Genomic DNA, 57543 nt, shown 5'->3' on the forward strand with positions numbered 1-57543 from the left:
ATGAAAAGCACGACGACATCCGTCGCGAGGCCCTGATGGGCACCTATGTGACCAATGTGCGCAAGGTGATTTCCGACCTGTCAAAAAAATCCTATTGGAAATCGGTCGATTCGCCCGAATTTGTTGTTCTGTTTCTGCCGGGCGAAAGCTTCTTTTCGGCGGCCCTTGAACGCGATCCCCGCCTGATCGAAGACAGCTTCCGCGATGGTGTCATTCTGGCGACCCCGACAACCTTGTTGGGACTTCTGAAGGCGGTGGCCTATGGCTGGCGTCAGGAAGCCCTGGCCGAAAATGCCCGCGATATCAGCGAAATCGGTCAGCAGCTTTTTGATCGTCTGGGGACCCTTGCCAAAAACTTTGCCTTGATGGGCAAGTCGCTTGAAAGCACGGTCAAAAACTACAACAAGACTCTTGGCACGCTTGAAGGAACGGTTCTGGTTTCAGCGCGCAAGCTCAAGGAAAAGCATATCGTTGCCGACGACCGCGCCATCGAAGAACCACTTCATGCTGAAACCCATGTGCGTGAAATCACCAAAACCGAATTGCTTGGCGCACCTTCTGATGTTTTGACGGCCCAAACCGATGATGATGACGATGAAACGCCCCATACCGGTACCGATCATGGCTGAGTTGCACGTTAATCGCGTTAATATGGGGCTGTTGCTTGACTAAGCTGCGACGAAACCTTATCTCGAAGCGCTGATTTCGCTATAATGCGATGAACGCATAGATTTCCAGACCGGACAGAAGACACATGGCCCTGCGCGACATTCTCATTGTTCCCGACCCCCGCCTTAAGCAGGAATGCGAAGAGGTGGCACAGGTGAATGACGAAATCCGTGAATTGCTCGATGACATGCTTGAAACCATGTATGCGGCACCGGGTATCGGCCTTGCCGCGCCCCAGATCGGCGTGATGAAGCGTGTGGTTGTCATGGATGTGTCCGATGACAAGGAAAAGCCCCAGCCGCTGAAACTCGTGAACCCGGAAATCATCTGGGAATCCGAGGATACATCTGTCTATCAGGAAGGCTGCCTGTCGATCCCGGAACAATATGCCGATGTCGAACGCCCTGCCGAAGTTGGCCTGCGCTATCTGGATGAAAACGGCAAGGAGCATGAAATTGAGGCCGACGGCCTTCTCGCAACCTGCATCCAGCATGAACTTGATCACCTTGATGGCATTCTGTTCACGGATTATCTCAGTGCGCTTAAGCGCAATATGATCCTGAAAAAGGTGCAGAAGCTGCAAAAGACGAAAAAGTCTGCCTGAGTCGATCAGTTTTCAGTCTTAAGAAGGGCCGTATGATCGGCCCTTTCATTTTGCGCGCGGTTTGAGGGAGCCGATATCCATTCCGATGATCCAGCCTTCGCGTTTGCGGATGATCGGGCGATCAGGCAGATATTCGGGATGTTTGCCATCGGCAATGCGGATCAGTCCCAGGGCTCCGACCAGCGCATCAAACGCATCGTCCTTGCCCTCGTCAGGGCCGAAACCTGATTTGATGTCGGCCACAACTGCGGTGTTTATTTCAATTCCATTTCCCACGGCATAGTCGATCAGGGCCGCAATAGCCAGAGTACGGCTTTTATGATTTGATTTGGTCACCTCATCAATACCGAGCCAGCCATAGATTTCACCGGGATAGGTTTCAATCAGGGTTACGCCGTTCTGTTGGCAGCATGTCGAAATATCACCGGTAAAGGGCCATATGTTAAATCCATCGCGATAGCCGGGAATGATCAGATGTTCGAGCCCGTGCAACATTGCTTTGCCAACCTGATTGGCACCAAGGGTCCAGAAAGACGGGCAGGCGGCGGGGCGGTGATAGGTGGCCCCTTCGCACAGGCGATAAAGCTTATCAAAGCTTGATACACCAAGGGCATCTACAAGATGTCCACGCTTTACACTGCCTTTTACGCGGGCTGTTTTGGGATAGAACGGTCTGTGATGGGTGATTTCGTCCGGGTTTGTGCAGACGTCGGAAAAGCTATCCCATTTGCCAGTGAAAATAATATCCAGCAAAGATTTAAAATCTTGAATATTTGCGCCATCATACCAGTGATCGACAAAGCCGACCGGCATATCAAGACCAAGCCAAAGGGCGTGGTCCCGACCGTATTGTGAAAGTGACTGGCGAAACTGGTTTAACAGTCCGACCGGCTCGATCGCATAAATCAGCCACCCGGATGTATTGCGGCGTGCTTTGGCGACCCATCGGGATTTGGCAGATATGCTCCAGTCTGCATGCCATATATGTTCGACCGGGTATTTGCGCGGCTCGGGAAAGGCTTGGCTTGTCATTTCCGCAAGATAGCGCCAAATTGCCGACCAGTAATCGAAAAATACCCCCGACATTGTGATGAATGGACGTGACCGATGACCAAGCTGCGCATTGCCTTTATGGGAACTCCGGATTTTGCCCTTGTGGCGTTAAAGCAACTGGTCGCAGCCGGTCATGATATTGTCTGCGTCTATTCCCAGCCGCCACGCCCGGCCGGTCGCGGGCAAAAGGAAACGCCGACCCCGGTTCATGCATGGGCGCAAGAACAGGGGATCGAGGTCCGCACGCCTGTTTCCCTGAAATCAGATGACCAGAAACAGGCCTTTGCCGACCTTGATCTTGATGTTGCGGTGGTCGCGGCCTATGGCCTGATCCTGCCAAAGGCTATTCTCGATGCGCCGAAATATGGCTGCCTGAACATCCACGCGTCTCTTCTGCCGCGCTGGCGTGGTGCGGCCCCGATCCAGCGCGCCATACTGGCGGGGGATGACAAGACCGGTGTGACCATCATGCAGATGGATGTCGGGCTTGATACCGGTGACATGCTGTTGGTCGGTGATATTCCGATCACGTCCGAAACTTATGCCAATGCCCTGCATGACGATCTTGCCGAGCTGGGGGGCAAACTGATTGTCGAGGCGCTTGAAAAGCTTCCGGTCGGTGGATTCCGGGCAACCAAACAGCCTGAAGACGGCGTGACCTACGCTGCCAAGCTTGAAAAATCCGAGGCAAAGCTTGATTTCACCGATGATGCTGCGGCACTTGAACGCAAGATCCGCGCATTTACCCCATGGCCGGGTGCCTATTTCGAATTTGGCAAGGAACGTATCAAGCTGCAGGCCGCCATCGTTACCGACCAGACCGGTCCGGCGGGCACCATCCTTGACGATAATCTGACGATTGCGTGCGGCACCGGTGCATTGCGCCCGACCCGCATTCAACGGCCGGGCAAGGCAGTTATGGATACCGATGCGGTGTTGCGCGGCTATGACAAGCTTGCCAAGGGCGTGGTTTTACAGGGCTAAGTCCATGGAAATGGTATTCGACATTCGCAAAGCCACTAACCGGGACGGCGATCAAATCGCAATCCTGATTGATGCGGTCTTTGCTGACTATCCCGGTTGTATCTTTGACCGTGCGGGCGAGTTTCCTGAACTTGATGCGATTGCCGATGATTTCACCGCCGGGAATGGTTGTATCTGGGTTGTCGAGGGGGATGGGCGTGTTTTGGGATGCCTTGGCATCAAATACGATCCGGCGCAAAAGCAGGCGGAATTGCACAAGGTCTATCTGGATCGTGCCACCCGCGGGCAGGGCGTTGCACAACGCATGCTGACAAAGGCGCTTGATTGGCTGGTGCAAACCCATCCTGATTGCACCGAACTTGTCCTGTGGACCGATACACGGTTTGAAGCCGGACATCGCTTTTATGAAAAATGCGGGTTCACCCGAACTGGCGAAACCCGCATTCTTGATGATCTTAGTGCCTCGTCGGAATACCGGTTCAAAGCTCCACCGAACGATGTTCTGCTTCGGATTACCTGACCGTTTGCGAACTCAGCTTTGCTGCCCGGTTACCGGGGCTGCTATGGCCTTGGTTTCGGCAACGGCTTCGGGTTTGCGGACCGAACGCGCATCGCGCAGGCCAAGCTCCCATGGCGGGATGGGGGTGAATTTTTCGGCCAGGAAGTCCACAAAGGCACGAACCTTTGGCGACAGGTGGCGTTTGTGTGGATACACCGCCGAAATCCATGCCAGATCGTGAACATATTCCGTCAGAACCGGCGTCAGGCGACCTGCCCGGATATCTTCATGCACGAGGTACTCTGCCAGTCTCGCCATGCCAAGGCCAGCGACCACCGCTTCGTGCAATGCGTCGCCGTCATTTGCGGAAAAACTGCCCTGTGCGCGAAATGAAACATGGCCTTCGGGGGTGTCGAAATGCCAGTCGTTGAAGCTTTCGCGCGAAGACAGATGCAGACAGTCGTGATTTTCAAGTTCCTGTGGCTTGCGCGGAATACCGTTCTTTTCCAGATATTCCGGCGATGCGACGATCATGCGGCGGTTGACCGCATATTTGCGCGCGATCAGCGATGAATCTTCAAGGGCTGACAGGCGAATCGCCAGATCGTAACCATCGTTGACCAGATCGGTGAATTTGTCGTCGAGCGTCAATTCAATCCTTACATCGGGATAACGCGCCAGAAATTCCGGAATCAGCGGCACGACCTGATACTTGGTAAACGCCACTGAAGCATTGATGCGAAGCGTTCCGCGCGGGGCGGCATAAAGCTGGGTCACGACTTCTTCGGCTTCCTCGATCTCGTTTAGGATCGTGCGGGCGCGCTCGTAAAAGGCACGGCCTTCTTCGGTCAGGCTAAGCTGGCGGGTGGTGCGCATCAAAAGACGCGCGCCAAGTCTGTCTTCAAGGCGCGAAATGTATTTTGAAACCGCCGAAGGTGACAGACGCATGGTCCGTGCAGCAGCTGAAAAGCTGCCTTCTTCAACGGCATGGACAAAGATTTCCATTTCTGCGGCGCGATCCATCGGCATGTTTCCTATTTATGACGCATATTCACAAGTAATGTGCATATTGAGGTAATTCTCTTCTGCCGTAAAGGAAATTAGATTGGGTTCATCAAACGCGACACGTTGTCGCAATGAACCAAATTCTTAAAGGAGGTCTGCCATGACCACTTATGCTGACATCACCAAGCTGAACATCAAAACCAGCGAGATTGAAGCTGGCGTGCGCAAAGGCCAACAGCTCCGCGCTGAATATATCGGTAGCCTGTTCCGCAGCCTGTTCAAAGGCTCTGACAAGTCCGCCGACATCAAGCATCCGGCTGGCACCGTTGGCGGTGCTGCCTAATTGACGACCTCGCGGTCGAGCGACGTTTGATCTTCCTCCCCAAACGACGCTCCCGCGATGGACTACTGCGTTTTTTCTAGCGTCTTCCTCCCTAGACGACGCTGTTTTCCCGACTGGCCCGGGCTCTTTTGAGCTCCGGGCCATTTTTTTGTCTCATCGTCGACCGGCTTTGAAATCCCGCCGCCTTATTCACCGGTTTGGCGGGCGACGCCCGGCGGGATATAGAAGCCCGGCCGTTCCGACATCCATGACAGTACCGAAACCACCGCCATTGCCACGATGGTGATCCAAAGCGTCGTGCCGATATCAATATCGGCGGCAAACATCCAGCCATAGATCGCCGGGCCAATCGCCGATGCCAGAACCATGACCGCAGTCAAAGTGCTTCGAACCGCACCAATTTCATCCAGTGGCACCAGTTCCGGGATAATCGCGGTGCGTAATGTTGTGGCAAAGCCGGTGGTGATCCCCAACATCCCCATATAAACCGGGATCATGACCGGGGTTTCGGTGATCGCCAGCAACGATACCGCCCCGATGGCCGGGATCAGATGATAGGGGAACAGCTTGCGAGCGGTATGGCTGTCAATCAGCGGTCCGCTGCCAAAGGCCCCGATCACCGATGTGATGGCGAAAACCGTAAAGCCCGCTGCAAACCAGGTGAGGTCGATGTCTTTACTGGCTGAAATCGATCCCTGATGGAAGAACAGGGCGGTCATCACCAGCGGCGGGGCGGCCAGCATCGGCATGCAGAACCAGATATAGCGTGACCGGAACAGGCGTGGATGGCTGTCTGTGGGTGACGTATCCCGGGCGACCTCCTGATTCGCACTAGCGGTCTTGCTGTTGTTTTCCATTTTGCCCGGTGCTTCGCGGAATTTCGCGTTATCGCGGATCAGCAGGATCGCAATCGGCATCAGGATAACCACGATGAAAATACCGGCCCCGGCATAGGTGGCCCGCCAGCCAAATCCGGCAATAAGTGCCAGCAGGGTTACCGGCATGATTGCCTCTGCCAACGGAAAGCCGAAGCTTGCAATGGCGAGGGCACGTCCACGACTGCGGTCAAAATAACGCGCAATGCCGGTCATGCTGACATGGCTCATCAATCCCTGCCCAGCCAGACGCAGAATAAACAGGGCCGCAATCAGCATCCAGGCCGACTGTGCGGCGGCAATCACAAGGCAGCCGATGGTCAGCAACACCATGCTCGCCAGGCTGTAGCGCAGCATATCGATGCGGTCGATCAATCGCCCGATGAAAGGCAGGCAGAGCGCGCTTGCGATGGTGATCCCGGCATAAATATTGGCAAACTCGGTTTCATTGATTGCAAGGCTGGCCCCGATGAACGGAACGAAAAGGGCGACCAGAAAGGTCTGGCCGAATGACGAGCCAAAACTATGAAGCGCCCCGAATGCCAACGGGCGGGGTGCCTGACGCAAAAGACTGAGGAATTGCATGAGGTTCAATCAATAGTATGAGGAATTCTTCCGGCGATATTATCTAGGGCGGTGAAAAGCGTCTACTGCCCGAATGCATAGGTATTATGTGCGTGCATAAAGTGAAAAAGCCCCCGCAAGAACATGTCTTGCGGGGGCTTTCGGATCAAAAGTAAGTCGTTTCAGCGGGGAAATCAGGCAGCTATTTTGGCTGCCGGACCATCCGAATGACGGCTTTTCCACCAGTTCAGGCCCAGTATCGCTAGAATGACGACCGTGCCTGCGATCTCTGCCCGAATGTCAGGATAGAAGATGCCAATTGTCGCTGGAACAATCAGAATGCGTGACACCAGATCAATCTTGGCAAACATGAAGCCTTCGAGTGCAGCGGCAAAGGCTGCCAGCGACAGGATCGCGGTAAAGCCGGTCCAGAGCACAAGCGGCAGCGGACCACCAGTGATGATTTCCGGATTGAACACCATGAAGGCCGGGATCAGATAGAGGCCCTTGGCAAATTTCCAGGCCTGCATACTGGTTTCCAATGGACTGGCCCCGGCAATCGCGGCCCCGGCAAAACCGGCAAGCGCAATGGGCGGGGTCACGTTACTGTCCTGAGAATACCAGAACACCACCAGATGAGCGATCAGCAACGGAATGCCGAACTCGTTGGACAGTGCCGGTCCGACCAGAACGATCAGAACGATATAGGATGCCGTCACCGGCAGGCCCATGCCGAGAATCAGGCTGGCGATCAACACCAGAACCAGTGCCAGAACAATATGGCCGCCCGAGAAAGCGATCATCATCGACGAGAATTTCAGACCCAAACCGGTCAGTCCGACGACGCCGACAATAATACCGGCAACAGCGCAGGCCATGCTGACCGCAACCGCATTTTTTGCACCGAGTTCAAGGGCGGCAATTGTAATCCTGACACCATTGGCAAGGGCAACCTTCAGGCGATCATGGCTTGCCTTTTCGCCGTTCTGCGGCGCGACATAGAAGAACCAGATCACGTATCGCAGGGCGGCAACCGCAAGGACGGAAATGATCGCCCAGAAACCGACACGCATCGGTGAAATGTTCAGCACCAGAAGGTAAATCAGAACGCCAAGCGGCAGAATGAATTGCCAGCCTTCCTTAAGCACCTGCTTCCAATCGGGCAGTTCTTCGACCGGCATGCCGCGCATACCGTTTTTCAGCGCGACGATATGGACAAACAGATAAACCGTGCCGAGATACAGGATCGCCGGGAAGATCGAGACCATGACGATTTCAAGATACGGAACTTGTGTATACTCGGAAATCAGGAATGCACCTGCCCCCATGAGAGGTGGCGTGATCTGGCCGCCGGTCGAGGCAGCGGCTTCGATACCACCGGCCTGTGCGGGGCGATAACCCAATTTTTTCATCAGTGGAATGGTAAAGGCCCCGGTGGTGACAACGTTGGCAATCGCCGAACCGCTGATTGATCCCATACCGGCAGACGCCAGCACCGCGGCCTTTGCGGGACCGCCAGCCTTTCTGCCGGTCGCCGCATAGGCCATGTCGATAAAGAATTTACCCGCACCGGTCACTTCAAGGAATGCGCCAAACAGGACGAACATGAAGATGTAGGTCGCTGCAACTCCCATCGGCAGGCCATAAATGCCTTCCTGACCAAGATAAAGCTGACCGACTAGGCGATCCACATCAGCGCCCCGGTGGCTAAGGATGCCGGGCAGCCATTCACCAAGCCATGGCAATGCACCACGTGGACCGGAAAGTGCATAGACGATTGCAACGATGCCAATCACAGTCATGCCAAGGCCAACAGCACGACGGCTGGCTTCGAGTACGGTGACGGTCGCAATGATGCCGATGATCAGATCGGTACTGGTCCAGAAACCCGCACGGTTGAAAATCTCGTCCAGATAGAAGGACAGATAGAACCCCGTAATGAACGCACCAGCCAGAAATCCCAGATCGATAACCCAACCCAGAACGCCCCGTTTGCGGTTCGATCCAAAAACGGGGAACATCAGAAAGGCCAGAAACATCACAAAGGCCAGATGGATCGAACGCTGATAAAACAGGCCAAGCGGCTCGATCCCAGCGCCATACATCTGGAACAGTGAAAGTGCAACGGCGACAACAGAAATTGCCAGTACAACCAGTTTTGGCTGTGGCAGTTTGTCCGCCAAGGACGGAAGCGGTGCCGGTTCAGACATGAAACTTATTCCCCGGTATCAAGGCGGATGGTGACACGGGTGTGTTCAGCCATCTTTGAAAGATATATTTCGTCACCCTCTGTCGTGACGATACGATGGTCGACTGCAAGACTTCCGACGCGCAGGGCATAGGCATTGCCCGGCACAGGTTCGTCGATGTCCTCGATCCAGTATCCGCCACCTTTGGCGCTGGTCAGGACTCCACGACCCGGATAATGGCCAAGACCTGCTGCAAAATCGGGTTGGTATGTACGATGCAGGACCATCCTGCCCAGATCATCGACATAACAATCGATAACCCCGTCACCAGTGACCGAATGGTTCCAGTAAAGGCACCAGCCAGATTGGCGTGGAATTCGTGTTCTGGCCAAAACCGATCCGTCAGCGGCAATGACTTCCAGATGGTCCGTTGCCGTACCCGGCGTGGTTTCAGCATGACGAGCTGGCCCGCTACATGCCGATATCAGAAGGGTAAAGGCGGCCAATGCTGGCCGCCCCCAATTTAGTGAAATCATGGATAAAGCTTAGGCGGAATCGGTGAACCGGTTTCTTCGTAGTAACGAAGGGCACCCGGATGCATCGGAATTGGCGTCGAGTTCAGAGCGAAATCAACGGTGGTGTCGTTGGCAGCCGGGTGAATGGCGATCAGTTCATCAACTTTTTCAAACAGGGTCTTGGTGATCTGATAGGCCAGTTCGTCATCCATTTCTGCATTCACGAACAGAACGTTCGGGGTTGAAACGGTGTTTACCGGTGCGGTTACACCGTCATAGAGCCCTTTGCGCAGCGCATAAGGTGCGAAGGTCGGTTCGGCATCAAGGGCTGCAACGATTTCCTCGTCGCTGAGAGCGATCAGCTTGATCTCGCGGGTGGTTGCGAGGTTGAGGATCGAACTGGTGGGCGGGCCGACGCTCCAGAAACCTGCATCGATATCGCCGTCACGAAGTGCGTCGGCGGTTTCGTTGAAGTTCAGGCGCTGTTCTTCGATGTCATCATAAGAAATGCCGTTGGCTTCAAGCAGGGTTTTGGCAGAAACTTCGGTGCCCGAACCTGGCGCACCAACAGAAACGCGTTTGCCTTTAAGATCGGCAAGGCCGGTAATGCCGCTATCTGCCATTGTCACGATCTGAACGGCATTCGGATAGATCGAAGCCAAGGCGCGAACATTGTCAAGTTTGCGGCCTTCGAATTTGCCTGTACCGGTGAAGCCAGCATAAACAGTATCGGCCAAACCGATTGCAATGTCGCTGTCGCCACGGGAAATAAGGCCCATGTTTTCAACAGATGCACCGGTGACTTCGGCAACTGCGGTCGCACCGTCAACATATTTGCTGATCAGTTCCGCAAGACCGCCGCCATACGGATAATAAACGCCACCGGTACCGCCGGTTGCGATGGAAAGCTGACTTTGGGCGAATGCCGGGGCACCGAACATCATCAGTGCTGCCGCTGCAGAAAGCAGATTCCGCAATTTCATACTTAGTCCTCCCTAGGATTAGTGTTTACTGCGTTGATAACAACAGAAACGGTCAATAAAGAAATATTGGCAGTTATCTTTTGGTATCTCCTCAGTTGTTGGTCGTCCTGTTCTCTAACGAATATGGTGTCGGGTGGGCACTTAACAGGTCGTTGGGATAATAAAGCAGTGTCCGATCCGGTCGCCAAATACGGCACGCGCAAATCGCCCGTGAAACTGATTCACAAGGATGCTGTCAGAAATCCGACAAAATGCGGTGGCATTCAGATGCGATTGACCCGTTATCGGGCCGATCAAGCGTCATGCGATAAAAGCATGCCTTCCCGGACATTGGTTATTCTCCCTGACGAATGTTGTTTATTGTTTTGCCCTAATGATTGGCAAACATCATGCCAACCGGGGATTCTATTTTTCTATTTATATATCAAGCAGATACAAAAATCAGCCCGATCATGTCGGCGGAATCTTGCCGATGTACCATTTCTTTTTCGGCGGATTTTTGCCGATAGACCCGATTCACAAATATCCTAACACTTTAAAGCTGCGGGACAAATTATCGCTCTTCAATGGTATCACGGCGAATGTTCAGCTTTTTCATTTTTTCGTTCAGGGTGCGACGCGGAATGTCGAGTTCGTCCATTACTGTTTTGACGTTGCCGTTATGGCGCGTCAGAGCATCGCGGATGATGTGCTGTTCGAAATGGCGAAGCTGATCTGCGAGTGATCCGGTTTTGTCGGCAGGGTCGGCGGCACCATTGCCAATGCTGTTGCCAAACAGACGTGCCCAGCGTTCTTCGGCGTTGCCGGTCAGGAGCACATAGCGTTCCGCGAGGTTTTTAAGTTCGCGCACATTTCCCGACCATTCATGAGCCAGAAGTCCGCCCCAAAGTTTTGCAGGCGGTTTTTCATACGGGCGATCAAAATTTTCGGCCGCCCGTTCGGCAAAAATGTCAAACAGCAGCGGCAGGTCATCCTTACGCTGGCGGAGCGGTACGATTTCCAGTTCGAATGTGTTGATCCGAAACAGAAGGTCTTCGCGGAAACGCTTATCAGCAACGGCGGTCGGCAAATCTTCGTTGGTGGCACAGATCAGCCGGAAATTGACCTTTACCGGGGTGTTTGACCCAAGTCGGACGATTTCGCGCTGTTCAATGACGCGCAGAAGCTTGGCCTGCAAGGCCAGCGGCATGCTTGATAATTCATCAAGAAACAGGGTGCCATTATCGGCATGTTCGATCCAGCCGATCCGGCGGCTGGCAGCACCGGTGAAGGCTCCCTTTTCATGACCGAAAAGTTCGCTTTCGGCAGTGCTTTCAGGAATGGCCGCACAGTTGACGGCAACAAATCGCCGATCATGTCGGACACTCAGATCATGGATGGCGCGCGCTACAAGTTCCTTGCCGGTACCGGTTTCGCCGGAAACCAGAACTGGAACTTCGGTTGGGGCGATATTGGCGATTTCGGCCTTTAACGCACGCATCGACGGGCTGTTGCCGATCAGGCGGCTGTCAAGCGTGCCATGTTGGGCGATTTGCGTGCGCAGGGCACGGTTTTCGATGACAAGTTTGCGTTTTTCAATTGCGCGCTCAAGGCTTTCGAGGATGTCGTTCGGCTCAAACGGTTTTTCAACGAAATCATAGGCCCCGCTTTTCATCGCTTCGACCGCCATCGGGACATCGCCATGACCGGTCATCAGGATCACCGGAATGTCACGGTCGATCGCCAGAACCGATTTGGTAAAGGCGATGCCATCAAGCTTTGGCATTTTGACATCGGTCAGGATGACGCCGGCGAAATCGGGTGTGATATCTTCAAGGGCTGAAATCGCGTCGGCATGAACACAGATGGTGTAGCCTGACAGGTCAAGCCATTGCGACAGGGAAACGCGCAGGGCTTCTTCATCATCGACGATGATCACCTGTGCCGTTTGTGGTTTTGCGCTGGTGGTATCGATTTTCGAGTGCGGCATTACGTCTGCGTCCCCCGCATCAATGGCAATTGTATTTCAAAGCAGGCCCCGCCACCCGCCCGGTTATAGGCGCGGATCGTTCCACCAAAGTCACGAACAATTCCATAGCTGACCGACAGGCCAAGCCCCACACCCTGTCCCGGGTCCTTGGTGGTGAAGAACGGGTCAAACAGCAAAGCCAGGCTTTCCTCGCCGATGCCAGGACCGGTATCGGAAATGCGAATGGTGGCTTTATCCCGGGTTTGCGTAAGATCGACGATGATGCGTTTTTCCGTCTTGCCGTTCGCATTATCCGTTCCCGGTATTTCGGCCATGGCATCAAGGGCATTGCGGATGATATTGACGAAAACCTGTTCGATCCGAACCAGATCGGCATGGACAATCAGATCACCGTCAAATGCCGACTGTTCAAGCACACAGCCTTCATTGTGCAGCTGTGATGACAGTAATTGTATCACATTATCAAGGGCAGCCCGGATGTTGACGGGTTCAAGCACGCCGGTTGATTTGCGCGAGAAGGTTTTAAGTTGCCCGGTGATCGATCCCATGCGTTCGGTCAGGGCAGAAATCTGTTCGATATTGGTGCCCAGATTTTCCGGCTTTCCGCGTTCCAGCATCAATCTGGCACTGGCGCAAAAGGTTCGGATTGCGGCAATCGGCTGGTTGATTTCATGCGCGATTGCGGCGGACATCTGCCCAAGGGCGGCCAGTTTACCCGCCTGAACCAGTTCATCCTGTGTACCGCGCAATTCGGCCTCGGTCTTGCGGCGTTCGGTGATTTCCTGTTCAAGACGGGTGTTAAGCGCCTGAATGCGGGCAAATTCCATGGATTTGCGCTGGGATGCCAGTTTCAATTCACGTTCGCGCAGGAACAGCACAATCAGGATGATCAATCCCGACCCGATCAGGGTGATCAGCATGACGCTTGTGCGTCGCTCTGCGACATAGTCCATCGGTGTCAGATAAAACAGATTCCATTCACTGCCGCTGATCGGTTTGATGTCAAACAGGAAGCGTTCATTACCGATTTCAAGCAAGCCATCCTCGCCAGAAGGATTTTCAGCAATGTTCAGTGACCGGAGTTCCTGACCGGAATATTGGCGATTGCGCAATATGCGCTCACGGTCGGTTTCGGTCAGCGGGCGAATGGTGCGATATTTCCAGTCGCCGCGACTGGTTAACATGATCACACCGTCGGCATCTGAAACAAAGACTGTTTCGCCCCCGTCCTGCCAGTTCCGTTCAAGCTCATCGAGTTCAATTTTGACAGCAACCACGCCGACAATTTCGCCGGATTTCGATATCGGATGGGAAATGAACAGGCCTGATCGCCCGGTGGTCACGCCGATCCCGTAGAAAAATCCTTCCTGCCCGGCGAAAGCTTCGGTGAAATAGGGCCGGAAACTGTAATCCTGACCCACGAAACTGTCGGGCGTTCCCCAGTTGCTTGCCGCGACCGTTTTGCCGGTTCGGTCCATGACATAAAGTGCGGCCGCGCCCGACCGGCCGTTGACCTTTTGCAGATATTGGTTGGCAATATCCACAGTGCCGTTTCCGGTGACGACATTGACGATTTCATGATTTCGGGCAACGACATAGGGCAGATATCGATAGCGATCGACAGCGGCGCGCAATGTGCTTTCATAAAGTGCAAGGCGGGCCTGGGATGTTTGCTGTAACTGGCTGATGGCAAGGGTTTCGGTCGAATTGACAGCAAGCCAGACGACCAGTCCGGCGATGATAATCCCGGCAAAACTCAACGACGCGCGACTATAGGTGCTTAACCAGTAGAACAATCCTGCCTCTCGCGCGTTAGAGTTTGGTCTTTTGCTTCATACAGGGCGTTTTGGCGTCCGGCCTGTTGGCGGGGGTTTCCGGCTTCCTGTTCGGGTGCACGATAGTTATGTGGCATCGGGACGGGGAGTCAATAAAGACGCAGGGCAATACCAGTAATGAATGTCACTTTCCCATGGGGTGGAACGGCAGAAATCAGGTAGGGTCTTGGTGTCGTACATGAACAAAGCCTCAAATATGCCTCAAGTGGTTATTTTTTCGCCACAATGGGATGTATTTTGTTAGGCTTGTTTCAAATTTTAATCTGTCTAACTGACGAGGTTCAGGTGAGTAAGATCGCACTTGTTGATGACGACCGTAATATCCTGACATCGGTTTCGATGGCGCTTGAAGAAGAAGGGTATGAGGTCCAGACATATTCCGACGGGTCTGAAGCGCTGCATGCCTTGACCAAGGAAGAGCCCGATCTTGCCGTGCTCGATATCAAGATGCCGCGCATGGATGGCTTGGAGCTTCTGACGCATCTTCGCAAAAAGACCCAGATGCCGGTGATTTTTCTGACATCCAAGGATGACGAGGTCGACGAGCTGACCGGTCTGAGACTTGGGGCAGATGATTATATCAAAAAGCCGTTCTCTCAGCGTTTGCTGATCGAGCGTATCCGGACCTTGCTGCGTCGTGCCGAAATCATGCGCGCAGGCGGTGTTCGCCCGAGCGGTTCGGAAGACGTTATTCAGCGCGGGGAACTGGTTCTTGATCCATCACGCCACATGTGCAGCTGGAAAGGCCAGCATGTGAACCTGACAGTGACGGAATTCCTGTTGATTCAGGCGTTGGCAAAACATCCGGGCCACGTGAAAAACCGTGATCAGCTGATTGATGCGGCTTACGGCGAACATATTTATGTTGATGATCGTACCATCGACAGTCACATAAAACGTCTGCGCAAGAAATTCCGCGAGACAGACAAGGAATTCAAAGAAATCGAAACCCTGTATGGCGTTGGTTATCGTTACCGCGACACAGCGACTGTTGCGAGTTGAAGTCCTGAACACTCTTGTCGCAGTGCCGGGCCGATATTGGCCCGGCCAGAATTGCGGGTCTGAATGAGCGATTTACCTGCCTCGGCTGAACAGCAATCCGTGCCGCAACACGAAACCCGTGTTGCGCGGATAGAGGAACGCCACGGGCTTTTTTCCCCGTTAACCTGGCGCATTCTGGCGGTGAATGCGCTGGCTCTTTTTGTGCTGGTCGCGGGTATCCTTTATCTTGGCCGTTACAAGCAGGAACTGATCCATTCCGAACTTGAAGCCATGGCCGTGCAGGCGGAAATGTATGCTGCGGCATTGTCGACGTCTGCCGTCGGGCAGGGTGATGATGCAACCAATCGGGTGAAGCTTGAAGTCGCGCGCGAAATGGTGCGCCGACTTGTCGGGATTACCGGGGCACGGGCACGGCTGTTCGGGGCGAATGGCCAATTGATCGCTGATAGCCGCAATGTCCGGACATTTGGCAGCGGTGCGGTTCAGGCAGAAGAGCTGCCAGCACCGGGTGAAGATGACCAGCTTGCCGAAATCATGCGCAAACTGACCGAGGGGATTCTGTCGCTTTTTGAAGGCGAGCAGCCGCTTCCGCTTTATGTCGATCCCCCGGTCGCAAGTGCCAGTGATTATCCGGAAGTACGTGCCGCCCTTGCCGGATATTCACGCGGCGTGGTCCGGGTGGATAGCCAGGGGCGCCGGGTTTTGTCGGTTTCGGTGCCAGTGCAGCGTTTCAAGCAGGTTCTGGCGTCGATCATGCTGACCAAAAATGGTGATGCGATTGAAAATGCCCTGCATGCGGTTCGGCTTGATATCCTGAAAATCTTTGTTTTTGCGTTTGGTATTACGGTTCTGCTGTCGATTTATCTGGCCGGGGTGATTACGCGCCCGTTAAACCGTTTGGCGCGTGCGGCCGAACGGGTCCGGCGCAGCAAGAACCGTCAGTTTACCATCCCCGATCTTTCGGATCGTCGCGATGAAATCGGCGATCTTTCGACGACGCTTCGCGACATGACCGAAACGCTTTGGGATCGTATGGACGCGATTGAACGTTTTGCCGCCGACGTCGCCCATGAAATCAAGAACCCGCTGACGTCGCTTCGCAGTGCGGTTGAAACCGCGACCCGTCTGAAAGACCCGGAACGCCAGCGCCGTCTGATGGAAATCATTGCCGAAGACGTTCAGCGCCTTGATCGCCTGATCAGCGATATTTCCGATTATTCGCGCATGGATGCCGAATTGTCGCGTGCAGAAACCGAAGAAGTTGATCTGCGTGTTTTGCTGCAAACCCTTTGCGAGCTTTATAACGCCGATGCGGATGGCCCGCCGGTCAAGGTATCGGTGCCTGAAAACCTCATTGTGCCGGCCCTTGAAAGCCGATTGGTGCAGGTGTTCCGCAACCTGATTTCAAACGCGATCACCTTTACCCCCGAAGGCGGGTCGGTGCGGGTGCGTGCATGGCGGGACAAGGATCAGGCGGTGGTCACGGTCGAAGATGACGGACCCGGCATTCCGCCCGGCAAGGAAGAGGCGATTTTCAACCGGTTCTATACCGAACGCCCATCAGGCGAAAAATTTGGTCAGCATTCCGGTCTTGGACTTTCGATTTCCAAACGGATTGCCGCAGCGCATAACGGCGACCTGACGGCGACAAACCGAATCCTCAACGGCGAGGTCAAAGGGGCGATCTTTACCCTGCGCCTGCCGCTTGAAGAAGGTGCATGAGTTCCCCCGATTGGCAGTAATTTCTATCCGTGAGGATAGATATGCATGTTTCCGATTTGACAAGGCCGGATGACCCGCGCATCGTTTTGCCCGATATGACACAAATCCATGCAAATTGTGTCGCGCTTGGCCCTCATGCGATCCTTTTGCGCGGGCCATCTGGCAGCGGCAAATCCAACCTTGCTCTGCGGCTTGTCCGGGCTGGCGGGCGGCTTGTTTCCGATGACAGAACCGATCTTGTGGCGCATGAGGGCAAACTGATTGCCAGCGCGCCGATACAGATTGCACGATTGTGCGAAGTGCGCGGGATTGGTATCGTCCGCGGGCTTGCCCATCAGGCGGCAGGCGATGTGCGGGTTTTGTTTGATCTGGTGGCCGACCCGGCCGGGGTCGAACGGATGCCTGAACCCCGATCAGAAACGTTTTGTGGTATTTCGATTCCGTCCTGGAAAATCTGGCCATTCGATATGGCCGTCGACGCCAAGATTGAGGTCGCCTTGTCCTTGGCAACAGGTGAGATGCAGCTCGAAACATGACCGATGCAGACAATGCAATAGGACCGATGAACACCGATGGCGGCACCGGCGAGAATGGCGAGGATACGCGACTTGTCCTGGTGACCGGGGTTTCCGGTGCCGGACGAACGACGTCGCTGAAAATCTTTGAGGATTTCGGCTTTGACGCGGTCGACAATCTGCCGTTGCGGTTGTTGCCAGCTCTGCTGAGCGGGGGGACCGACCTTGATCAGCCGCTGGCGATTGGCCTTGATATCCGTACACGCGATTTTGGTGTCGATCAGTTTGTCAACATCGTCAGCTCTTTGCGCAAGCAGCCCGGTGTCAATCCGATGGTGGTTTTTGTCGACGCGGAAACCGGCATTTTGCAGCGCCGCTTTACCGAAAGCAGACGTCCTCATCCCTTGACCCATGACCGGCCACTTGTCGATGCGATTGAACATGAAAAACGCCTGATGGCGCCGATTGCCGCGACGGCGGACATGATTATCGATACCTCACGGCTTAAATCGGCCGAGCTTCGCAAGATCCTTCAGGACCAGTTTGCCATTGGCGAAAAGGATGCGATGGCGGTCTTTGTCAAAAGCTTTTCGTTCCGTCAGGGCGTGCCCGGTGAAGCCGATCTTGTTTTTGACGTTCGTTTTCTGCGTAACCCGCATTATGATCCCGAGCTTCGTTTGCTGACCGGGCTTGATGACCGGGTTGGTGCCTATATTGAAACGGATCAGGATTTCGCCGGTTTCATGGATCGGTTAAAAGGCCTTATCGGCCCTGTTCTGCCGCGTTATGCGCAGGAAGGGAAAAGCTATCTGACCATCGCGGTCGGTTGTACGGGCGGTCAGCATCGTTCCGTTTATATCGCGCGCATGCTAAACGACTGGATTGCCGGTCTGGGATATGATGTTCATCTCAGCCATCGCGACAAGCCAGATGAACCAAAACCGGGGGAGTGAATTGATGGAGAAAACTGCATGATCGGGATGGTGCTCGTCACCCATGGCGATCTCGCGAAGGAATTCGTGTCGGCCTTGCAGCATGTTGTCGGTGAACAGGAAAATATCGCCGCCGTGTGCATCGGGCCGGACGACGATATGGAACAACGCCGTGCCGACATCCTTGCAAGTGTCGAGGCTGTCGATGATGGCAAGGGCGTTGTGCTGTTGACCGACATGTTTGGCGGGACCCCGTCGAACCTGGCGATTTCCATTATGGAACAGGCCAATGTCGAAGTAATCGCAGGGGTTAATTTACCTTTGTTGATCAAACTGGCTTCGGTGCGCATCGATGGCACGCTGGCCCAGACGGTCAATGCAGCGCAGGAAGCGGGCCGGAAATATATCAATGTGGCGTCGCGCCTGCTAAGCGGCGAGGAATAAACAACAAAAACAGAAGGTCGGGCGATCGGGGATGGCCCGGATCTTTTGAAAGTTTACCGACGGGGACTTGAAGTCGGGACTAAGGCGGGACAAATATGGCGCAGACGGAAAAGCGGATCGTAACCATCAGCAATCAACGCGGATTGCACGCGCGGGCGGCCGCAAAATTTGTTAAACTTGCCGGTGAATTCGAATCCCGGATCATGGTTCGCAATCGCGGAACAGAGGTTTCGGGCGTATCGATCATGGGGCTTATGATGCTTGCAGCATCGACTGGCACGGAAATCGAGATCGAAGCATCAGGCCCGGATGCCAAAAAGGCGATTGATGCGCTTAACGAACTTGTTGATGCCAAGTTCCACGAAGAATAAGACGCAGAATGAATAGGATTTCCGCATAGGCGGGAACGGGAATTTCTGGAAACAACAAGAACGAGTTGGCAGCAAACCAGGCTTGCAAGTTCCACCAAAAGACCAGACCACAATCGATGACCAGTCGCCGTCCGACCGCCGGGTAATTACAGGGCTTGGGGCATCGGGCGGGATTGTAATCGGTCGGGCCTTTGTCATGGACCGGCAATATGTCGATGTCAGTCGCACACGTATCGATGCGGCGGCCATCCCGACCGAAACCGAACGCCTGCACAAAGGCGTTTCGGAAAGTATCGAACAGCTTAAACGCCTCAAATCCCAATCGGCCAATGTCGGCGGTGCCGCATCCGAGGAGCTTGGATTCCTGCTGGATGCCTACGTTCATATGCTCACCCAGTCGCGCCTTGTCCGCGGGGCCGAAGAACTGATCCAGACGCGCCATATGAATGCGGTACACGCGGTCAGCGAGGTCATTGATGCCATCGCGACCCAGTTTTCCGGTATTGATGATCGTTACATCGCAGCACGCGCGTCCGACATCCGCGAGGTTGGCCTGCGTCTGATGCGGTGCCTGATCGGGGAAACTGACCGGGCATTTGAAACTGCGCCCAAAGGTGCCATTCTGATCGCCGAGGAAGTCAGCCCGGCCGATATGGCGCGCCTTCAACCCGGCCAGATTACAGCGTTTGTCACCGCGCTTGGCGGGGCGGAAGGTCATACCGCGATCATGGCCCGGTCGCTTGGCATTCCTGCGATTTTGGGCGCGGCCGATATCATTCACGGGGTTTCGGGCGGTGATCTGATCATTGTTGATGGCGGTCGGGGTGAAGTTATCCTGCGTCCGACCGAGGATGATCTGGCCCATTATAGCCAGCGTCGCGAAGACTGGCGGGCGGCACGCGCCAAACTGGCCAGCCTGCGCGATGTCCCGTCGGCGACCCGCGACGGGGTCGAAATTGATCTTCATGCCAATATCGAACTGCCGATTGAACTGTCGGCGGCACTGGAAAATGGGGCGACCGGCATTGGGCTTTTGCGCAGCGAGTTCATGTTCATGAACAAGGACTACCTGCCGGACGAAGACGAACAATATGCCGAACTGGCCGATATCGTGACCCGGATGAATGGCAAGCCGGTCACGATCCGCACCCTTGATATCGGTGGTGAAAAGCTTGCGGTGTCATTGCAGGCAGAAATCGGATCCGGCCCGAACCCGGCATTGGGGCTGCGTGGTATCCGGTTGTCATTGCGCAAGCCCGAATTGCTTGAAACACAATTGGCTGCGATCCTGCGCGCATCCCTCCATGGTTCTGTCCGGGTGTTGATACCGATGGTGGTTAGCGTTCATGAAATGAGCCGGGTACGCCAGATTTACCAATCGGTCGCAAAGCGACTGCGCAAGGAAGGTCATGCCATTCCGGATGATCTGCCGCCATTGGGTGCCATGATTGAAATACCGGCCGCCGCACTTGCGATTGATGCCTTGGCACGTGAAAGCGATTTCTTTGCCATCGGGACTAACGATCTGACGCAATATACGCTGGCGATTGATCGTACCGACGATCAGGTGGCCGGGCTTTATGACCCGCTGCATCCATCGGTTTTGCGCCTGATCCGCGACGTTATCAAATCATCGCGGGATCGTGACATCCCGATCAGTGTTTGCGGTGAAATGGCCGGTGATCCGCGATATACGCCGCTTTTCATCGGATTTGGATTACGTAATCTTTCGATGTCATCGGTCAGCCTTTTACCGGTCAAACAACGCCTGCGCCGACTGGATACGCGAAATTCCGAACAGCAGGCAGCCCGTGTGATGGAACAATGGGATTCAGCACGCATCGCCATGATGCTGGATGATTTCAACGATCTTGCCTGACCGGCGATCATAATACCTAATAAATCAATCGGTTATGAAATGGGCCCATACAGCATGGGCGCTCTGACTGTGCGCGTATTTTTCCGGCATTGAAAATTCATCGAAGAAAAGACTTGAAATCGATATAAAGAAATCTTTATATGTCTTCTATCGCGAACGGGCAAACCGTCGCACAGGAATTTTCGGGCGTATCTGCAAGATCCATCTGGTCGGCAGTTGCGCTGTTTTTGTTTGATTGGAGACGACATGTCGAACTTTACCGATTGCAAGGTCGCAGACATCTCGCTGGCCGCATGGGGCCGCAAGGAAATCGCGATTGCCGAAACCGAGATGCCGGGCCTGATGGCGCTGCGTGAAGAATATGGCGCGGCCAAGCCGCTTGCCGGCGCGCGCATCGTCGGTTGCCTGCACATGACCATTCAGACTGCGGTTCTGATCGAAACCCTGACCGCACTTGGTGCAGAAGTTCGCTGGTCGTCGTGCAACATCTTCTCGACCCAGGATCAGGCTGCTGCGGCAATTGCGGCAACCGGCGTTCCTGTCTTTGCCTGGAAGGGCGAGACCGAGGAAGAATTCTGGTGGTGCATCGAGCAGACCATCACCGGCCCGAACGGCTGGAAACCGAACCTGATCCTGGATGACGGCGGCGATGTTACCCAGCTGATCCACGACAAATATCCGGAACTTCTTGAAGACATCAAAGGTCTTTCCGAAGAAACCACCACCGGTGTGCATCGCCTGTATGAAATGGCGAAAAAGGGCACGCTCAAGGTTCCGGCGATCAACGTCAATGACTCGGTCACCAAGTCGAAATTCGACAACCTGTATGGCTGCCGCGAAAGCTTGGTTGATGGCATCAAACGTGCAACCGACGTCATGGTTGCCGGTAAAATCGGTGTGGTTGCCGGTTTTGGTGATGTTGGCAAAGGTTCGGCTGCGTCGCTGCGCAGCCAGGGTGCCCGCGTTCTTGTGACCGAAATCGATCCGATCTGCGCGCTGCAGGCCGCGATGGAAGGTTACGAAGTCACCACCATGGAAGACGCTGCACCGGTTGGTGATATCTTTGTCACCACGACGGGCAATATCGACATCATCACGCTCGACCATATGCGTGCGATGAAAGACCGTGCAATCGTTTGCAACATCGGTCACTTCGATTCCGAAATCCAGATCGGTTCGCTGCGTAACTACAAGTGGGACAACGTCAAGCCGCAAGTCGACGAAGTCGAATTCCCGGATGGCAAGCGTCTGATCGTTCTGGCCGAAGGCCGTCTGGTCAACCTTGGTTGCGCAACCGGTCACCCGAGCTTCGTGATGTCGGCATCCTTCACCAACCAGGTGCTGGCCCAGATCGAACTTTGGAAAAACCACGCCAACTACGAAAACAAGGTTTATGTCCTGCCGAAACACCTCGACGAGAAAGTTGCAGCCCTGCATCTCGACCGTCTTGGCGTGAAACTGACCAAGCTTTCGAACGAACAGGCCGAATATATCGGCGTGCCGCAGGCTGGCCCGTTCAAGCCGGATCATTACCGCTACTAAGCGCAATCGCGTTTTGCATCAAAGCCGGTCCGTTCATTCGGACCGGCTTTTTTGTGTTTTGCGAAGACGCGTTCGGGTAAGAAAGACAACACCACAACAGGGAAGCAAGCCATGCCCCAGCTTGAAATCGAATATTCCGCCAATTTGCCAATCACCGAACAGCTTCGCGGGTTGGCGATCAGCCTGCATCGTGAAATTGCCAAGGCAGCCGATGCCGATCTGGAAAGTTTCAAAACACGTTTATCGCCACTTGAAAATGTCGTGATTGCCGATGGCGGGCCAAAGCATGGCATGGTGCATCTTGATGTGCGACTGTTGTCGGGGCGCTCTGACGATGTCAAACATGCCGTTGGTGCCATCGCACTTGAAACCGTGCGGGCGCATCTGGAAAATCTGGTCGGGAATTTCGATGTACAGTTTACGGTCGAAGTACATGATCTGGACCGGGCCAATTACCACAAGCATGTGACAAATGCCTGACGGCCCGATCGGGTTGGCAGTTACATCAAAAGTGCTTCATGGATCGGGTGATCGGGGCCGTAACGATCATTCATCAGTTTGATCAGCTCGCGCGAAAACTGCTTGCCTGCATCCAGCAGGGAACGGAGTTCGGTGTCACTGCGATCATTCGGGCCAACTTCTTCAAGCCGTTTGCGGACATCCGGATCGCTGAGTTCGCGCAGAAACCGGTCATAGAGTTCGAGTGCGGGAAGGCTTTTGTCACCAAAAACCGTTTGAACACGTGTGATAGGCGGTAACTGCAAAAGTTCCGATAGTTTCGCCCGTTTGCCGATATAATCACGACCTGCGGTTTCTGCGGCTGCGATAATGCCGCCGAAATAAAGCATCTTGCGCGAAAAGACGAGTTTAAGGCGTCTGGGTGCCCATGCCTTGCTGGCGTCGCCTTCGCGGGTTTTGATTTCGAAATCGACGCTGATGGTGCGGTAATAGCGGATGACGTCATTGACCAGAAAGCGTGCGATGGATTCCCGTGTAACCGTTTCGGTGACATAGTTGGCAATCAGTTCGTCAAAGAAGGCACGTTTGCCGACTTCGTTATAAAGCCATTCACATTCCAGCAGAAACAGCAGGCGGCGTGTGGTGATCGAATTGGTGTCGCCATCAAGGCCGATGCGGTTGACCAGTTCCTCGGCCGGGACATAGGATGAAAACGGGCCGTTAACGGCCGCCTTTTTGGTCACCATGGCACCAAGAATTTCGGAAACGTCACGGTGGGGGGCCAGATCACGGTCAACTTCACGGCCGATGATGAAGTAATCCAGATCCGATTGTTCTGATGCCTCGTGCCGACCGAACGACCCGGTAACGACAACGCAGAAAGCGCTGCCATGCAGCTGATTGGCGAGTGCGCTTCGCATCTCGTCGAGCCGCTTTGCGGTATAGGCCTGATTGCTGGCGATGGTATCTGGCAACAAGATTGAAATGATTCCGTTGAATGCGGCAATTAATTCAGTATCGACCTAAAGGTGAAAGATTAAAACCGGGTTTATGGGATAACTGCGGAGTCCCTTGTAAAACCGGACCGGATTTCACAATCCGGCAGAGGCTTGGCACATAATTGCCATTACTTGCCGATAAAACGGCCTTAAAGTCGAATAACCCTGTGCCATATGTCGTTTGTCGGGGCCGTTGGCCAAAAGACCTTTTGCATATTTCCCCGATTGGAAATCACCCTGGATTATGGAGAAGTCCGATCAAAAATCTTCATCGCACCCTGCTTGCCGTTCCGCTTCTTGGCCTGATGGCAATGCCTGCCTTTGCCCAGTCCGCCGACATGAAATCGCCCGAGGAGATGAAGGATATGGAACCCGATGCGTTGCACGACGGGATCGAAAACCGCCATCCATCGGCCTATTACATTCTGGCAGCCAAGCAGTTTAATGCAGGCGAACGTGATGACGCGGTTTTCTGGTTCTATACCGGCCAGTTGCGCTATCGCACGCTTTTGGGCTGCAAACCCGACCTTGCACCGGATCAGGACCCGGCATTGTTCGCGTCCCTGAACGAAACCGTCGGTCGCCCCCTTAATGGATATGCCTTTGGGGATGTGGATGAACTGAGCAGCACGATCGAGGATGTCCTTGAATGGGATGCCGCGCATGCCAATGGCTATGTCGCCAAAGCCGAATGCGAACAGGTCATTACTGCCGAGCGCGCCGGACTGGACGAGTTGCGTGAAATGATCGTGGCCAAGGCAGATGAAATCCGCAAGCAGCGCGAAGAAAACGGGCTGGAAAACCGGTAAATCATTTTACGAAGATTGATAAAAGCCCGGTCCGCGTGCCGGGCTTTGTCTTTGGCTGGATGTGTTGACGGAAAGTTTGGAAACGCGATAGCGTCATGAAATTGTTATCCGGTTCCTGGTGGCAGTTGCCCCACATATCTCTTGAAAGATTACCATGGAAATTTCCAATCTCCCGTTCGGCACGACCGACTGGTCGTCAATCACGCCAACCGAGCATTCCGGCGATACCGGCATGGCATATTGGCGCACACAGCAATTTGGTCCGATCCGGGTGCGGATGGTGACATATACGCCGGGCTATCTTGCCGATCATTGGTGCAAGAAGGGCCATATCCTGCTGTGTCTTGAAGGTGAATTGGTCACCGAACTGGAAGACGGGCGGGTTTTCACCCTTAAACCGGGCATGAGTTATCAGGTGGCTGATAACGCCGAAGCCCATCGTTCTTCAACAGAGCCGGGTGCCACATTGTTTGTCGTTGACTGAACTGACGGTTTTGGGAATTACCCCAGATACACCTGACTTGACGGATAGGAAATGCGCGGCGGAACACGACGGGCAAGGAAGAATCCCAGTGTCAGCGGGCCGACACGGCCAATGAACATGATCAGTTCGATCACGATCCGGCCCAGTGTATCGAGCTCCCCGGTCGTCCCGCGCGAAAGACCGACCGTGCCAAAGGCCGACGTCACTTCAAAGACAAGATCAAGAAAATCGCCGTCGTGGGACATGGTGATCAGAAAGATACCGCTCATGACGACGAACATTGAAATCATCGTCAGGGCCAGCACCTTCATCACTTCTTCAAGGCCGATGCTGCGCCCAAAGGCATGTAACTGATTATGGCGTTTGAAAAAGGCGATGGTTGCCAGAACCAGTACGATAAAGGTGGTGACCTTGATCCCGCCGGCTGTTGATGTACTGCCCGCCCCGATCACCATCAGAAGGATGAACATCAACGCGGTGGTATCATGAATGGACCCGATATCGACCGTGTTGAACCCGGCAGTGCGGGTTGTCAGGCCTTGAAACCAGCTGATTTGAAGTTTGTCGATCGGGCTGGCAAAAGCCCCGAGCGTGTCGGGATTGTGCCATTCAAGGATGGCAAACATCGTGACAGACCAGACGATCAGAATGGCAGATCCGGTCAGCATCAATTTGCTGTGCAGGGATAAATGACGCCAGCCGCGATGAATCCACAGATCGGAAATCACGCTGAACCCGATCCCGCCAATCAGAAGCAATGCCGGGATTGTGAGGTTGATCACCGGGTTTGTGGCCCATCGGCTCAGGCTGTCGGGCATAAGGGCAAAGCCCGCATTGTTGAAGGCCGATACCGAATGGAATACCGCAAACCACGTTCCGCGTGCCCAGCCAAAATCGGGGACAAAAACGGTCAGCAACAGGATGCCGCCGATCAATTCGCAGAAAAGCACAACGGCAAGGATCGTTTTGACCAGACCCACGAGCTGATGCAGCGATGTCTGGTTCAAATCTTCGCGCAGGAAATTGTGATGTCGCAGACCAATTGGCAAGCCAAGTGCGGATAAAACAAGGGCTGCAAATGTCATTAGACCAAGACCGCCAAGCTGGATCAGGATCAGGATCATGGCTTGCCCGAACAACGTAAAGCTTGACCCGGTATCAACCACGGCAAGGCCGGTGACGGTGACGGCGGACGTGGCCGTAAACAAGGCGTCGGAAAAGCTGATCGGATGGGTGACCGCAACAGGGAGGACCAAAACAACCGCACCGATCAGGATCAAGGCCAGATACAGGATGGCGAGCAAAAGCGGCGGTGGTATTCGGATCGGTTTTCCGGTGCGGTTCGGAAAATAAAAGGGCATGGCTCAGATGCCGTCGCTGAAGTCGCGCAAATTCTGGCGGCGACCAAGGATCAGGATCTTGTCACTGGCTTCCATCGTGACGGTCCCGGTATCACAGCCGATAAATTCCGATCCGCGCAAAATGCCCAGACAGCGCAGTTCGTGGGACTTTTCAAGATCAAGCGACTCAATGGTTTTCCCCGCCATGCTTTCCGGGACTTCCAGATTGATGACATGCATGCCATTACCAAGGCTAAGGTAATCGCGTACGGCGGGGTTATGCAGTTTCTGGGCGATGTGCTGGCCGATTTCCTGTTCGGGTAAAATGACCCGGTCGGGTTCAAGTTTGGTCAGGATGCGATGATGGGTTTTGTTGATCGCCTTTACCCAGACGGTTTTGACCCCCAGCATTTTGACATTCATCGTGCACAGGATATTGGCTTCAAGGTCTTCGCCAATGGCAATCAGGGCGACGTCATATTTATCGACCCCGGCCTCGCGAAGGGCTTCTTCATCGCGGCCATCTGCGATGATCGCTTCGGACAGGATATCCGAAAGGGCGGCGACGGATTTTTCGTTGATGTCGATGCCCAGGACGTGATTGCCACTTCGTGCCAGATCGGTCGCAACCGTGCTGCCAACGGTTCCAAGCCCGATGATGACAAAGGTTCGGTTGCGCTTCTTTTCGGTTTTGGGGGCCATATCGGTTACTCCCTTTGCAATGGATTGCCCGATGCAGCGAAATTCGCACGGCGCTTTTACGTCCGACGGACGAGCATATCAGTCAAACAGACTTGCTGCAGCAGCCTGTTGTGCCGGATCGGTCAGATTGCCGACACGTCGCAGGAACGAGTTCTTTTCCTCGTAATAGCGTTTGCCAAGATCGGCAAAGCTTTTGACCTGGGCATTGGTATTGATGTGAAATTCGCGTTTGGGCACTTTGGTTGCGGTTTCATCCATCAGGACCGCGCTGATTTCCGGATCGATAACATCGGCAACACCGTCAAGCTCGATCCGGTTTTTCAGACTGAACAGAAACTTTTTGAAAGCCGGATGGCGCTGCAAAAATGCTTTTTCAGTCAGAAGGAAATCATTGGCGGCAAAGTCGGGTGCATTTTTGACAACGAATTCGCGGCAAAGATGATCGGTGGCAAAACACATCGGGCCGAAAATGAAATTGCGATAGATGTCTTCTTTAAGCTGCCAGAACTTATCAAGGCGTTTCAGGGCATCTTCATCAAGCTTTACCGCCGCCTCAAGCAACAGGCGCGGATGACAATGGACATAGTTCGGATGCACATAGGTCTTGGTCCGGCTGATGCCTTCGAGTGTGTCGATATTGACCGGACCCGACAGCAGGCTGGCATGCGGGTGGGTCGATTTTTTCGATAACAAGGCAATGACCTCGTCCGGATCAACACCGTGTTTGACCAGAAGATGATTGACTGACAGATCAAGCTGAACTTCGCCGGTGATGATCTTTTCGGTCAATTGGTGATGGTTCAGGTTGAACCGTCGGGCAAATTCCGGTTCCAGCGTATGGGAAAACGGGCCATGGCCGATATCATGCAAAAGGGCCGCTGCCCCCAGAAGATCACGGTCGGCTTCTGACAGGCCCATCAGGCGGCAATATTGCTGCGACAGCAGGGCAACACCGATGGTGTGATCATATCGGGAATGGCGGATATTGGCCGGGCGTCCATTGGGATGGAACAGGTAATCAATGGCACCAAGGAACGAAATTTCCCGCAACCGTTCAAACGCGTGTGACGCGATCAGCTTTTTATGCAATGGGCGGTCAAAGGCCGACGCGATTTGCGAACGTTTGAAATGATAGTTGTATTGTGGCGCATCGCGAAACAGCAGTTCCCATTCTGCGATGTCATCGGCGCTGAAATTGGTGTCGAACAGATCGCGCATTTCCGGTCCCGCCGGTTTGGCCGCGGCAGACTCCTTTTGGGGCGCGACCGGTTTGGCGGCCACGCGCGGCGTAAAAAGGTCTAGCTGCGGTTTGGGACTCATTTTTGAAATGACGAGATCGTTATAGCTGTTGTTTCGACAATAGCGCAGACATAGCCCGATTTGGGGTATATGTCATCGCGGATTTTCCTGCGATCACGGGCGTTCGGCCGGGTATCGGGAAAACGTCGTGAAACAGTGGTAAAAGCAAGACGTTTTCACCATAATAATAGCTCATAAACACAAACGGTTAACAACACGTGACACGGGCTACATCCAACCATCAAAGGGGGAAAGAACCAATTGGTTCCCGCAAAGGGGGATCAAACAGGTTTGGTTTGTCCAGACTGTGGCAATGGGGATGCTATGGTCTGACGTCGCTTTTCATCGCAGCCGACCTGCATGCACAGGAAAAATTCCGTGTTGGCAGCGCACCGGAAGCCGCGCCGAACGCAGGCGCTGTACCAGACGCGGCCTCGATTTTAGGCAGTTTCGCCGATCTGAGTGACCGCGATTGGCTGGTTGTTGGTTTGGCGGCAATTGGTGGTGCTGCGATTGCCGGGGGAATCGGGTGGCGATTATCGCTGCGCATGCGCCGCCATCTTGAAGAGGCGGAAGATCACGAATCCGAATTGGCGGATTCGACCGAACAATTTACCCATCTGTTCTTTGCCGGGCCGGACCCGGTTTATTATTGGAGCCAGGCCGGCTTTGCCGAGGGGGCAAGCCCGTCGCTGAAACGTGCGTTCCAGCTTGGCAAGGATGGGCGTTTCCCCGATGTGCTTGACCAGTTGCGCGATGATGATGCCAGGACCCTTAAGGAACGGGTGCGAAACCTGAAATCCACCCACGAGCGGTTTGAGCTTTGGGTAACTGCGGTTGATGAACGCAAGTTCCACGTCACCGGGGCGATGGCACGCAAGGACCGGACTTCGCCGGTTCTGGCCCATGCGCTTTGGTTCCGTGATGAAACCCGCCATACCCGTGAACGCGAAAGCCAGTTCGGCGATTTTACCGCGCTCAAACGCGAAGTCAGCGGGTTGCGGCTTTTGATCGACAGTCTTCCGTTTCCGGTGTGGCGGCGCGATGGCGATTTGCGTTTGATTGATTGTAATGCGGCCTATGCGACCGCGGTGGAACTCGACACGGTCAAGGATGCCCTTGCCAGACAGGCGGAACTGGGCGGCGGGGTGATCCCCGATAAGGGCAAGTCATTGGCGGCGTCGGCATTGCGCAACGGCGAAACCATGACACGCGATTATCATATCGTGATCAAGGGTGACCGGAAGCTTCTGCGCATTACCGAATGTCCGTCACAAACGCCCGAAGACCTTGATGGTCTGATCGGCTTTGCGATTGATTGCACCGCGATCGAGGAACTGCAATCCGACCTGTCGCGTCATATTCGTGCCCATGCCGAGGTTCTGGAAAACCTTGGAACCGCGATTGCGATTTATGGCGGGGACAAGCGGCTTATCTTCTTTAACACCGCGTTCACCAAACTTTGGGATATGGACGAGGACTGGCTCTGGGCGGAACCGTCGCTTGATGATGTGCTGCGCCGGATGCGCGATGAGCGCAAATTGCCCGAAGTCACCGACTTCACACAGTTCCGCAATATTGAAAACCAGCGCTTTACCGATCTTCTCAAGCCAGAAGAAGATTTGATGCATCTGCCGAACGGCATGACCTTGCGCCGGTTCATTTCGCCGCATCCGTTTGGCGGACTGATGTTTGCGTTCGAGGATGTCACCGACAAGCTGGTTCTCGAAAGCAGTTACAACACCCTGATCGCGGTTCAGCGCGAGACGCTTGAAAACCTGCATGAAGCGGTAGGCGTGATCAGCGGCGATGGCCGGTTGCGGCTTTACAATCACGGTTTTGCCGATGTCTGGGGCCTCGAAGACAGTTTCCTTTCAGGTGCGCCGCATATCAGCGAAGTGGTCGAAGAAGCCCGTGATTACTGGCACGAGCGCGAAGACTGGGACAAATTCAAAAGCCGGATGGTCGCGCGTATCACCAACCACGAACCCATGAGCGGTCGTATCGAACGTGCCGATAACAGCATCATCGATTTTGCCATTGTACCGCTGCCTGACGGGGCGGTGATGATGTCTTATATCGATGTCACCGACACGATCCGGGTCGAACGGGCGCTTCGCGAACGCAACGAAGCGCTGCGGACCGCCGATCAGATGAAGTCGGACTTCATTTCGACCGTGTCGCGTGAACTGACCCGGCCGCTTGACCATATCAATGGCGAGGCAGACCGCCTTATCCCCCATCTGCAGGGCAATGTCGCGCAGTCGGTTGAAACCATCCGGGCCGAAGCCCAAAGCATGCTGGCACTGGTGGATGACATGCGGGACTTGGCAACGCTGGGATCAGGGCAGGTCGCGCTTGAACTTGATACGGTCGATCCAAGGCGTTTGTTACGTTCGCTCGAAGCACTGACGCGGGCGCGTCTGGCGGAACTTAACGTTTCGCTACGCCTTTACTGTTCGCGCAATATCGGCTGGATGATTGCCGATGAACGTCGTTTGAAACAGGCGTTGTTCATTCTGGTGACCAATGTCCTGCGTACCGCCCCCGAAGGCAGTGAGGTTTCCGTGGTTGCCCGTCGTCGGGGCGAGGATATCGATATCAGCATTTCACTGTCGGACGAAGCACCGCAACCGATGCTGTTTGAAGGATTGCGCGAGGGAGAATCACCATCTGCGCGCCGCGCACTTGGCATGGCGATGGTGCGCGCAGTGGTCGAAATCCACGGCGGCCGGGTCAAGGTCAGCCGGGATGGACATGAAATTTCCTGTATTCTGCCCGCAGGCGAAGAAAGCGATCTGGAATAACAAAAGGCGTCCATTGGTCGCCTTTTGTTCCAACATCATCAAACTTTGAACGGCACTTCCCTGCCGGCAATGAAGGCATCGATGTTATCGAGTGCCCGGAAACCCATGGCATTGCGGGTTTCCACCGTTGCCGATCCCAGATGGGGCAACAGGAACGTATTGGGCAGATCGCGATAGGTCGGCTCGATATTCGGTTCCCCGGCAAAAACATCAAGTCCGGCGGCGGTCAGTTTGCCCGATTTGAGTGCCGCGATCAGGTCCTTGTCATTGACGACATCACCGCGTGCCGTATTCACAATGATCGCCCCATCTGGCAGCTTGGCGATAAAATTGCGATTGACCATACCGCGTGTTTCCGGTGTTGACGGGCAATGCAGCGACAGGAAATCGCAATGGGGTAACAGGTCATCGATGGATGCATGATAGGTCGCGCCAAACTCCTGATCTTCGGGCAGGCGGCGACGGTTGAAGTAATGGACTTCCATATCAAAACCACGCGCACGTTTCGCGACGGCCTGTCCGATCCGTCCCATGCCGACAATGCCTAGTCTCTTGCCGGTCACTTGTGTGCCCATCAGATGGGTCGGCCGCCAGCTTGACCAGGTTGCGTTGCGGACTTCGGCCTCGCCCTCGCTGGCGCGGCGTGCAGCACCCAGAATCAGAAGCCACGCAATATCCGCCGTTGCATCGGTCAGAACCCCGGGGGTATTGCCGATGACGAAACCGTTGGCTTTTGCCGCGGCCAGATCAATATGGTCGGTGCCCACCGAAAAGGTGGCAATGATGCCGACCTTTTGGGGCAGGGCTGCAAAAAAGGCCGCATCAATCGGATCACCAACCGAAACCAGGGCGGCATTTGCGTCTTTGCACAGGTCAAGAATCTGATCGCGTGACAGCGGATCATCGCCGTCCTGCATGCGCAGATCATAACTTTCGCGTGCGCGTTTTTCGACAGCTTCCGGCAGGCGTCTGGTGATGGCGAGAACCGGTTTCATTCTGATGCATCTCCCTGAATTTTAAGACTTGTTTGTTGATTGTGTCAGAATAGCTGGCCAAGTGCGAGACGAATGCCGATTGTCGTGATGGTTAATGATAGCAGGAAATCGGCTGCAACAATGGCACTTGCCGTGGCAATCGGGACCGCCAGTGTCAGTTTCGCAATATAAACCCCGTAAATCAGCATCGCGATCACGGCAATCAACACAAATCCACCAACGCCAAGCATCGGAAACGCCGCGCCAAGAAGCAGTGCCAGCAGATAAACGCCCATCTGCAAGACGCTTGACCAGTTATAGACGGTGATAAACGCGATATAGCGATTGGCGCGGCCAATCATTGGCGCGACATGTAGCATCAGCAGCGGAAAGGCGAACCATTTCATCACATAGGCGATGGTTTCCACCAGCATGTAACGACCAACCGGGAATTCATCGGGAACCGTGTCGAGATCATGCCAGCGCAATAGCGCAAAGGCCGGAAAGACAATCACGGCGGCAAAGAAAGAACGCCAGAACGCTTCGATGGAATAATCAAAGAAAGCAAGGCCTTTGGCGTCACCACGTGCAATACGCCAGGTTCCGTAAAGTGCGCGCAGGGTTTCAGTCGACATGGTCATGGAGGGTCGTCGTTTCACATAAAATGGGGCTGATAAGCAGGACGAAAATCTTGAACAGGGATCTTAATCACAGCTTATCCCTGTTTGACCGGTCTTCACAAGACGGGTGCTTGCCCGTCTGTTAACCGGCGCACATTGGTCCCGGAATTCAGGCAGAAGCAGGAAAAAGACATGTCGGACAAACTTGCCGGATATTTGCCGCGCCTGTCATTCCTGCGGGCGACGGAACCCGGTTCGTTAACGCTCGCACGTCTTTGTCTTGAAATGGCAACCGCACTCGATAAATCCGAACGGATGGTAGCCCTTTCCCTGTTTGACGAGGCAGATCAAATCTTTGCATCCCACCTGCAAACGGCTCCGGATGCCGCCCGTGCCGGATTGGCCCATAGCCTTAATAACAGGGCAGCCCTTGAAATCGGTGCAGGACAATGGGCGGATGCAGTTGATGCCGCATGCCAGGCTGTTGAACTTCGTCGTGATCGGCTTGCAAGGTTGCGATCAGAGCAAAGCGAAGCGGCCCGGCTTGATCTTGGATATTCGCAAGGCGCGCTTGTTTTGGCACTGCGAGGGGCCGGGCAGTTCGGGACCGCGCGTGAAATATGTGGCGAGGCCTTGGTTAATCTTGCGGTGTTTGCCGGAAAGAAAAACCAGCAGGCGTTTATCCTGCTGGCCAAACTCATTTGTCTTTATACCGAACTGTGCGGCATCACCGGCGAGAAACCCGACCCGGTCCTGCTGCTGCCTCTGGCCAAGGCCTTTTATGATAGCAACCAGACCGGATAAGTGGCCGGTTTTAAAGGTTATCGGGTACTTTTTACCGACCAGCTCAGATTGACTTCCTTGCCTGCCGGGACCTCGATGGTCCAGACAATCAGGTCTGGTTGCGGCTTGGTGTGTTTGTGGTCCTCGCCGGTAACAACCCAGTCGGCCGGAACATTTTCACGGATCGTAACGGTTTCGGTGCGTTCACCGCCATTGGTGATCGACCATTCCATGTTGGCGGTGATTTCATCAGGCAGATTTGGGCGTGCCTTGCGATCAAATGCCGTGACTTTGCGCGTACCGGAAATATTGCTGGCCTGGCCAAGGCGGATGGTTGCCTTGCGTCCGACCGGGGTCAAAGACAGATTGTCTTCACCAAGGAAACCGGTCACACCGCTTTTGGACTGGCCAAAGACACGCACGGTTCCTGCGGGCCATGGGCTTTTTTCGTCCGGACCACCATCGTTTTCAATTTCGATTTCAAGGTCAGGACGGACAAATTCGGACACGTCACTTTGTCCGGCATAGTAAAGATTGGCACTGCCGTTAAAGGTGACCTTGCGGGTTGCAGGCAAACTTTGTGATGCGATCAACGGCATCATCACGACATCACCATTGCGCATCGAAAGCCCGTCGAACGGCCCATATAAATGCAGGTTTTCCATGGTTTCGCGATCCGGCGCGCCGCCACCCGGTGCGCTATCTGCCATGGCTGACATCATCATTTCCCCGCGGGCAGCCTTTGCCATCGGGGTGTAGCTGACCCGGTTGGGATCACCGGCGACCAGACGCAGCTGGGCATTGTTGATTGCCGAGCCCGTCTGATTTGTAATGCGTGCCATTGCCGAAAGGTTCAGGACATTTTCCACACTGTCATACTGCCCGACATAGGCCGTCTGCCACGAAATACCTCCCAAAAGGTAGGCAAGCGAGATGTGATCAAGTGCCGCATCCGAGCCAATGGTGGCTTCGATTGCCGGGCTGGTAGCGAAGTTGCCGGGCAGGTCGGAGATGATGATCTGTTCAACAGGAACCTGTTCGACACCATCAAGGGTGCGAACCAATGCGCCACCGTCAATCGATAGCAAAGTGCCTTCGACCAGTTCGTCATCCTTGCGCCGGATGGAAATGGTTTTGCCAACCTGATCTTGCAACAGGCGATACATGGTCGCTGGGCCATTTGCCGTATTGCGTAACGAATGCCAGACAAGATTGGCATCCTTCTGTGCGCCCATCAGGAAGGTGTCGTCCATGATGGTTTGCGGCAGGTCTTCGATCCGAAGCGTTTTTACTCCCTTGGGGATCGTCCCGTTTCGTTGCTCGGCAATCATGCCAAGATTTCCGGGGTAAACGGTCAGCTGCATTTTGCTGCGGCTTTCACCGGAAAGCGTGACAGTTTCTTCCGCTTTTTCGTCACCGGATTGGGCGGATGCCGGTTCGATGACGGGACCTGCAAAAAGGGCCGCGCTAAGAAGCGTGGCCATGGCAAAACGGTTGCGCAATTCTGATGACATCTCGAATCCCTTGTGTCGCTTGGTGCGTATTGTTCTTCAACAAGCTTTACGCGAAAAAGTGGCAGGATCAAGGACGTATCAAGATTGAGGAAGGCTCTAGTTTAAAGTTTTATGCTGAAAATGAACAGGTATCGCCTGGCTGAAACCTTTGACGTGAATTGCATCCTGTTTGGTAAAGCTGCGCATCAGGATGGATGTGGCTGAGGGTGCCTCGGACCGAAGTTTGTGGGCAAAGTTGTCACTGATAATGATGTCGGTATCAAGGGTTCTGGTCGCACGTTCCAGACGGGCTGCCAGATTGACGCTGGCGCCGATAACAGCGGGCGTAACGGCCTCGCCTTCGCCAATATCACCAACAACCGCCGGGCCAAAATTAAGGCCGATACCGATCTGAAGTGGCGTTGTGCTATCTGCTAGATCACCGTTTTGCCAGTCCCGGACATGGCTGACCATGGATTGCGCGGCCGATAACGCGTTTGCCGCCGGACAATTCATATCGTCAAATGCGCCAAAACTGGCCATGACGGCGTCGCCGATATATTTTTCGACAATCCCGCCATAGGCCCCGATTTGTGTCGTCATGATCTGATGGAATTGGTTTAACAGCCGCATCACATCCTGCGGATCGCGTTTTTCGGCATAGCCGGAAAACCCGATGATATCGGCAAACAGGATCACGCATTCCCGTCGTGCGCCAACGCGAACCGGCTCATCGCGATCTGCCAGCTGATCGGCAAGGGCCGCCGGGAAATATCGTGCCAGATTGCCATGCGCGCGTTCGGCGGCGGCAAACTGATTGATCAGGACGCGTAACCGCGAAACCATCACCGCACAGGCCAGCGTAAACACCACGACAATCACGACCTGCTCGGCCAATGCCGAAATGTCGATAAATTCCGGCAGGGTATAGGTCGTGATGATTTCGTCCTGGGTTGGTGTCCAGTCATCGCCGAAATGCTGCGAAACGATGACACCGGGCCGGGTCATCAGCCAGACAATACTGGTGCTCCATGCGGCGAACAGCCAGAACCCGAACCAGATGATAAGACGCGGTGAAAAGGTCATGATGACCAGTGCCATCATGATCATGGAGAACACAACGCCCCGATCCCGAACGACGAAGCTGTATAGCCATGCCGGATGATCGGCAAATGGGTTCAGCGGGTCTGGAACGACCGACACATAAACGATCAGGGCCGCATCGGCGATTGCCAGAATATAAAGCAACCAGCGCCAGTTGCCGCCGCGAAAGGCGACAAAAAGCTGAACCAGAACACCCGGGATGAACCAGCCCAGAACTTCCAGTAGCGAATACAGCTCACCTGTTGGCGAATCCGGTTTGGAAAACAGCAGCAGGATGAAGGCAAGCATGCATATGCGTAGAAACGCCACAAGGATCAGGCCACGCTTTTCCTCGCGGGCGACCAGTCGATCAAACAGGGAACTGGGAGAAGGATCAGCTTTTGATTGCATCGGCGAGAAGGTTTTTCAGGCCGTCTGTATCGCGGATCACCAAACGCCCGTCACGGCGAGTAATCAGGTCGCGTTTTTCAAGGTCGCGCAGCTTTTTGTTTACCGCTTCGCGTGTCACACCCAGCATAAGGCCCAGTTCCTGTTGCGACAGCGGAAGGGCGATGCGGATACCTTCCGGGTCGGGGCCACCGTGACGTTCAGCCAGCCACAAAAGGCGCTTGACCAGTCGTCCGGTAAGATCAAGGAAATTGGCGTCTTCCAAAAGGTCGCTGACCCAACGAAGGCGACGGCACAAAAGAGCCGTGATATGACGGCGGAGCGGTGCCTCGCGGTCAAAGATTTCAAAGAAATCATCACGTGAAATAAACAAAAGCCGTGTCGGGCCGACAGCACGCGCGGTTGCCGTGCGCGGCTCACCATCCAGAAGCGCGATCTCGCCAAATACCGCACCCGGGGCCAACACGTTCAAAACGATTTCCTTGCCGGTGTCTGAAACGGTCGAAATGCGGATTTTCCCAGCTTCGACAGCGTATAATCCATCGGCAGGCGCGCCTTTTTCAAACAGCAATTCACCATCGTCCATCCGGCGGACACTTGCCTGATTCGAAAGTTGGGCAAGCAGTTCGGGATCGAGATCCTCGAACAGGAAACTGCCCGCAAGAATGCGCGAGGCAATTTTGGCCAGTTGGGGTGTTGCAGTACCGGTAACGCTGTTCACTGAGTTCACTTTTGAAATGGGCGTCGTTTCGATCATCGAATCGATGCATTGCTGGGCCAAAGTAGCATGAAATACCGGCTGCATCGCAAGTGTTTTACAGCAAATTCCATTGTGACGGCAGGGGGATGGCGAAGGAAGAGCATCCAAAAAGTTCGAATTGATCCGTCTTTGTCGTGGAAAGATGGATGGCGTGATGCCGATATTGGTACCGACAGGTGCATAACATCAAACAGGCATCGGCGCGGTTAGGATTTGGGAATGTGGGTTTGCTGAACGTGGTCTAAATTATATTGATTCTAGAATATTTGACAAAATCTCCTATATTTTTTAAAGTCTCCCTATTCCGATAAGGGCCGATGCAGAACACCATGAATAATATCGGGCCAGCGGGATTGTTTTCATTCGGGAGGAAAAAAATGAAATTCGTTTCCAAAAGCACGCTGCTGGGCGCTGTTTCGCTTGCTGCTGCTTCTTTCGCCGTACCTGCCCAGGCTGCGGACATCACTTTGAATTTTGCCCATGTTGATCCGGCTGAATGGACGACCTCGAAGAAGGGTGCCGCAACACAGGTCTTTAAAAACATTGTCGAAGCTGAATCAGGTGGCCGCATCGAAGTTCAGCTTTTCCCGGCCGGTTCGCTTGGCGGGGAAACCGACCTGCTGCAGAATACCCAGGATGGCACGCTTGCCATGTCGATGATTTCCGGTCCGTTCTCGAAAGTCTGCCCCGAAGCTTCTGTTCTCGACATCCCTTATATGTTCCCGAATGCGAATGTCGCATGGAAGGTTCTGGATGGCGATTTCGGAAAACAGCTTGCGGAGCATTGCCTTGAAAAAACGGGCTTGCGCACCTTGGCCTATGGCGAAACCGGTTTCCGCAACTTCACCAATTCCAAGCGCGCAATTGCCGAGCCGAAAGACATGGAAGGCCTTAAAATCCGTGTCATGACGGTTCCGCTGTTCGTCGAAATGGTCAAGGCACTTGGGGGTGATCCCACCCCGATCCCGTGGCCCGAAGTGCCGACGGCACTGACAACTGGTACGGTCGATGGTCAGGAAAACCCGATCAGCGTGATCTATGCCAACAAGTTCTACGAAATGCAGAAATACCTGACGCTTGACCGTCACGTATATGGAACCGACTTCATTCTGATCAATGAAAGCGTTTATCAGGGCCTGACCGAAGGCGATCAGGCGCTTCTGCGGCGCGCGGCGGGGATTGCATCGAATGTTGGTCGTGCGGTCCAGCAGTTCAACTCGGCCGAAGGTGTCGCGAAACTTGCTGCCGAAGGGATGGAAGTCACAACCCCGACAGCGGAACAACTGAAAGCGTTCCGTGATGTGGCCCAGCCAGCAGTTATCAATTGGCTGTCGGGCGAGATCGGTTCTGAATGGATCGAAAAACTGCAATCTGCTGTCGGTGAGGCTGAAGCCTCTATGTAACCGGCATTGGCAGGCCGGGTGCTCAGACCTCCTTTGAGCCCGGCCTGCCCTTTTTGTTCAGTGATCATCGCATCCGCGACAGGCACCAACAATTGTCGCGGTCATGTTGTCGGCTTCCCGTGTTCATGCAGAGGAACTTATGCAACGCGCAGAAAATGCTTTCAGGCATCTGCTTGCCGGGCTTTCGGGATTTAGCATCCTTGTCGTCTTTGGCGTCGTCTTTGCTGGCAGTGTCAGCCGCTACCTGTTTTCCGCGCCTCTGCAATGGAGCGAGGAAGTCGCGAAATATGCGATGATCTATGGCACCATGTTCGGAATGGCTTTTGCCTATCTGCAAGGTACACAGATTACGTTTAGCATATTCATTGATGCCGTTCCTGCCCCGATCCGCCGCAAGCTTGCGCTGGGTGTCGATATCGCAACGCTGATACTGGGGGGCATTCTGGTCCATGCCGGTTTGATCTTTGCCGCCAAGCGCGGTGGGATTATGGCATCGGGCATCGGAATTCCGATGTATTGGGCGCAAATCGCCATGACGGTTGGCGGGGTCTGCCTTGTCATTGCGGCACTGTTTCGTCTCATTGCTTTCTTCACCCGCAAATCTTCAGGGGGTGAGGAATCATGATCACGGGGCTTGGCCTTTTTGTTCTGCTTGCCATTGGCGCGCCGGTGGCCTTTGCGATTGCGCTGGCGATTGCGATCTACATTGGTGGTGCGACATTCAGCATCGATCTTCTGCCCCAACGCATTTTTGCGGGGCTTGACAGCTTCACCATCCTTGCCATTCCGCTTTTTGTTCTGGCCGGGGAATTAATGAATGCCAGTGGAATCACGTCGCGGGTCATCAATCTTGCCAATGCGCTTGTTGGCCATGCCAAAGCCGGTCTGGCCCAGGTCAATATCTGGTCTTCGGTGATTTTCGCGGGTCTTTCGGGGTCGGCGGTGGCCGATACATCGGCAATCGGGCGTATCTTCATCCCGTCGATGGAAAAAGAAGGTTATCCGCGCGATTTTGCCGCGGCTCTGACGGCGGCATCATCCGTAATCGGTCCGATTATTCCGCCCAGTATTCCTGTAATTATCTATGCGCTGATTACCAGCAATGTGTCGGTTCCGGCCCTGTTTCTGGCCGGGATTATTCCGGGCATCCTGCTTGCGATTGCGTTGTCGGTTTATGTCCGCATCTTTGCGGCCAATTATGCCACACCGCGTGGCCGGATGAATATGCGCCAAAAGATGCGCGCCCTTTGGGATGGATTGATCCCGCTTTTCATGCCGGTCTTCGTGATCGGATCAATCCTGGCGGGGATCGTGACCCCGACCGAGGCCGCAAGCTTTGCCGTTTTTTATGCACTGGTTGTCGGACTGTTTGTGTTTCGCGAACTCAAACCATCGGACTTGCCGGGTATTTTTGCCAACTCAATGCGTGATTCTTCAAGCATCCTGATCATTATGGGGGCGGTTGCCGCGGCGAACTGGTTCATGACCTTTGCCGGGATTCCGCAGGCGGTCAGTTCGTTTGTGCTAGGCTATGTAGATAGCCCGACAATGTTCCTGATCCTGATCAACATCATGTTGCTTGGTGTCGGTCTGGTGCTTGAAGGCATTGCCGCAATGCTGGTTCTGGTGCCGATCCTTCATCCGATTGCGATCAGCCTTGGTATTGATCCGACCCATTTCGGCATTGTCGTGATCTTCAACCTGATGATCGGGCTGATCACACCACCAATGGGGCTTTGCCTGTTTGTTGCGGATGCCATCGCCAATGTTGGTATGGCCCGGATGATCAAATCGATCATGCCGTTGTTCCTGGTAGAATTGGCGGTTTTGATCCTGATCACTTTTGTGCCGCAACTTGTCACTTTCATGCCCAACCTGTTCGGATTTTAGGATTTCGCCCCATGTTGAAACTCGGTCTTATCGGTAAAGGCATATCACGCAGCCAATCGGCCAGACTGCACGTCTTGCTTGGCCGGATGTGCGGAATTGATGTGACCTATGACTATCTCGACAGTGAAAAGATCGCCGATTTCGATCTGATCGGGCAACTTGCAGCCTGTGCCAAGGCCGGCTATGCCGGGGTGAATGTTACCCATCCCTACAAAACCGAGGCCCGCAAGCTGATCCAGCGTCGCAAACGTCTTCCCGAAGCTCTTGGTGCGGTGAACACGGTGGTGTTCCGCGAAGATGGCTGGCGGGGGGACAATACCGACTATGTCGGGTTCATGCGCGGTTATCGCGGGCAGTTTGGCGATCAGGCACCGGGAACGGTTTTGCAGATGGGGGCGGGCGGCGTCGGCCTTGCCACGGCATTCGGGTTGCACGGGCTTGGTGCGGAACGCATCCTTATCCATGATAAGGATGCCGATCGCGGCCATACGCTGGTTGCGACCCTGAAGGCGGGTGGGGCCAACGTTGCCTTTGTTACCGAACCTGAACTTTCCGATGTGATCCGCAATGCTGATGGTTTGATCAATTGTACCCCGGTCGGCATGAACCAGTATCCGGGCAGTCCGATTGATGCTGCTTTGATGGGCGGACAGAAATGGGCGTTTGATGCGGTTTACACACCGGTTGAAACCGCGTTTCTTCATTCCGCGCGAAAGGCCGGGCTTTCGGTCATGACCGGCTTTGAGCTGTTCTTTTTTCAGGGTATTGAAGCGTTCGAGGTTTTCAGCGGGGCGCAGATCGACGGGGATGCCGCCCGGATCGAATATTTCAATGCCTATCCCGAGGCATTGACGGGGTAAGGGGAAAGTCCATGAGCAGCAGCACAGTTGCCGAGACCGTTTATAACGAAATCCGCGATGACATCCTTTATGGCGAACTCCAGCCCGGTGTGAAGCTGAAGCTTGATGCGTTGCGGGATCGTTATAATGCCGGGGTCAACACGCTCCGCGAGGTGCTGAACCGTCTTGTCGCGTCGGGATTTGTTTTTGTCGAAGGCCAGAAAGGCTTTCGGGTTGTCGAAACATCGCCCTCGAATTTCAAGGAACTGACCGCGATGCGGTTGCTGCTTGAAACCAACGGGCTTGCGAAATCAATTGATGCCGGTGATGTCGAATGGGAAGGCCGTGTTGCTGCCGCCCATCACAAACTTTCCGCCATCGAAAAACGCATGCTGACCGAAGACAGCCGAGAGCTGACAGTACGCTGGAGCCAGTATGACCGCGAATTTCATCAGGCCCTGATCTCTGCCTGTGGGTCGGATCTGCATATGCGGATGCATCGTGAAATCTTTGACCAGTTCCGCCGTTACGTGGTGATCGAACTGAAAACGCACGGCTTCCGGGCTGAGGAGATAATTGATGAACATCGAGGCATCTGTGATCTGGCACTGGCACGCGACAAAACTGCCGCACTGGCAAAACTGACCGATCACATTGAAACATATCGGCGCCGTTCGCAGGACTGATCAAACCGATCCTGCCGGGCAACGTGCCCGGAAGTCCTTCCGCGCGACGGTGCCTATGCGCCACACGACCATCCCGGAGGGATAAAATGCTGACTTCCATCGCGACCGTATCGCTATCGGGCGATCTTCAGGAAAAACTTGATGCCATTGCCGCTGCTGGTTTTGACGGTGTCGAGATTTTTGAAAATGATCTTCTGACCTTTGATGGCTCCCCCGAAGATGTTGGCAAGACCATCCGTGACCTTGGTCTGAAACTGGTAACCTTCCAGCCGTTCCGTGATTTTGAAGGCATGCCCGAACCCCAGCGCACCCGCGCGTTTGAACGTGCCGAACGCAAGTTCGATCTGATGGAAGAACTGGGTACCGATCTTTTGATGGTCTGTTCGAACGTCTCGCCGCATTCGCTGGGCGGGCTTGATCGTGCGGCAAAAGATCTGGCCGAACTTGGCGATCGTGCGGCAAAACGTGGGCTTCGCATTGCGTTCGAAGCCCTGTCCTGGGGCAAACATATCAGCGACTATCGCGATAGCTGGGAAGTGGTGCGGCGCGCCAATCACCCCAATGTCGGTCTGGTGCTTGATACCTTCCACATTATGGCGCGCAAGGTGCCACTTGATGCGATTGCATCGATCCCCGGCGACAGGATCTTTCTTGTGCAGGTCGCCGATGCGCCGATCCTTGAAATGGACCCGCTTTCATGGAGCCGCCATTTCAGGTGCTTTCCGGGGCAGGGGGACTTTCCCCTTGATGAATTCATGAGCAATCTGGCCCGGACCGGTTATGACGGGCCACTGTCACTTGAAATCTTCAATGATCAATTCCGCTCAAGCTCGACCAAAAACGTTGCCAAGGATGGTTTGCGTTCGCTGATTTATCTGGGCGATGGCATAGAGGGTGTGAAAGTCGGGGAAAAGGCGGTTGCCCTGCCGCCAAAGGCGCATGCCCGCAATGTCGAGTTTGTTGAATTCGCGGTCGAAGAAGAAAACGCCGAAAAGCTTGCCGCCCTGTTTGCCGGGCTGGGTTTTGAAAAACGCGGCAGCCATAAATCCAAGGCCGTCACATGGTGGAAGCAGGGCAATATCAATCTTGTCATCAATTGCGACAAGGATGGTTTCGCGCATTCCTATAACATCGTGCATGGCCCGTCGGTTTGCGCGGTGGGGCTTAAGGTCGATGATGCAAACGCATCGCTTAAACGCGCGCAATCCCTTTTGGCATCACCCTTTGTCCAGTCCGTTGGCCCGGGCGAAATCGAAATGCCCGCCATCCGCGGTGTGGGCGGCAGTCTGGTCTATTTCCTTGATGATCAAAGCGAACTGGCGCGCATCTGGGATGTCGAATTCGAAGCATCGACAACTGCCGACAAACCGGCAAATGACGCCAACCTGAAATCGGTCGATCACGTTTCCTATTCGATGCAGTACGAGGAAATGCTGACCTGGGTGCTGTATTTCACCTCGATCTTCGATCTTGGCAAAATGCCAACGGTCGATGTGCCCGATCCCGGCGGGCTTGTGCAAAGTCAGGTGGTTCAGGGTGAGGATGGCGGGGTGCGGCTGATCCTGAACGGATCGCAAAGCCCCCATACCCAGCATTCACAATTCCTAAGCGAATTCTTTGGAAGCGGCGTGCAACATGTCGCACTTTCAAGTGGCGATATTTTTGCGAGTGTCGATTTTTGCCGGAAAAATGGTGTTGAAGTTCTGCCAATACCGGAAAATTACTATGATGACATCGAGGCGCGCTTTGGGCTTGATCCCGATCTTCTGGATCGACTGAAAGCTGCCAACATCCTTTATGATCGTGATGATGACGGCGAGTATTTTCAGGTCTATACCAAGACCTTCGCCAACCGGTTCTTCTTTGAACTGGTCGAACGTCGCGATTATCGCGGGTTTGGTGCGGCCAATGCACCCATCCGGCTGGCATCGCAAACCCGTATGAACCGGCGCAGTCAGACGTCGAAATAAGCAAACCATTTCAGGGGATCAGGAAACCATGAGCGTTTCGGAAATTCTTGTCATTAACGGCCCGAACCTTAACCTTCTGGGGCAGCGGCAACCGGAAATCTACGGCTATGACACTTTGGCAAGTATCGCGGATAAATGCGCGTCCCTTGCCGAAACGCTGGGGGTTTCCGTCCGGTTTGAACAGTCAAACCACGAAGGCAGCATTGTCGATTTCATCCATGATGCACGGCAAAAATCGGCGGCGATCATCATCAATGCCGGGGCCTATACCCATACATCAGCCGCCATTCATGACGCGCTGAAAACATTCGATGGCTATATCATCGAACTGCATATCTCCAACCCGCATGCCCGCGAAGAATTCCGCCACCACAGCTGGATCAGCCCGGTTGCCAATGCCGTGATGGCCGGTGCCGGTGCCTATGGCTATGAACTGGCAACGCGTCTTGCCGCGGAAAAGATTGCGCAGACCAAATAGGGTGATGGTGCCCGGGTCCGAAACAACAAAGGCAGCATTGAATGCTGCCTCGGACTGCTGAACAGCTCACAGATAACATTCCTTCAAGACACAATTCCCGCAAAGCCTGCCCCCGTGAAAGCGGGGGCGCCAATCCCGTCTCCTGCAACAGGGTATGGATTCCGGGTCTTCGCTCTGCTCCGCCCGGAATGACGATTGTGATCAACCGCCAAGCCAATCCCGCCAGCCAACCAACCCCTCTGCCCCCGGCATCGCCAAACGCCACCGACCGGACGGCCCACGCCCCGGACGGCCCCCGCTGCCCCGAACGACGCTCGCTCTCGGTTGCCCCAAAACGCACCTCACCCCAAGGGCCACAGCGTTGCCGAATGGCAGGCACACAAATCCCGCCATCGATGACCGGCCTTTCGGCATGTCCGACGCACCATCGGCCCGCTGACAACCGATCCTGCCAGCCGCTCCCCGCCAGCCACCCCGGCCCCCCGGCCAATCGATCCAATGCAGACGCAATCCGGGCGCAATTTGGGCCCGCTGATTCTCGGCATTGTCACGCTTCATCGACCGGACTGGACCAAACCAGACCAGCCTCGCCCCGGCTATCCCAGCCCCGAACAAACGCCCTTGCCCCAAGGACACATTTCTCCCGTCATGATAAACACCCGTTTTTCGCAAATTTCGCGTGGCCTTACGGCAAGAACACACCACCGCCGTAATGGCTTTTCCATGCGCCATTGACGTCCCTTTGGCGACGCCGCCCCCGCCGTTTCATCCCGTCAGATCGCTGCCCTGTCATCGTCTCATTCCTGTTTTGCCGCCCGAAACGCAAAAACCCGCAAAAGCGGATCACGCTTTGCGGGTTTTGTCTCCGGACCCATTTGTCCTGTTGACTTTATCTTTATGACATAACGAAAAGAACAAATCAAGAACTTTTTTCAAAAAAAACGGAAAAAGTTCTCGGCCGATGCTCTGCGTGACCAAAAAGATATATTTATCAATATCCTAGGCAGAATTGAATGCTGCCCTTCTGTTTTCAGGAACGGTTCGCGATCAAACTGCGCTGCGTGATCGAAGGGCTGCGGCCAGCGTGCCGTCATCAAGGTAATCAAGTTCGCCGCCAACCGGGACCCCGTGCGCCAGGCGTGTAACCTTGACCCCGGTTTCGATCAGGCGTTCGGTGATGTAATGTGCCGTGGTCTGGCCATCAACGGTCGCGTTGGTCGCAAGGATAACTTCCGTCACAGCCTCGTCACGTGCCCGTTCGATCAACTGGTCGATACGCAGATCATCCGGCCCAACCCCGTCAAGCGGCGACAATGTCCCGCCCAGAACATGATATTGCCCCTTGAACGCCCCGGCACGTTCCAGCGCCCAAAGATCCTGCACCTCCTCGACCACGCAAATTGCATCGCGGGTGCGATTGCGGTCGGCACAGATGTGGCACGGATCGACCACATCAATATTGCCGCAAATGCCGCAATTGGTCATGGCATTGGCGGTTTCTTCCAGCGCGTGGGACAACGGGATCATCAGGGTTTCGGGCTTTTTCAGCATCTGCAAAACCGCACGCCGTGCCGACCGCGGACCAAGCCCCGGCAGCCGTGACAGAAGCTTGATCAGATTTTCGATTTCCCGTCCGTTCATGATGGTCCCGTCTTGCGGTTGATCTTGTGATGACTGTTTCTGATAGCTTGTATCAAAAACAAAGGGCGGCGCAATGCCACCCTTTGATTTATGCGGCATGACCGCAATTTGATATCGGTTTTGCCGATCAGAATGGAAGTTTGAAACCTTCCGGCAGGTTGAGTCCACCGGTGACGTCCTTCATCTTGTCCTGAACAGCGGCTTCGACCTTGACCTTGGCGTCGTTATAGGCCGCAACGATCAGGTCTTCGAGGACTTCGGTATCCTCGGGATCGACAATGCTTTTGTCGAGTTTCAGGCCGCGCATCTCGCCCTTGCCGTTCAACATGACCTTGACCATGCCAGCCCCGGACTGGCCTTCGATTTCAAGTGCAACAAGTCCTTCCTGCATTTCCTGCATTTTGGACTGCATCTGCTGGGCCTGTTTCAGCATCCCTGCAAGGTTCTTCATAGCTCGTCGTCTCCTTCGAGATAAAATGCATCATCGTAAACGGAACCGCTGTCATCCTGCTCGCCCTCGGTTTCTTCCTGTCCCGGTGGCAGATGGACGGCAACGATTTTTGCCTTGGGTAATCCGTCAAGGATCGCCTTGACCAGCGGATCAAGTGATGCATCCGCCTTGCGCTGTTCAAGTTCCTCGAGTTCCTGTTCCTTAAGGGTCGGCGCACCTTCTTCGCGTTCCGAAACACTGACCAGCCAGCGATGACCGGTCAGATTGTTCAGGGTTTTGATAAGCTGGCTCGACAGATCCGCACGCGCCCCGCGCGCCGGACGGAATTCAATGCGACCCGGTTCGTATTTCACCAGATGCATATAGTTTTTAAGCTGGATCGCAAGTGCGGTTGTTTCCCGCTCTTTCGACAGCAATTCGGCGACTTCGGCAAAGGTTTCGGGCAGCTTGGCATAAACCTGCTGCGGGGCCTGTTCTGGCTCACCCAGCGGATCAGGGCGCGCATGGGCAACCGCCGCCCCGCCGCCATTAACCACCTGCATGCGCGGACCCGGTCCACCACCGCCATTGCCACCACCGCCGCCTTGCGGGGCATTACCGGATTTGTTCAGATCATTGCGCAGTTTCTTGATCAGATCGCCCGGGGGGGGCATTTCGGCGGCATAAGCCAGCCGGATCAGGATCATTTCGGCGGCCTGGATCGGGCTTGGTGCAATGCGGGTTTCTTCCAGCCCTTTAAGCAGCATCTGCCACGCACGGGTTAATTGTGGCATGGCAAGCTTGGCGGCAATTTCCTTGCCGCGGTCGCGTTCGATCTGCGACACGCCCGGATCATTTGCCGCCTCGGGTGACAGCTTCACACGCGTCAGCCAGTGGGTCAGATCAAGCATATCCTGCAACATCACCGCCGGATCGCCGCCCAGTGCATATTGCGCCCCCAGCAATTCCAGCGCTTCGTTGATTTCGCCCTTCATGGTCCGGTCAAACAGATCGAAAATCCGCGACCGGTCTGACAGGCCCAGCATATCGCGGACCTGCTGGGTGGTGACTTTGCCCGCACCATGCGAAATCGCCTGATCCAGAAGGCTCATACCGTCACGAACCGATCCGTCAGCCGCACGTGCAATCAGGGCCAGCGCCTCGTCCTCGATATCGGCATGTTCAAGGGTTGCGATGCGTTTGTAATGAGCGGCCAGTTCATCAGTCTGAACCCGGCGCAAATCAAAACGCTGGCAACGCGACAGAACGGTGATCGGAATTTTGCGGATTTCGGTGGTCGCAAAGATGAATTTCACATGCTCTGGCGGTTCTTCCAGCGTTTTCAAAAGCGCGTTAAACGCACTTTTCGACAGCATGTGCACTTCGTCGATGATGTAAATCTTGTAGCGGGCCGATGTCGGTCGATACCGAACGCCTTCGATCAGTTCGCGAATATCGTCAACACCCGTGCGTGACGCGGCATCCATTTCCAGAACGTCGACATGACGGTCTTCGGCAATCGCGCGGCAATGCTCGCAAACACCGCATGGCTCGATGGTGGCATTGCCTTTGCCATCCGGTCCGATGCAGTTCAGCGCGCGCGCAATGATGCGGGCGGTCGTGGTTTTACCGATCCCGCGCACCCCGGTCAGAACAAATGCATGCGCCAGTCGACCGCTTTCAAGCGCATTCGACAGCGTCTTGACCATCGGCCCGTGGCCAATCAGCTCGTCAAAGGTTTTCGGGCGATATTTACGGGCAAGAACCTGATATTCGCTTTTGGGTGCCTCTTCGGCCTTTGGGGCAGTCACAGATGCAGGTGCCGCTGCGGCGGGTTCCTGTTCCATATCAAGCTCTGGCGCCTCAGCCTCGGGCGTTTCTGGTGCTGACGTTTCGGTGCTGTCGATCTGATCCGTCATTCATCCGGTCCGGCATGTTTCAATGTGCTTTGGTTTTAGCAGCTTCGCCCCCGCATGGGAAAGACCAAGTGGGAAATTTCCCACACAAAATTCCATAGCAGGCATGATGCTGCAAAGCATGGCGGAAACATGTGACTTTTGGGGGATATAAAGGGTGAGAGACTGAACCGCGACCCGGAAAAACTCGTTACGGCTGCTACCTTCCGGTCCTGACCGGGTTGGCGAGCGGTCCGTCCACGGCCAGCCTCTCGCCCCCTATATCGCGCAAGGAACCATAAAACGCAAGGCCCGGCTTTGATTTTTTGATAAATCGCATGATCGTGGCTTTGACGGCGGGTTTGGTCGCGCTAATGTCGGTACCCGTCACCTGAATATGCTGACCCACCATATTGAATTACGGGACTCGATCCCGTCTCTGGTGGATCCAACCAAGGAATTGCCCCGAAATGGACAGGCTGTTTTATGAAGCAACAGATCTGGATCGCGATGCCCAGTTGCGCACCCGGGAAAACTGGCGCGAACTGTTGCTGGCTGAGGTAACCGTCAAAATCCTGATTTGCCATGGTGGTGATCCGCTTTTTGCCTGGCCCGAAGACATGAACGAGCATGAATTGGTCGTTGTGGGCGGCCCGGCCTTGCCGCATCTTGATCTCGAAATCGAACGGGCAAACTGGATCTATATCGGTCGACAGGGCGGCGAGGCGGTCATTGCGATTGATATCGAACCGGTTATTTCCGACCGTGATGATGCCATTCGTCGGCTTGGGGGTGGATTTGGCGATATGCGCAGCCGCATGGCAGCCCTTTCGGAAGACGAAGCCGCCTTGGCTGCCCAGGCCCGCGCCATTTTCAACTGGCACCATAAACACCGTTTTTGTGGTGTTTGTGGTCACCCCAACCATGTGATGGAAGCCGGTTATCGTCTGCAATGCAGTAATCCGGCATGTGGCACACCGCATTTCCCGCGGATTGATCCTGCGGTCATCATGCTGATCCATCACAATGATCATGTGTTGCTGGCGCGCTCACCACAGTTTCTTCCGGGGACCGTTTCTGTGCTTGCCGGGTTTGTCGAGCCGGGCGAAACCCTTGAACAGGCGGTTGCGCGCGAAGTGTTCGAAGAAGTCGGGATACGCATCAAACGTGCGCGTTATATTGCATCTCAACCATGGCCTTTCCCCGGTTCACTGATGCTGGGTTTCGTCGCCGAGGCAGAAACGACCGACATCGTCATTGATGAAAAGGAAATTGAATTTGCGATGTGGGTGCATCGCGACGATGTTGCCGGGCTCCCCGAAAAGGGCATCAACCTTCCCCGTCCGATTTCAATTGCACGCTACCTTCTGGAAAATTGGCGCGAAGGCCGCATATAGAAGGGACCAGCGTCATATCCTGATACAAATCCGGAGCCGACGCGCATTGGCAATTTATAGTGTGCGAAAAGGGAGAGGCTTCTGATGCAGGGGATATCTCGTTGGTTTTGTTATATGTCGAGCGTATTGGTTTGTTGGGTGGTTGCCACAGTGGCCAATGCTGACACCAAGAACGCGATACCTGTTAAGGTTGGCGCCTATGAATATGGCGTCGTCTATTTTTTTGAAAATGATAAACCTTCAGGTTTCACCCCGGAATTGATTGCAGACCTCAATGCCATCCAATCGAAATACTTTTTCGAGTTGGTCGAAACATCGTCACGTCGTCGCTACAACGATCTTGCGATGGGGGGCTTCGATCTCATTTTGATGGAAAGTCCCGACTGGGATTGGAGAGATCAGGATGTTCTGTTTTCTGATCCCATTGTTGTCGAATATGATTTATTCATTGCCCGCAAGGACGACGTTCCGGGGCCAGGTTGGTTCGACGATATAACCCGACATGAGATTCTTTGCGTACTGGGGTTCCACTATAAATTTGCCTCTTTCAACGCCAATCCTGAGTATTTGCAAGATCATTTCGGTGTTTTGTTCCACTATGACGAACAACAATTGTTCGACCATTTGTTGGACGGAGAAGGTGACGTTGGCATTGTTTCGGCAGGATTTCTGGCAAGAGCCTATGCAAAAAATCCGGAACTGAGTCAGAGAGTATTTATTGGACCAAGCCCTGATTTCAGCTACGAGCTGGTTGCGGTTCTTTCAAAACAGTCGGCGATATCGCTGGCTGAGTTCAATGATTTAATCCGGATAGTGAAAAGGGAAGGAAATATCGCGCAGGAATGGCGCGATATGCACGGAAATTTGCCAACAGGTTAAGCTTTTGGCCTCAATTGCCGTCAGTCTAGTGGCGGGATTCGGGCAATCACATTGCGACGCAGACTTTCAGGACGTTCACGCCAAGGCACGATGCCGTCATCTGTTTCCGCGTATTTTGTGGCAAGTTCCTGCAGATCAGCGATCATGTTTTCCGGATCAATATTTCCGTAAACATAACCCCATTTTCCCATGCCATTCAGCGCAACCGAACAGCCCGACTTGCAATTGGTCAGGCATTCAACGGCCCTGATTTCAAACGGTATGTCCAGCAACGCCCCGTTTTCGACCATTTTATCAAACAGTATCCGACCGTGACGTGGCTCCGTTGCCCCTTCGGTCGAGGATGCGGTGCAGGTCGTGCAGATATTCAGGCGGGCTTTTGGGGACATGGTATCCGTCATGATTATGGTGTTTGCGGAGGCGCATAAAACCAGCTTGCCGGTTATCGGGTCAAGCAATCATCTGGTGGTTCTATCGACCCTGAAGACCTTTGCCTGCAAGAATTCCGAAAACAGATTTTTCAATTCGGGATCTGCGTGTGGCCGATTGTTTGGCACCAGAAAAATAAAGATTGTATCCCCGCTGCCGCCCCGGTGTCAGGGCCTTGAACGCTTTTTCAAGATCAGGATTTTTTGAAAATTCATCCAAAAGTTCAGCCGGAAGCTCAAGATTTTCCTTTTCGCTGAAATCAATCTTCAGGCCGGATTTTTCGACTTCGATGGCAACTTTGATATAGGCCTTCAGAGCATTTTCTTTTGCTCTGATTTCTTCAGCCGACGTAAAATGAATGCGGCGCATTGCCTTCGAATTTTCACCCGGTTTCGCAAGAACACCCTCAGGGTCCTCCATCAACGCGCCCTTGAAAAATCCAAGCGCGCAATCATCTTTCATCCCGTAAATCATAAGGATATTTTTGCCCTCCGACGTGTAGCAAAGATTACCCCACTTCACGTCTTCGATCAGCCCACATTCAAGAATAATTGATCTTAGCGCTTTGCGTTCTTCGTGCCACTTCTCCTGCGCTAGAAGCGCATCGACCTTTGCTGCCAAACTCGTCATTTATTGAAACTCCGACGACCCTTTTTTCTCTATCCCCTATTCAATCAGCCGGTTGCGCGGATGGTCAAGTTATCATCATTGATATATTCGCTTACAAAACCCTGGATCGTTGCGGCAAGCTGGCGACCCACCAGCGGATGCGTCGCATCCGACAGCATCAGGGCCACACCGACCGCGGGCAATGGCGGGAAACCGTCGCGACTTTCAAGAATCTGAAACTCGTCCGTGACGCTGGCTGCTGCAAGGGCCGCGACGCCAAGTCCGTCACGTACCAGATGCAAAAGCGATGCGGCCTGCCGCGTGGTGGCAAGTAAGTTATATGGCCGGTTCGTCTTTGAAATTGCATCAATCGCCCATGCATGGAATTTGCAATCTTCCTCTGGCAAGACAAGCGACAAGGGATCTTTTAGGTGCTGCTGGTGTACTGGCGAACTGACCCAGACACCGGCCTCGTGACGCAGGAAATATCCCTCTTCGCCTTTCTCCGACCGGCTGATGATCGATAAATCAAGCTCGCCCTGATCCAGCATTCGGCGCAAAAAGATCGTCGGATTGACGGAAATGAAAAACTTGGCCTCTGGATAACTCGCCTGTATTGCACGCAATACAACAGGAAGGATTTTCTGGGTGTAATCGTCCGGGCAACCGATACGGATGGGGCGACTGGTACTGTGATCGCGCATTTTGCCCATTGCCTCGTCCTGCAATGACAATATCCGTCGTGCATATCCGACAAAGGTGATGCCTTCGGATGTCAGGAACACATTGCGGCCTTCACGTTCAAACAGCTTGTTGCCGACAAGATCTTCCAACCGCTTCATCTGCATGGAAAATGCCGATGGAGTGCGGCCGATCCGATCCGCAGCACGGTTGAAACTGCCACATTCGGCAAAGGCGACAAAGCTTCGGAGCAGATCGGAATCCATGGAACATCCTTTGATCAGAAATAATGATCAATAAATTTGAACAGTCTGGTCAAAACTATTCGATTGTTTGCCAACGAGCCAGAACCAATTATCGCCCCTGGCCGGCCACTGCTGTTTTGCAAGTGCCAAAGGAATACTGAAATGATCCTTCATGATTTTTTACCTTCGGGAAACGGTTACAAAATCCGTTTGCTGTTAACCCTTCTCGGCAAACCGTTTGATCTGGTCGAGCATGACATCACCAAGGGTGAAACCCGCACGCCCGAATTTCTGTCGCGCATCAATGCCAATGGCAAAATCCCTGCGCTGGAATTTGACAATGGCCGGGTTCTGGTCGAAAGCAATGCGATCCTGATCCACCTTGCCGAAGGAACACCTTATTTGCCGACCGATGCGTGGGAACGCACGGAAGTCATGCAATGGCTGTTCTTTGAACAATATGATCATGAACCAACGATTGCTGTTTTGCGCTCATGGGTCGGTGTCAAGGGCATGCCTGAACATGCAGATATTCTGGTGCCGATGAAGCGGGCTGGTGCGAAAAAGGCGCTGGATCTGATGGAAAAGCGGTTGGCGGGGCACAACTGGCTGGTCGGGGACGCACTGTCGATCGCAGATATATCCCTGTATGCCTATACCCACGTCGCTGAAGAAGGCGATATCGACCTTTCGGTATATCCGGGCATCCGTGCGTGGCTTGATCGTGTTGCGGCTTTGCCGGGCTATATTCCGATCTCGTGGAAGCCCTGATTTTCCGGGGATAAAGAAAGCAACCGCCCCGATGCCGGAAAATATATTGGGGGAATCCGGAACGGGGCGGCTGCAACATCCAATGCGCGAACCAGTTAGCGCAAAGGCGAAAGGAAAAGGAAGGTGCGTGGGGCCTCTATGCCGTCCGCAAAATCCTGTCCGGTAACAGCGGGTCGGTCATAGCCGCAGAATGGCGTGCCTGAAAATTTTTGAACGCCGTATCCAGATTTGGTACTTCTGCCAGAATTTCCGGTCCCCCGGGCATTGCTTTGAGATAGTGGATCATGGGCATGATCAGCATATCTGGAATGGTGAAACGCTGGCCGAATAACCAGCCATCATCATAATGCGGATCAAGAATTTTAAGGTCATGGGCAATAAGATCGCCCATGCGCTTCATGCGGGCCGCAAAACCCGGGTCATTGCGCTGTTTTGTATCGGCAAAAACCATCGGGATGACAAATTGCCGTACGATTTGTGTATTCAGCCGCGTCGTGGCGACACTGATCCATTGTTCCATGCGCGCCACTTTGTCCTTTCGCACCGGGCGCAATAGGGGCCCGTCAAACGCATCATCAATGTAACGGCAGATCGCACTGGTTTCGTACAGAACCAGATTGTCATGAACCAGAACCGGTACCTTGCCGAACGGATTGAATTGCAGCAATTCCGGTGTTGGCTCTGCACCTGGGGATGGAATGCCTTTGGTGTGGAACTCGAACGAAATCTGTTTCTCGATACAGGCAATCCGTACCGTGCGCGCGAGACTGCTGCGCGGCATGCCGTAGATGATCACCTTGGACATCGCAAAATCCTTTGCATCTGTAGTGGCGTGTCGTTGCGGTTGCGTGGCTCTGAATCAGCGCCCCGTTGCGCGAGAGTTGCCAACAGGATTACGCACGACATAATATGTTCAAGAACATATTATAAAAATGTGCGAGCCTTGTTTTCCGTCACCTCAATCGGAGCCAGATCATGCCTTACAGTCCGGATCACAAACCAAAGACGCGGCTGAAAATAATCCGATCGGCAGCCAAGCTTTTCAAAACGGTCGGCTATGAAAATGTGACGATCGATCAGGTGATGGCCAATGCGGGACTGACGCGCGGCGGGTTTTACGCGCATTTCAAAAACAAGGAAGACCTGTTTGTCGCCACCGTAGACAGCGGTATTAACCTTTTGTCAGAACCGATCCTGTCGCGTTTGCGCAGAGCAGAAAAATTCGGCCTTGATTGGACCACGGCCTTTGCTGATCTCTATCTGTCGAACCAGCACCTCAATCATCCCGGCAAGGGATGTGCGTTGCCGACGCTTTCAACCGAAGTTGCCCGGTCGGGCGAACGGGCGCAAAAAGCCTTTTCCAAGGTGATCCGCGGGGCGTGTGGCAGGCTTGCCGGAAAACTCGCACTCGAAGAACGCGGTATAGTCCCGATGACCCGCGAAGAAGCCGATGAATGGTTTGAAAACCCGCCACTTGATGAAATCAGCAAGGAATACCGCATCAATGCGACCGCGATGCTGTCGATGATGGTCGGTGCAATGGTTCTTGGACGTGCGGTTGATGAGGAAACTGCTGAACTGATCCTCAGTTCGGTGCGAAAAACGGTGCCGCGGCTTAAATCACCGCAGAAAAGCGGAACTGATGCGGCGCTTTGACCGGCCGAAAACACGATCTAGGCCTTGATCAGCGTTTCATCGCAAGTGGTGCAACCTGGCCTTTGCGTTGTGCAATCATTTTCTGTTCTGCAATCGCACCGGCTTCATCGGTTAGGAAGGTAAATATCCCGAACCGGCGTCCCTTGGTCACCGGCATTGCTTCATGCAACAGTGAACAGGAAAAGACGACGGCACCCCCGGCAGGCGGCGCGTAAAGGCCGCGACCATACTCGGGAAAACGAACCTGCCCGCCTTCGTAAGTTATCGGGTTCAGGTTCAGCGACACTGCAAATCGACGATGTGCGGTAAATGCGGTGCGATTGTCCCGGTGGCGACCGAAATGTCCCTTGTCGGCGGCGTCATAACACCCGATCCTTAGGGCTTCCATGCTTGCCGTTCTGAACTGGAATGCCTTGAACAGTTCCGGGATAACCCGCCCCACAAGTCGGCTTTTGACTTTCTCAAACAGCACTTCATCCAGAAGGACAACGTCATTGCGCTTTTTGATGTCGGATTTCGCCGTGCTGCTGTTTTCCGTCCCCTTGGATACACCATCCGCACGCTTTTCACCGGCTTCCCAATAGGAAATCAGCTCCTGACACAATTCCGGTTCCAGAATGTCATGCAGCAACATGACCGGTGCCTGGCGATTGATCACGTCTGATTTGCTTCCGGCGTGGATTGCCTTGCAGACGTCAATGCCGTTATCAACATCCGCAAACGATGCGTTGAACACCAGCCGATGATTTGGATCGATCAGAAGCATTGAGGGGCCAGTAACGCCAAACAGCTTTTTGACCGCGTTTTCCGCGTCATAAAGCTCGGTTGCCTTGGCGTTTGACTTTGCTGCCTTCCTGGGGCTTTTAGTGCCGCCGATGATCAGAAAAGTCAGGGTCTCGCAACCCGCGACCTGATCGAGAAACCGATCAATTTCCTGCCATGTTTCCTTGGTCGGTTTTTCATCCAGCAACCAAAGCGCAAGTGTGTTTCCCGCGATCAGTTGATCTGTCAGGTCGACCGTTTGTCCGGCGGTATCGGGCAGGACGATTTTCGGGACAATGTCACCTTTGGCAATCCGAATTGAACTGGTTGCGGCCTTCGGTGTCTCTGCCATTTCCCTGATCCCCCGATCCATTTAAATCTATCCGGCCTTTCTCAGACTTTCGCAAAGTACCCCGAAAGAATATCGGCGTAAATCACGACCAGTTTTTCGATATCATCAATCATCGCATGCTCATCGACCTTGTGCATGCTTTGCCCGACAAGGCCAAATTCCGCAACTTCGCAATATTTGTGGATGAAGCGCGCATCCGAAGTGCCACCCGTTGTGCTCATATCCGGTCGGTGGCCAGTGACTTTTTCCGAGGCATCGGAAATAAGGGCTGCCAGTCTGCCCGGCTCGGATACAAAGGCTTCGCCGGAAATCTTGACTTTAAGGTCATGGGGACCGGCATGTGCGGCACAGGTTTCACGGATCCATTTTTCCAGATCGACACCCTGATGCAGGTCATTGAAACGGATATTAAATGCAGCACTGACCCTTGACGGAACCACGTTGGTCGCCGGATTCCCGGCATCGATGGTGGTGACTTCCAGATTGCTTGGCTGGAAATGCGGGGTGCCCTGATCGAGTTCATGCGTGGTCAGTGCATTGAGGACCTTTAACATGCGCGGTACCGGGTTATCTGCCAGATGTGGATAGGCAACATGACCCTGCGCGCCATAGATCGTCAGCCAGCCGGTGATAGAACCGCGGCGACCGACTTTCATCATCTCGCCGAGATATGTCGGATTGGTCGGCTCGCCAAGAAGGCAGACATCAAGTTTCTCGCCATGCTTGTCACACCAGTCCAGCAGCTTGATCGTGCCGTTCACCGCATCGGCTTCTTCATCACCGGTAATCAGGAAGCTGATGCTTTCGTCAAAATCGGGATGGGTCGCCAGAAAGGCGTCAACGGATTCAACGAAACAGGCAATGTTGGTTTTCATATCAACCGCGCCGCGCCCGAACAGACGGCCATCCTTGATTTCGCCACCAAATGGATCAACAGTCCAAGCCGCGACATCGCCCGCCGGAACCACATCAGTATGCCCGGCAAAACAAAAATTGCGCCCTTTGGTTCCCAGCCGC

At 54.3% G+C, this 57543-nt stretch carries 55 protein-coding genes and 1 other RNA gene (2 of these 56 running past the window's edge); 29 read left to right on the top strand and 27 right to left on the bottom strand.

The window, feature by feature from the left end; translation table 11 throughout:
* On the top strand, nt 1–629 hold the final stretch of the coding sequence (locus tag TH3_RS00255; RefSeq protein ID WP_007088283.1) for a DNA recombination protein RmuC. 832 nt of this gene lie to the left of the window's left edge; the window shows 629 of its 1461 coding nt (coding positions 833–1461); its start codon lies off the left edge, out of view; it ends in the stop codon at nt 627–629.
* A 125-nt stretch (nt 630–754) separates the two neighbouring features.
* Nucleotides 755–1273, top strand: a complete 519-nt coding sequence (gene def / locus TH3_RS00260) for a peptide deformylase (protein WP_007088282.1) — start codon at nt 755–757, stop codon at nt 1271–1273.
* A 45-nt stretch (nt 1274–1318) separates the two neighbouring features.
* On the opposite strand, the gene TH3_RS00265 is transcribed toward def, so the two are convergent.
* The gene (locus tag TH3_RS00265) at nt 1319–2305 is read right to left on the bottom strand and encodes a hypothetical protein (RefSeq protein WP_040060299.1); all 987 of its coding nucleotides are present in this window, start codon (nt 2303–2305) and stop codon (nt 1319–1321) included.
* A gap of 75 nt (nt 2306–2380) precedes the next feature.
* Here TH3_RS00265 and fmt point away from each other — a divergent pair, with 75 nt between their 5' ends.
* Together fmt and TH3_RS00275 are read left to right on the top strand one after the other, a co-directional pair.
* On the top strand, nt 2381–3310 hold the full coding sequence (gene fmt, locus TH3_RS00270; RefSeq protein ID WP_007088280.1) for a methionyl-tRNA formyltransferase: 930 nt from the start codon (nt 2381–2383) through the stop codon (nt 3308–3310).
* A 4-nt stretch (nt 3311–3314) separates the two neighbouring features.
* Entirely contained in the window at nt 3315–3830 is a 516-nt protein-coding gene (locus TH3_RS00275) for a GNAT family N-acetyltransferase (protein ID WP_007088279.1), read from the top strand.
* A 12-nt stretch (nt 3831–3842) separates the two neighbouring features.
* On the opposite strand, the gene TH3_RS00280 is transcribed toward TH3_RS00275, so the two are convergent.
* Nucleotides 3843–4832 carry a LysR family transcriptional regulator gene (locus tag TH3_RS00280; RefSeq protein ID WP_007088278.1) on the bottom strand — a complete coding sequence of 330 codons (990 nt, stop codon included), beginning with the start codon at nt 4830–4832 and terminating at the stop codon, nt 3843–3845.
* Nucleotides 4833–4974: 142 nt separating this feature from the next.
* Here TH3_RS00280 and TH3_RS00285 point away from each other — a divergent pair, with 142 nt between their 5' ends.
* Entirely contained in the window at nt 4975–5157 is a 183-nt protein-coding gene (locus TH3_RS00285; RefSeq protein WP_007088277.1) for a hypothetical protein, read from the top strand.
* A 185-nt stretch (nt 5158–5342) separates the two neighbouring features.
* Here the strand turns inward: TH3_RS00285 and TH3_RS00290 are convergent, their stop codons facing one another.
* The 6 genes from TH3_RS00290 to TH3_RS00315 form a co-directional block, all read right to left on the bottom strand.
* A complete protein-coding gene (locus TH3_RS00290) occupies nt 5343–6617 on the bottom strand; it encodes an MFS transporter (protein ID WP_007088276.1) in 1275 nt (424 codons plus the stop codon).
* Nucleotides 6618–6790: 173 nt separating this feature from the next.
* A complete protein-coding gene (locus TH3_RS00295) occupies nt 6791–8806 on the bottom strand; it encodes a TRAP transporter permease (protein WP_007088275.1) in 2016 nt (671 codons plus the stop codon).
* Nucleotides 8807–8811: 5 nt separating this feature from the next.
* Nucleotides 8812–9321 (bottom strand): DUF1850 domain-containing protein, encoded by a 510-nt coding sequence (locus tag TH3_RS00300; protein ID WP_040059364.1) that lies wholly within the window; start codon nt 9319–9321, stop codon nt 8812–8814.
* Nucleotides 9318–10283 (bottom strand): TAXI family TRAP transporter solute-binding subunit, encoded by a 966-nt coding sequence (locus TH3_RS00305; RefSeq protein WP_007088273.1) that lies wholly within the window; start codon nt 10281–10283, stop codon nt 9318–9320. The genes TH3_RS00300 and TH3_RS00305 overlap by 4 nt, the downstream gene beginning before the upstream one ends.
* 553 nt (nt 10284–10836) lie before the next feature.
* On the bottom strand, nt 10837–12252 hold the full coding sequence (locus TH3_RS00310) for a sigma-54-dependent transcriptional regulator (protein ID WP_007088272.1): 1416 nt from the start codon (nt 12250–12252) through the stop codon (nt 10837–10839).
* A complete protein-coding gene (locus TH3_RS00315; protein ID WP_007088271.1) occupies nt 12252–14048 on the bottom strand; it encodes a sensor histidine kinase in 1797 nt (598 codons plus the stop codon). Before TH3_RS00315 ends, TH3_RS00310 begins: the two co-directional genes overlap by 1 nt.
* Nucleotides 14049–14372: 324 nt before the next feature.
* On the opposite strand from TH3_RS00315, the gene TH3_RS00320 reads away from it, so the two are divergent.
* The 9 genes from TH3_RS00320 (at nt 14373) to TH3_RS00360 (ending at nt 22974) form a co-directional block, all read left to right on the top strand.
* Entirely contained in the window at nt 14373–15089 is a 717-nt protein-coding gene (locus TH3_RS00320; RefSeq protein WP_007088270.1) for a response regulator transcription factor, read from the top strand.
* A 63-nt stretch (nt 15090–15152) separates the two neighbouring features.
* Nucleotides 15153–16811: a stimulus-sensing domain-containing protein gene (locus tag TH3_RS00325; protein WP_007088269.1), complete on the top strand. Its 1659-nt coding sequence runs from the start codon at nt 15153–15155 to the stop codon at nt 16809–16811.
* Between the two features lie 41 nt (nt 16812–16852).
* Nucleotides 16853–17347 (top strand): HPr kinase/phosphorylase, encoded by a 495-nt coding sequence (locus TH3_RS00330; protein WP_007088268.1) that lies wholly within the window; start codon nt 16853–16855, stop codon nt 17345–17347.
* Nucleotides 17344–18279 carry an RNase adapter RapZ gene (gene rapZ, locus TH3_RS00335; protein ID WP_007088267.1) on the top strand — a complete coding sequence of 312 codons (936 nt, stop codon included), beginning with the start codon at nt 17344–17346 and terminating at the stop codon, nt 18277–18279. Before TH3_RS00330 ends, rapZ begins: the two co-directional genes overlap by 4 nt.
* Before the next feature lie 18 nt (nt 18280–18297).
* Nucleotides 18298–18702: a PTS sugar transporter subunit IIA gene (locus tag TH3_RS00340; RefSeq protein ID WP_007088266.1), complete on the top strand. Its 405-nt coding sequence runs from the start codon at nt 18298–18300 to the stop codon at nt 18700–18702.
* Nucleotides 18703–18797: 95 nt separating this feature from the next.
* Entirely contained in the window at nt 18798–19073 is a 276-nt protein-coding gene (locus tag TH3_RS00345) for an HPr family phosphocarrier protein (RefSeq protein ID WP_007088265.1), read from the top strand.
* 82 nt (nt 19074–19155) lie between these two features.
* Nucleotides 19156–20952, top strand: a complete 1797-nt coding sequence (gene ptsP, locus TH3_RS00350) for a phosphoenolpyruvate--protein phosphotransferase (protein ID WP_007088264.1) — start codon at nt 19156–19158, stop codon at nt 20950–20952.
* A gap of 246 nt (nt 20953–21198) precedes the next feature.
* A complete protein-coding gene (gene ahcY / locus TH3_RS00355) occupies nt 21199–22494 on the top strand; it encodes an adenosylhomocysteinase (protein ID WP_007088263.1) in 1296 nt (431 codons plus the stop codon).
* 111 nt (nt 22495–22605) lie between these two features.
* On the top strand, nt 22606–22974 hold the full coding sequence (locus tag TH3_RS00360) for a 5-carboxymethyl-2-hydroxymuconate Delta-isomerase (RefSeq protein WP_007088262.1): 369 nt from the start codon (nt 22606–22608) through the stop codon (nt 22972–22974).
* Between the two features lie 20 nt (nt 22975–22994).
* Here the strand turns inward: TH3_RS00360 and TH3_RS00365 are convergent, their stop codons facing one another.
* Nucleotides 22995–23927: a DUF294 nucleotidyltransferase-like domain-containing protein gene (locus TH3_RS00365; protein ID WP_233421820.1), complete on the bottom strand. Its 933-nt coding sequence runs from the start codon at nt 23925–23927 to the stop codon at nt 22995–22997.
* A 329-nt stretch (nt 23928–24256) separates the two neighbouring features.
* On the opposite strand from TH3_RS00365, the gene TH3_RS00370 reads away from it, so the two are divergent.
* Nucleotides 24257–24760 (top strand): hypothetical protein, encoded by a 504-nt coding sequence (locus TH3_RS00370; protein ID WP_139328272.1) that lies wholly within the window; start codon nt 24257–24259, stop codon nt 24758–24760.
* Between the two features lie 154 nt (nt 24761–24914).
* Nucleotides 24915–25244, top strand: a complete 330-nt coding sequence (locus TH3_RS00375; RefSeq protein WP_007088259.1) for a DHCW motif cupin fold protein — start codon at nt 24915–24917, stop codon at nt 25242–25244.
* Between the two features lie 17 nt (nt 25245–25261).
* Here the strand turns inward: TH3_RS00375 and TH3_RS00380 are convergent, their stop codons facing one another.
* The 3 genes from TH3_RS00380 to TH3_RS00390 form a co-directional block, all read right to left on the bottom strand.
* The gene (locus TH3_RS00380) at nt 25262–26605 is read right to left on the bottom strand and encodes a TrkH family potassium uptake protein (protein ID WP_007088258.1); all 1344 of its coding nucleotides are present in this window, start codon (nt 26603–26605) and stop codon (nt 25262–25264) included.
* 3 nt (nt 26606–26608) lie between these two features.
* Entirely contained in the window at nt 26609–27286 is a 678-nt protein-coding gene (locus TH3_RS00385; RefSeq protein ID WP_007088257.1) for a potassium channel family protein, read from the bottom strand.
* Nucleotides 27287–27364: 78 nt separating this feature from the next.
* Entirely contained in the window at nt 27365–28606 is a 1242-nt protein-coding gene (locus tag TH3_RS00390) for an HD domain-containing protein (RefSeq protein WP_007088256.1), read from the bottom strand.
* A 275-nt stretch (nt 28607–28881) separates the two neighbouring features.
* Between TH3_RS00390 and TH3_RS00395 the strand changes: the two genes are divergently transcribed.
* Nucleotides 28882–31392, top strand: a complete 2511-nt coding sequence (locus tag TH3_RS00395; protein ID WP_007088255.1) for a PAS domain-containing sensor histidine kinase — start codon at nt 28882–28884, stop codon at nt 31390–31392.
* 38 nt (nt 31393–31430) lie between these two features.
* On the opposite strand, the gene TH3_RS00400 is transcribed toward TH3_RS00395, so the two are convergent.
* Nucleotides 31431–32387, bottom strand: a complete 957-nt coding sequence (locus TH3_RS00400) for a 2-hydroxyacid dehydrogenase (RefSeq protein WP_007088254.1) — start codon at nt 32385–32387, stop codon at nt 31431–31433.
* 44 nt (nt 32388–32431) lie between these two features.
* A complete protein-coding gene (locus TH3_RS00405; RefSeq protein ID WP_007088253.1) occupies nt 32432–33007 on the bottom strand; it encodes a hypothetical protein in 576 nt (191 codons plus the stop codon).
* A 171-nt stretch (nt 33008–33178) separates the two neighbouring features.
* Between TH3_RS00405 and TH3_RS00410 the strand changes: the two genes are divergently transcribed.
* Nucleotides 33179–33790 carry a hypothetical protein gene (locus TH3_RS00410; RefSeq protein WP_007088252.1) on the top strand — a complete coding sequence of 204 codons (612 nt, stop codon included), beginning with the start codon at nt 33179–33181 and terminating at the stop codon, nt 33788–33790.
* 17 nt (nt 33791–33807) lie between these two features.
* On the opposite strand, the gene TH3_RS00415 is transcribed toward TH3_RS00410, so the two are convergent.
* From TH3_RS00415 to TH3_RS00425, 3 genes are all read right to left on the bottom strand, one after another.
* Nucleotides 33808–35283 carry a DUF4139 domain-containing protein gene (locus TH3_RS00415; RefSeq protein ID WP_007088251.1) on the bottom strand — a complete coding sequence of 492 codons (1476 nt, stop codon included), beginning with the start codon at nt 35281–35283 and terminating at the stop codon, nt 33808–33810.
* A 96-nt stretch (nt 35284–35379) separates the two neighbouring features.
* A complete protein-coding gene (locus TH3_RS00420; RefSeq protein WP_007088250.1) occupies nt 35380–36756 on the bottom strand; it encodes an adenylate/guanylate cyclase domain-containing protein in 1377 nt (458 codons plus the stop codon).
* Nucleotides 36740–37474 (bottom strand): Crp/Fnr family transcriptional regulator, encoded by a 735-nt coding sequence (locus TH3_RS00425; RefSeq protein ID WP_110252833.1) that lies wholly within the window; start codon nt 37472–37474, stop codon nt 36740–36742. The genes TH3_RS00420 and TH3_RS00425 overlap by 17 nt, the downstream gene beginning before the upstream one ends.
* Nucleotides 37475–37890: 416 nt before the next feature.
* Here TH3_RS00425 and TH3_RS00430 point away from each other — a divergent pair, with 416 nt between their 5' ends.
* The 7 genes from TH3_RS00430 (at nt 37891) to TH3_RS00460 (ending at nt 44779) form a co-directional block, all read left to right on the top strand.
* Nucleotides 37891–38916 (top strand): DctP family TRAP transporter solute-binding subunit, encoded by a 1026-nt coding sequence (locus TH3_RS00430; protein ID WP_007088248.1) that lies wholly within the window; start codon nt 37891–37893, stop codon nt 38914–38916.
* A gap of 139 nt (nt 38917–39055) precedes the next feature.
* Nucleotides 39056–39541 (top strand): TRAP transporter small permease, encoded by a 486-nt coding sequence (locus TH3_RS00435; RefSeq protein WP_007088247.1) that lies wholly within the window; start codon nt 39056–39058, stop codon nt 39539–39541.
* A complete protein-coding gene (locus TH3_RS00440; RefSeq protein WP_007088246.1) occupies nt 39538–40806 on the top strand; it encodes a TRAP transporter large permease in 1269 nt (422 codons plus the stop codon). Before TH3_RS00435 ends, TH3_RS00440 begins: the two co-directional genes overlap by 4 nt.
* A gap of 11 nt (nt 40807–40817) precedes the next feature.
* Nucleotides 40818–41666: a shikimate dehydrogenase family protein gene (locus TH3_RS00445; protein WP_007088245.1), complete on the top strand. Its 849-nt coding sequence runs from the start codon at nt 40818–40820 to the stop codon at nt 41664–41666.
* A gap of 11 nt (nt 41667–41677) precedes the next feature.
* On the top strand, nt 41678–42331 hold the full coding sequence (locus tag TH3_RS00450; RefSeq protein WP_007088244.1) for a GntR family transcriptional regulator: 654 nt from the start codon (nt 41678–41680) through the stop codon (nt 42329–42331).
* An 86-nt stretch (nt 42332–42417) separates the two neighbouring features.
* Nucleotides 42418–44301: a bifunctional sugar phosphate isomerase/epimerase/4-hydroxyphenylpyruvate dioxygenase family protein gene (locus TH3_RS00455; RefSeq protein ID WP_007088243.1), complete on the top strand. Its 1884-nt coding sequence runs from the start codon at nt 42418–42420 to the stop codon at nt 44299–44301.
* Nucleotides 44302–44329: 28 nt separating this feature from the next.
* On the top strand, nt 44330–44779 hold the full coding sequence (locus TH3_RS00460; protein ID WP_007088242.1) for a type II 3-dehydroquinate dehydratase: 450 nt from the start codon (nt 44330–44332) through the stop codon (nt 44777–44779).
* Between the two features lie 1047 nt (nt 44780–45826).
* On the opposite strand, the gene recR is transcribed toward TH3_RS00460, so the two are convergent.
* The 4 genes from recR to ffs all read right to left on the bottom strand — a co-directional run bounded on the left by recR (nt 45827) and on the right by ffs (nt 49018).
* On the bottom strand, nt 45827–46420 hold the full coding sequence (gene recR, locus TH3_RS00470) for a recombination mediator RecR (RefSeq protein ID WP_040060315.1): 594 nt from the start codon (nt 46418–46420) through the stop codon (nt 45827–45829).
* Nucleotides 46421–46547: 127 nt separating this feature from the next.
* Nucleotides 46548–46871 carry a YbaB/EbfC family nucleoid-associated protein gene (locus TH3_RS00475; RefSeq protein ID WP_007091823.1) on the bottom strand — a complete coding sequence of 108 codons (324 nt, stop codon included), beginning with the start codon at nt 46869–46871 and terminating at the stop codon, nt 46548–46550.
* Nucleotides 46868–48769: a DNA polymerase III subunit gamma/tau gene (locus TH3_RS00480; RefSeq protein ID WP_007091824.1), complete on the bottom strand. Its 1902-nt coding sequence runs from the start codon at nt 48767–48769 to the stop codon at nt 46868–46870. The genes TH3_RS00475 and TH3_RS00480 overlap by 4 nt, the downstream gene beginning before the upstream one ends.
* A 154-nt stretch (nt 48770–48923) precedes the next feature.
* Nucleotides 48924–49018: signal recognition particle sRNA small type (gene ffs, locus TH3_RS22570), an RNA gene on the bottom strand.
* A gap of 197 nt (nt 49019–49215) precedes the next feature.
* Between ffs and nudC the strand changes: the two genes are divergently transcribed.
* Nucleotides 49216–50142, top strand: coding sequence for an NAD(+) diphosphatase (nudC, locus tag TH3_RS00490; RefSeq protein ID WP_007091826.1), 927 nt, complete (start codon nt 49216–49218; stop codon nt 50140–50142).
* Between the two features lie 84 nt (nt 50143–50226).
* Nucleotides 50227–51021, top strand: coding sequence for a substrate-binding periplasmic protein (locus TH3_RS00495; RefSeq protein ID WP_007091827.1), 795 nt, complete (start codon nt 50227–50229; stop codon nt 51019–51021).
* A 20-nt stretch (nt 51022–51041) separates the two neighbouring features.
* Here the strand turns inward: TH3_RS00495 and TH3_RS00500 are convergent, their stop codons facing one another.
* From TH3_RS00500 to TH3_RS00510, 3 genes are all read right to left on the bottom strand, one after another.
* On the bottom strand, nt 51042–51410 hold the full coding sequence (locus tag TH3_RS00500; RefSeq protein ID WP_233421821.1) for a DUF1636 family protein: 369 nt from the start codon (nt 51408–51410) through the stop codon (nt 51042–51044).
* A gap of 82 nt (nt 51411–51492) precedes the next feature.
* Nucleotides 51493–52080, bottom strand: coding sequence for a YdeI/OmpD-associated family protein (locus tag TH3_RS00505; protein WP_007091829.1), 588 nt, complete (start codon nt 52078–52080; stop codon nt 51493–51495).
* A 44-nt stretch (nt 52081–52124) separates the two neighbouring features.
* Nucleotides 52125–53006, bottom strand: coding sequence for a LysR family transcriptional regulator (locus tag TH3_RS00510; RefSeq protein ID WP_007091830.1), 882 nt, complete (start codon nt 53004–53006; stop codon nt 52125–52127).
* A 141-nt stretch (nt 53007–53147) separates the two neighbouring features.
* On the opposite strand from TH3_RS00510, the gene TH3_RS00515 reads away from it, so the two are divergent.
* A complete protein-coding gene (locus tag TH3_RS00515) occupies nt 53148–53756 on the top strand; it encodes a glutathione S-transferase family protein (RefSeq protein ID WP_007091831.1) in 609 nt (202 codons plus the stop codon).
* A gap of 136 nt (nt 53757–53892) precedes the next feature.
* Here TH3_RS00515 and TH3_RS00520 read toward each other — a convergent pair whose 3' ends face one another.
* The gene (locus TH3_RS00520) at nt 53893–54561 is read right to left on the bottom strand and encodes a glutathione S-transferase family protein (protein WP_007091832.1); all 669 of its coding nucleotides are present in this window, start codon (nt 54559–54561) and stop codon (nt 53893–53895) included.
* A 170-nt stretch (nt 54562–54731) separates the two neighbouring features.
* Between TH3_RS00520 and TH3_RS00525 the strand changes: the two genes are divergently transcribed.
* A complete protein-coding gene (locus tag TH3_RS00525; RefSeq protein WP_007091833.1) occupies nt 54732–55412 on the top strand; it encodes a TetR/AcrR family transcriptional regulator in 681 nt (226 codons plus the stop codon).
* Nucleotides 55413–55440: 28 nt separating this feature from the next.
* Here TH3_RS00525 and TH3_RS00530 read toward each other — a convergent pair whose 3' ends face one another.
* Nucleotides 55441–56526 carry a 2OG-Fe(II) oxygenase gene (locus TH3_RS00530; RefSeq protein WP_139328271.1) on the bottom strand — a complete coding sequence of 362 codons (1086 nt, stop codon included), beginning with the start codon at nt 56524–56526 and terminating at the stop codon, nt 55441–55443.
* 41 nt (nt 56527–56567) lie between these two features.
* Nucleotides 56568–57543: the 3' portion of a succinyl-diaminopimelate desuccinylase gene (dapE, locus tag TH3_RS00535; RefSeq protein WP_007091835.1), read on the bottom strand. It continues 170 nt past the right edge of the window; the window shows 976 of its 1146 coding nt (coding positions 171–1146); the start codon falls outside the window, past its right edge; the stop codon is at nt 56568–56570.

Origin of the sequence: Thalassospira xiamenensis M-5 = DSM 17429 (assembly GCF_000300235.2) — a bacterium.
Lineage (GTDB): Bacteria > Pseudomonadota > Alphaproteobacteria > Rhodospirillales > Thalassospiraceae > Thalassospira > Thalassospira xiamenensis.

Coding starts and splice junctions, on each gene's coding strand:
- def (WP_007088282.1), top strand. CDS start 755: ATGGCCCTGCGCGACATTCTCATTGTTCCCGACCCCCGCCTTAAGCAG.
- TH3_RS00265 (WP_040060299.1), bottom strand. CDS start 2,305: ATGACAAGCCAAGCCTTTCCCGAGCCGCGCAAATACCCGGTCGAACAT.
- fmt (WP_007088280.1), top strand. CDS start 2,381: ATGACCAAGCTGCGCATTGCCTTTATGGGAACTCCGGATTTTGCCCTT.
- TH3_RS00275 (WP_007088279.1), top strand. CDS start 3,315: ATGGAAATGGTATTCGACATTCGCAAAGCCACTAACCGGGACGGCGAT.
- TH3_RS00280 (WP_007088278.1), bottom strand. CDS start 4,832: ATGGATCGCGCCGCAGAAATGGAAATCTTTGTCCATGCCGTTGAAGAA.
- TH3_RS00285 (WP_007088277.1), top strand. CDS start 4,975: ATGACCACTTATGCTGACATCACCAAGCTGAACATCAAAACCAGCGAG.
- TH3_RS00290 (WP_007088276.1), bottom strand. CDS start 6,617: ATGCAATTCCTCAGTCTTTTGCGTCAGGCACCCCGCCCGTTGGCATTC.
- TH3_RS00295 (WP_007088275.1), bottom strand. CDS start 8,806: ATGTCTGAACCGGCACCGCTTCCGTCCTTGGCGGACAAACTGCCACAG.
- TH3_RS00300 (WP_040059364.1), bottom strand. CDS start 9,321: ATGATTTCACTAAATTGGGGGCGGCCAGCATTGGCCGCCTTTACCCTT.
- TH3_RS00305 (WP_007088273.1), bottom strand. CDS start 10,283: ATGAAATTGCGGAATCTGCTTTCTGCAGCGGCAGCACTGATGATGTTC.
- TH3_RS00310 (WP_007088272.1), bottom strand. CDS start 12,252: ATGCCGCACTCGAAAATCGATACCACCAGCGCAAAACCACAAACGGCA.
- TH3_RS00325 (WP_007088269.1), top strand. CDS start 15,153: ATGAGCGATTTACCTGCCTCGGCTGAACAGCAATCCGTGCCGCAACAC.
- TH3_RS00330 (WP_007088268.1), top strand. CDS start 16,853: ATGCATGTTTCCGATTTGACAAGGCCGGATGACCCGCGCATCGTTTTG.
- rapZ (WP_007088267.1), top strand. CDS start 17,344: ATGACCGATGCAGACAATGCAATAGGACCGATGAACACCGATGGCGGC.
- TH3_RS00340 (WP_007088266.1), top strand. CDS start 18,298: ATGATCGGGATGGTGCTCGTCACCCATGGCGATCTCGCGAAGGAATTC.
- TH3_RS00345 (WP_007088265.1), top strand. CDS start 18,798: ATGGCGCAGACGGAAAAGCGGATCGTAACCATCAGCAATCAACGCGGA.
- ahcY (WP_007088263.1), top strand. CDS start 21,199: ATGTCGAACTTTACCGATTGCAAGGTCGCAGACATCTCGCTGGCCGCA.
- TH3_RS00360 (WP_007088262.1), top strand. CDS start 22,606: ATGCCCCAGCTTGAAATCGAATATTCCGCCAATTTGCCAATCACCGAA.
- TH3_RS00370 (WP_139328272.1), top strand. CDS start 24,257: ATGGCAATGCCTGCCTTTGCCCAGTCCGCCGACATGAAATCGCCCGAG.
- TH3_RS00375 (WP_007088259.1), top strand. CDS start 24,915: ATGGAAATTTCCAATCTCCCGTTCGGCACGACCGACTGGTCGTCAATC.
- TH3_RS00380 (WP_007088258.1), bottom strand. CDS start 26,605: ATGCCCTTTTATTTTCCGAACCGCACCGGAAAACCGATCCGAATACCA.
- TH3_RS00385 (WP_007088257.1), bottom strand. CDS start 27,286: ATGGCCCCCAAAACCGAAAAGAAGCGCAACCGAACCTTTGTCATCATC.
- TH3_RS00390 (WP_007088256.1), bottom strand. CDS start 28,606: ATGAGTCCCAAACCGCAGCTAGACCTTTTTACGCCGCGCGTGGCCGCC.
- TH3_RS00400 (WP_007088254.1), bottom strand. CDS start 32,387: ATGAAACCGGTTCTCGCCATCACCAGACGCCTGCCGGAAGCTGTCGAA.
- TH3_RS00405 (WP_007088253.1), bottom strand. CDS start 33,007: ATGACCATGTCGACTGAAACCCTGCGCGCACTTTACGGAACCTGGCGT.
- TH3_RS00410 (WP_007088252.1), top strand. CDS start 33,179: ATGTCGGACAAACTTGCCGGATATTTGCCGCGCCTGTCATTCCTGCGG.
- TH3_RS00415 (WP_007088251.1), bottom strand. CDS start 35,283: ATGTCATCAGAATTGCGCAACCGTTTTGCCATGGCCACGCTTCTTAGC.
- TH3_RS00420 (WP_007088250.1), bottom strand. CDS start 36,756: ATGCAATCAAAAGCTGATCCTTCTCCCAGTTCCCTGTTTGATCGACTG.
- TH3_RS00430 (WP_007088248.1), top strand. CDS start 37,891: ATGAAATTCGTTTCCAAAAGCACGCTGCTGGGCGCTGTTTCGCTTGCT.
- TH3_RS00435 (WP_007088247.1), top strand. CDS start 39,056: ATGCAACGCGCAGAAAATGCTTTCAGGCATCTGCTTGCCGGGCTTTCG.
- TH3_RS00440 (WP_007088246.1), top strand. CDS start 39,538: ATGATCACGGGGCTTGGCCTTTTTGTTCTGCTTGCCATTGGCGCGCCG.
- TH3_RS00445 (WP_007088245.1), top strand. CDS start 40,818: ATGTTGAAACTCGGTCTTATCGGTAAAGGCATATCACGCAGCCAATCG.
- TH3_RS00450 (WP_007088244.1), top strand. CDS start 41,678: ATGAGCAGCAGCACAGTTGCCGAGACCGTTTATAACGAAATCCGCGAT.
- TH3_RS00455 (WP_007088243.1), top strand. CDS start 42,418: ATGCTGACTTCCATCGCGACCGTATCGCTATCGGGCGATCTTCAGGAA.
- TH3_RS00460 (WP_007088242.1), top strand. CDS start 44,330: ATGAGCGTTTCGGAAATTCTTGTCATTAACGGCCCGAACCTTAACCTT.
- recR (WP_040060315.1), bottom strand. CDS start 46,420: ATGAACGGACGGGAAATCGAAAATCTGATCAAGCTTCTGTCACGGCTG.
- TH3_RS00475 (WP_007091823.1), bottom strand. CDS start 46,871: ATGAAGAACCTTGCAGGGATGCTGAAACAGGCCCAGCAGATGCAGTCC.
- TH3_RS00480 (WP_007091824.1), bottom strand. CDS start 48,769: ATGACGGATCAGATCGACAGCACCGAAACGTCAGCACCAGAAACGCCC.
- nudC (WP_007091826.1), top strand. CDS start 49,216: ATGGACAGGCTGTTTTATGAAGCAACAGATCTGGATCGCGATGCCCAG.
- TH3_RS00495 (WP_007091827.1), top strand. CDS start 50,227: ATGCAGGGGATATCTCGTTGGTTTTGTTATATGTCGAGCGTATTGGTT.
- TH3_RS00500 (WP_233421821.1), bottom strand. CDS start 51,410: ATGTCCCCAAAAGCCCGCCTGAATATCTGCACGACCTGCACCGCATCC.
- TH3_RS00505 (WP_007091829.1), bottom strand. CDS start 52,080: ATGACGAGTTTGGCAGCAAAGGTCGATGCGCTTCTAGCGCAGGAGAAG.
- TH3_RS00510 (WP_007091830.1), bottom strand. CDS start 53,006: ATGGATTCCGATCTGCTCCGAAGCTTTGTCGCCTTTGCCGAATGTGGC.
- TH3_RS00515 (WP_007091831.1), top strand. CDS start 53,148: ATGATCCTTCATGATTTTTTACCTTCGGGAAACGGTTACAAAATCCGT.
- TH3_RS00520 (WP_007091832.1), bottom strand. CDS start 54,561: ATGTCCAAGGTGATCATCTACGGCATGCCGCGCAGCAGTCTCGCGCGC.
- TH3_RS00525 (WP_007091833.1), top strand. CDS start 54,732: ATGCCTTACAGTCCGGATCACAAACCAAAGACGCGGCTGAAAATAATC.
- TH3_RS00530 (WP_139328271.1), bottom strand. CDS start 56,526: ATGGCAGAGACACCGAAGGCCGCAACCAGTTCAATTCGGATTGCCAAA.